A 41,659-nucleotide genomic window follows, 5' to 3' on the forward strand; every position below is an offset into this window, starting at 1 on the left:
GGGTTGCTGCGGCTGCGTTCCTCATCGACGCTTGGGCGAACGAAATGGGGAATCACTACGGTGGTCTGTCCGCTGCTGACGGCAGATGGCCCGGATCGTCCCTCCATCCCGACACCCTCATCCGCTGCGTCTGGGGGTGCAGACGGAACATACAAGCCCGGATGCCCATCCGGGGATCGTCCATCATTCACAGCAAGCCCAGCACCTCGTAGCACGCCCCCATCGTGTGGGAATCCGTCTTCCCCGCCGGACTCTTCTCGTCGCTGAGCTTGCGGTTGTCGTGCGACAGGATGCGGTACCACGCGCCATGCTGGTGGTCGACGAAGTGCGCCCAGCTGTATTCCCAGATCCTGTCGTACCAATCCCAGTAKCCGCCTTCGCCGGTGCGCACCGCCAGGCAGGCCGCGGCGGCCAGCGTCTCGGCCTGCACCCAGAAGTACTTGTCGCTGTCGCACACCGTGTGGTCGGGCGCCAGGCTGTAGAACAACCCGCCGTGCTTCGCGTCCCACGCATGCTGCGTCGCCACCGAGAACAGCTCGCGCGCCCGCGGCAGCAGCCAGTCCCCCGGTCGGTGCCGCTCCAGGATCAGCAGCAGCTTGGCCCACTCGGCGTGGTGCCCCGGCTGGAAGCCCCAGGGCCGGAAGATGTCGGTCTTGTCGTGCCGGTTGTGGTCCCAGTCGATCGACCAGTCGAGCCGGTAGTGCTCCCAGACCAGCCCGTGCGCCAGCGCCGCCAGGCGCTGCGTGACGGACTTCGCCAGCGTCTGCGCCCGCTCCAGGAAGCGTGCCTCGCCGGTCGCCTCGTACGCTGCCAGCAGCGCCTCGCAGGCATGCATGTTCGCGTTCTGCCCGCGGTAGGGCTGCACCTCCCAGCCGGCAGTCGCCTCGTCGGCGTACAGCCCATGCGACGGCTCCCAGAAGTGGTGCTCCATCAGCCCGAAGGTCTCGTGCAGGCCGAGCCGCGCGTCCTCGATGCCGGCCCGCAGCGCATGCGCATGCGCCAGCAGCACGAAGGCCAGGCCGTGGCAGTGGTTGGTGGCGTCCAGCACCTCGCGCTCGCCGTAGTTGTTGCGCGTGCCCTGCCAGCGCACCTGCCAGGCATAGCCGCCGGTGTCCGGGTCGCGGTGCGCGTCGCGCAGGAAGCGCAGCCCGTGGCGCGTCGCCTCCAGCCATTCCGGCCGGCCGAAATGCCGCGCTGCCATCGCGTGGTTGAAGACGAAGCGTGCGCTGCTGACGAGGTGGCGCGTCTCGCGGTCGTAGACCGTGCCGTCGTCCTTGAAGAAGTGGTAGAAGCCGCCGCTCGGGTCGCGGCTGCGGCCCTCGTAGAACGACATCGTGTGCAGGATGTGTTCGCGCAGGAAGCCGGGAGATCGGAAGTCGATGATCGGGGTCATGACAGGTCTCCCGGTTCCAGGGAACGATCCACGGTTCAGTCCACGACGCGCTGCTCGCTCTTCGCGTCGAACAGGTGCGCGTCCTCGGCCGCCCAGCGCAGGAACACGCTGTCGCCGACGTGCTGGTGCACCTTGCCGGCCACGCGCGCGGTCAGCTTGCCGATCGCGGTCTCGACCATCGCATAGGTCTCGGGCCCGGTCGGCTCCAGCATGCTGATCGTGCCGGCCAGGCCCTGGTCGGCGAACGACAGGCTCTCGGGCCGCAGGCCGTAGCTGATGCCGGCGCCGGCGTTGCCGTTCAGTGCGCCGCGCTGCTCGGCATTCAGCAGCAGGTCCACGCCGTGCGCGTTCAGGCCGTCGGCCGCGCGCTGGCTCTCGATGATGTTCATCGCCGGCGAGCCGATGAACTCGGCCACGAAGCGCGTCGCCGGGCGCGAGTAGATGTCGTCGGGCGTGCCGAACTGCTGCACCAGGCCGTCACGCATCACCGCGATGCGGTCGCCCAGCGTCATCGCCTCGACCTGGTCGTGCGTCACGTAGACGGTGGTGGTCTTGGTGCGCTGGTGCAGCAGCTTGATCTCGGCGCGCATCTCGACGCGCAGCTTGGCGTCCAGGTTCGACAGCGGCTCGTCGAACAGGAACAGCTTCGGGTTGCGCGCAAGCGCCCGGCCCATCGCGACGCGCTGGCGCTGGCCGCCCGACAGCTGGCCCGGCTTGCGGTCGAGCAGGTGGCCGATCTGCAGCATCTTCGAGACGCGCTGGATGGCCTCTTCGCGCTGCGCCTTCGGCACGTTGCGCATCTCCAGCCCGAACGCGATGTTCTGGCCGACGTTCATGTTCGGGTACAGCGCGTAGCTCTGGAACACCATCGCGATGTCGCGGTCCTTGGGCAGCGCGTAGGTCACGTCGCGGTCCGCGATGTGGATCGTGCCCGTGGTCGGCGTGTCCAGCCCGGCGATCAGCGACAGCAGCGTGCTCTTGCCGCAGCCGGACGGGCCGACCAGGATCAGGAACTCGCCGTTCTCGACCTCGATGTCGATGCCCTTGAGGATCTCCACCGGGCCGTAGCTCTTGCGGACGTTGCGAATTGAAAGTGCACCCATGATTTTTCTCTGAAGCGTGGGCTGGTCAGCCCTTGACCGCGCCGGCGGTGAGGCCGCGCACGAAGTATTTGCCGGCGACGATGTAGACCAGCAGCGTCGGCAGCGCGGCGATCATCGCGGCCGCCATGTCGACGTTGTATTCCTTCACCGCGCTCGAGGTGTTGGCGAGATTGTTCAGGCCGACCGTGATCGGCTTGGAGGCCCCGCCCGAGAACACCACGCCGAACAGGAAGTCGTTCCAGATGTTGGTGAACTGCCAGATCAGCGTCACCACCAGGATCGGCGTCGACAGCGGCAGCACGATGCGCCAGAAGATGCGCCAGAAGCCCGCGCCGTCCAGCATCGCCGCCTTGATCAGCTCGTCGGGCAGGCCGACGTAGTAGTTGCGGAAGAACAGCGTGGTCGACGGCAGGCCGGCCACGATGTGCACCACCACCAGGCCCCAGATGGAGCTGGCGATGCCGAACCAGCCCAGCACCTGCGACATCGGCAGCAGCACCACCTGCAGCGGCATGAACATGCCGAACAGCATCATCGCGAACATGAACTCGCTGCCGCGGAAGCGCCACTTGCTGAGCACGTAGCCGTTGATCGCGCCCAGCGTGGTCGACACCGCCACCGCCGGCACCACCATCAGCACCGAGTTGAAGAAGAACGGCCGCAGGCCGCCGCAGTCGATGCCGGTGCAGGCGGTCGACCAGGCCTTGGCCCACGAGTCGAAGTTGGGCGCGTGCGGCAGCGACAGCAGGTTGCCGCCGCGCACCTCGCTCATGTCCTTCAGCGAGGTCGTGATCATCACGTACATCGGCAGCAGGAAGACCAGCGCGAACAGCAGCAGCACCGACCAGAGCGCGGCACGATGCCAGTTGAATTTGTTTCCCATGGCGTCGTATCAGCGCTTGGCGCGCAGCTCGGAATACAGGTAGGGCACGACCAGCGCGGCCACGGTGGCCAGCATGATCGTCGCCGAGGCCGCGCCCAGGCCGATCTGCCCGCGCGAGAAGGCCATCGTGTACATGAAGGTGGCGGGCAGGTCGGTGGCGTAGCCGGGGCCGCCGGCGGTGAGCGCCATCACCAGGTCGAAGCTCTTGATGGCCAGGTGGCTCAGCACCATCAGCGTGCTGAAGAACACCGGCCGCAGGCTCGGGATGATGATGCGCCAGTAGATGCGCGGCAGGCTCGCGCCGTCGATCTGCGCGGCCTTCAGGATCGAGTCGTCGATGCCGCGCAGGCCGGCCAGGAAGAGGGCCATCACGAAGCCGGCGCTCTGCCAGACCCCGGCGATCACGACGGTGTAGATCGCCATGTCGGGGTTGATGAGCCAGTCGAAGTGGAAGTTCTCGAAGCCCCAGCCCTGCATCAGCTTCTCGATGCCGAGGCCGGGGTTGAGGATCCATTTCCACGCGGTGCCGGTGACGATGAAGCTCAGCGCCATCGGATAGAGGTAGACGGTGCGCAGCACGCCTTCGACGCGGATCTTCTGGTCCAGCAGGATGGCCAGCAGCAGGCCGATGGCCATGCCGAAGAAGATGAACAGGCCGCCGAAGATGCCCAGGTTGGTGATGGCCACCCACCAGCGCTCGCTGGCGAACAGGTTGGTGTATTGCTCCAACCCGATGAATTCATAGTTGGGCAGCAGGCGCGAGGCCGACAGCGAGAGATAGCCGTTCCACGCGATCAGGCCGTAGATGAAGAAGAAGGCCAGCAGGAACGACGGAGCGACGACCAGCTTGGGCATCCACTGGCTGAGGCGGACGGAGGCGGATGGTTTCATGGGCGGGTGGTCGGGGGCGGGACGCGATATTGCGCCATCCCCGGTCGGACAGGAAGACGGCGCCCGCGAGGGGCGCCGTCCCGAGGCAGGTCCGGGAGGACCTGGTTACTTCGCGATCACTTGGTCTTGGCGGCAGCGACCAGGCGGTCCTGCGCCTGGGCCGACGTGATCTTGTCGTCGTTCCAGTACTGCGAGACCACGTCCTTGATCGCGCCTTCGGCGGCCGACGGGACGGCCATGCCGTGGGCGATCGACGGGACCAGCGTGCCGGCCTTCGCGGTCGACACGAAGTCGGCCGCCGAGGTCTTGGCGCAGTCGTCGAACTTCTTCAGGTCCATGTTCAGGCGAACCGGGATCGAGCCCTTGTTCAGGTTGAACACTTCCTGGAATTCCGGCGACATGATCGCGGCGGCCAGGTCCTGCTGGGCCTTCTGGTTGGCCGGGTCCTTCAGCTTGAACAGCGCGAAGCTGTCGACGTTGTAGGTGTAGGACTTGGCGGTGCCGGGGGCGGCCACGCAGGTGAAGTCCTTGCCCGGGACCTTGCCGGCGGCCAGGAACTCGCCCTTGGCCCAGTCGCCCATGATCTGCATGCCGGCCTCGCCCTTGATCACCATCGCGGTGGCCAGGTTCCAGTCGCGGCCCGGGGCGTTCTTGTCGGTGTAGCCCTTGACCTTCTTGAAGGTCGTCAGCACCTTGTCCATCGTCGCGCTCTTCAGCGAGCCCGGATCCAGCTGCACCAGCGCCTTCTTGTAGAAGTCGGCGCCGCCGACGCCCAGGGCGACGGCTTCGAAGGTGGTGAAGTCCTGCCAGTTCTGGCCGCCGTGGGCGATCGGGATGATGCCGGCCTTCTTCAGCGCTTCAGCGGCGACKAAGAACTCGTCCCAGGTGGTCGGCACCTTGGCGCCGGCCTTCTTGAAGGCTTCCGGGTTGGCCCACAGCCAGTTCACGCGGTGCACGTTGACCGGCGCGGCGACGTAGTGGCCCTGGTACTTCAGGCCGTCGGCGATGGCCTTGGGCAGCAGGTCGTCCCACTTGTTGGCCTTGGCGACGTCGTCCATGTTGGCGAGCACGCCTTCCTTGGCCCATTCCTGGATCGACGGGCCCTTGATCTGCGCCGCGGCCGGGGCGTTGCCCGACACCACGCGCGACTTCAGCACCGTCATGGCCGAGTCACCGCCACCACCGGCGACCGCGAAGTCCTTCCAGGTGTGGCCCTTCGACTGCATCGTGGCCTTCAGCTCGGCGGCGGCCTTGGCCTCGCCACCCGAAGTCCACCAGTGCAGCACTTCGACCTCGCCGGCTTGCGCCAGCGTGGCGGTCATCAGGCCGGCGGCCATCATCGCGAGGCTCAAGCCGCGCACGGTACGTTGGGAAATCGACATGCATGTCTCCTGGGGGTCAATTGTTGGAGCCTGACGAATCAAGCCGATCGGCAAGCGGACGCGATGTTAATGTTTCATTAATGTTCTAACAATAGAACATGAACCTGGGACTTACCCGTGGGTCGCGCACAATCGCGGGCCTCATGCCTGAATCTTCACGCCCGGGTTCCCGGTTCGACCGACTGGACGCGCTGCGCGCGCTGGCCATCCTGTGGATGGCGGTGTTCCATTTCTGCTTCGACCTGAACTACTACCACTTCATCCGGCAGAGCTTCACCGCCGATCCGTTCTGGCTGGTGCAGCGCACCTGCATCGTCACGCTGTTCCTGTTCTGTGCCGGTTTCGGGCAGGCGGTGGCGTGGGAGCAGGGGCAGGGCTGGCCGCGCTTCTGGCGCCGCTGGGCGCAGGTGGCGGGCTGTGCGCTGCTGGTGAGCGCGGGGTCCTGGCTGATGTTCCCGCGCAGCTTCATCTACTTCGGCGTGCTGCATGGCATCGCGGTGATGCTGGTCGTCACGCGGCTGACGGCGAATGCCGGCCGCTGGCTGTGGCCGATGGGCGCGCTCGCGATCGCGTTGCCGCGCCTGGTGCAGCACCCGTGGTTCGACACCCGGCTGACCAACTGGATCGGCCTGATCACGCACAAGCCGGTGACCGAGGACTATGTCCCGCTGCTGCCGTGGATCGGCGTGATGTGGTGGGGCCTGGCGGCCGGCCAATGGGTGCTGGCGAACCGGCGCGGCTGGGTGACCGGCGCGCTGCCGAAGGCCCTGCAGCCCTTGGCGGTGCTCGGCCGCTGGTCGCTCACGTTCTACATGGTCCACCAGCCCGTCCTCATCGGCCTGCTCCTGCTGGTGCTCTGGTTGCGGCGCTGAGCGCAACCTGTGTTACACAGGAGCCTCGCTCTGCGCCGGCAGGTTCGGCGGCTTGTACACGATGGTCCATGAGACGCCCTCCGGCGACCTCGGGTAGTGGTGGAGGCAGCCGAGTAGGCGCGCATCGGAGAACGGATGACGCGTTTGTCGGTACAGCAGCTCGCGATGGCGGGCTTCATCGTGGCCGTGGCAGCCATCCTCGCGCTCGCCGGCATCGGCTGGAACTTCGCGCGCCAGACGCTCGAAGCCTCGGCCTTCGTCAGCCACACCCACCAGGTCATCAGCATCACCTCCGACGTCGCGTCGGACATCCACCGCGCCGAGGCGGCCCACCGCGCCTTCCTCGCCACCCGCAACCCGGTCTACCTCGAGGAACGCGACGCCACGCTGGCCGTCATCGACACCGGGCTGCGCCAGTTCGCCTGGCTCACGTCGGACAACCCGCAGCAGCAGGCCCGCGTGTCGGAGCTGCGCGGCGAGATCGCCGCCCGCGTCCAGGTGTTCCACGAGAACGAGGCCGCCGTTCCCGGCGAGACCCCGAAGGCGCTGGACGACCGCCTGGCCCGCGGCGTGCGGCGGCTCGAGCGCATCCGGGCCTTGATCGATGCCATCAGCACCGAGGAACGCCGGCTGCTCGCCGAACGCGAAGCCGTCGAAGACCAGCGCTCGCAGGCCACCGTCACCACCTTCGTCGTGTTCCTGGTCACGCTGGTGCTGCTGCTCGGCGGCATCGCGTGGCGCCTGTGGCGCGACTGGCAGGCGCGCCAGCGCGCCGAGCAGGCCGTCGCGGAGGAGCGCCGCTACGACGCGGCGCACGCGCGCGCGCTGACGCTGTACAACGCCCAGGCCACGCGCGAGGTGGTGCTCAACGAGACGCTGGCGCTGATCGGCGAGAACCCGCTGTTCCCGGTGGCGGTGTTCTACGAGTACGAGGAGTGGGGCGGCGTGCTGCGCGTCGTCGCGGCGCACTGCGCGCCGTCGGACCTGAAATCGGTGCTGCGCATCGACGACGGCCCGGTGGGCCACGTCGCGCGCAGCGGCAAGGCGATGTACTTCGACCGCTTCGACCCCGCCAGCGGCCTGCGCATCGAGACCGGCCTGGCCAGCCTGCAGCCGGCCGCGCTGCTGGTCTGCCCGGTCAGCTACCAGGGGCGGCTGATCGGCGTGCTGGCGCTCGCCGCCTCGGCCGCGCTGACGCCGCGCGACCAGTCCTTCATCGAACGGCTGGGCGCGCAGTTCGCGGTCGCGCTGCACAACCTCGGCCAGCTGCAGGAGCTGAACCTGCTGGCCGAGCAGCTGCGCGTGCGCGGCGAGGACATCCAGGTCAAGAACGCCGAGCTCGAGAAGGCCAGCCGCATGAAGAGCGAGTTCCTCGCCAACATGTCGCACGAGCTGCGCACGCCGCTGAACGCGGTGATCGGCTTCTCGGGCCTGATGAAGGACGGCCTGGCCGGCGACATGAACGCCGAGCAGCTGGAGTACGCCAACGACATCCACGTCAGCGGCAAGCACCTGCTGAGCCTGATCAACGACATCCTCGACCTGTCGAAGGTCGAATCCGGCCACATGCCGCTCGAACTCGGCGCCGCCGAGCCGTCGCACGTGGTCACCAGCGCGATCTCGCTGATGCGCGAGAAGGCCTCGACGCAGCGCATCCGGCTCAACGCGCTGTGCCCGCCCGCGCTGGGCAGCCTGCAGCTCGACCTGCGCAAGACCAAGCAGGTGGTCTACAACCTGCTGAGCAACGCGATCAAGTTCACGCCCGAGGGTGGCGCGGTGACGCTGTCGATGCGGCGCGTCGCGCGCGCCGAGGTCGACGGCATGCTCGAGGCGCCGGACACACGGTTGTTCCGCCCGGCCGAGCGCACGCTGCCGACCTTCCTCGAGATCCGCGTCGAGGATTCGGGCATCGGCGTCGCGCCCGACGGGCTGACGCGGCTGTTCCAGCCCTTCGTGCAGATCGATTCGTCGCTGTCGCGCGAGTACGCGGGCACCGGGCTCGGGCTGATGATGGTCAAGCGGCTGGTCGAGCTGCACGGCGGCGGCCTGATGCTGCGCAGCGTGCCGAACGCCGGCTCGACCTTCACCGTCTGGCTGCCGTGGCGCCCGGCCGGCGACGAGCTGCCCAAGGACGCGCTAGAGCCTGCGCCGCCCGAGCCGCCCGAGCCGCTTCTACCCGCCGAACCGGCGCACCCGCCCGGTGCCGATGCGCCGCTGATCCTGGTGGTCGAGGACGACCCGCGCGCGGCCAGCCTGATGCGCAGCCAGCTCGAATCGAACGGCTACCGCGTCGAGGTGGCCCGCAGCGCCGAGGACGGCCTGTCGCGCGCCGGCCAGCTGATGCCGGCCGCGCTGGTGCTCGACATCATCCTGCCCGGCCGCGACGGCTGGGACATGCTGTCGCAGCTGAAGGACCAGCCCGACACCGGCCACATCCCGGTCGTCATCGTGTCGATCACGGCCGAGGCGCGGCGCGGCTTCGCGCTCGGCGCGTCGCAGGTGCTGACCAAGCCGGTGTCGAAGGAGGACCTGCTGGCCGCGCTGGCCGCGGTGGGCCTGGACGACCAGGCGCCGTCGGCCCGGGTGCTGGTGGTCGACGACGACCCGAAGGCGGTGACCCTGGTCGGCAAGCACCTGCAGGCGGCCGGTTTCGTGCCGCTGCTGGCCTACAGCGGGCGCGAGGCACTGGAGGTGGTGCGCACCCAGCGGCCGGCGCTGATCGTGCTCGACCTGATGATGCCGCAGCTGTCGGGCTTCGACGTGATCGAGGCGCTGCGCGGCAGCGCCGACACCGCCGACATCCCGATCATCGTGCTGACCGCCAAGCTGCTGACGCCGCACGACCGCGCGCTGCTGARCGGCCGCGTGCAGCAGGTGATGGAGAAATCGGAGTTCCAGCCGGCCAGCTTGCTGGCCGAGGTGAAGCGGGCGCTGGCACGAAGGCGAGGGCGACGAGCGTGAGCCGGCGGACCGAGACCGTCACGGCGGCCTCGGCGCCGGCACATCTTCATTTCTGACGAGAGGACGGCATGGCACGCATCCTGGTGGTGGAAGACAACGCGCAGAACCGCAAGCTGGCGCAGCTGGTGCTGCAAAAGGGCGGGCACGAGGTGATCTGCGCCGAGGGCGGCGAGGAGGGCGTGCGGCTCGCGCGTGAGCTGATACCCGACCTAGTGCTGATGGACGTGCAGATGCCCGGCATGGACGGGCTGGAGGCGACGCGGCTGCTGCGCGCCGGGGCCGAGACGGCGCGGCTGAAGATCGTCGCGCTGACGGCGCTGGCGATGAAGGGCGACGAAGAGCGCATCCTGAAGGCCGGCTTCGATGCGTACCTGGCGAAACCCTTCGAGTACGGCGAACTCGTGGGCATGGTGCAGCGGCACCTCGCGTGACCCGCGTGGCCGTACCATCGGCCCCATGAGCAACAAGATCCTGTTCGGCTTCCATGCCGTGACGGTGCGCCTGAAGACCGCGCCCAAATCCATCCTCGAGATCCACGTCGACGCCACGCGCCGCGACCAGCGCATGCGCCAGTTCGTCGAGCGGGCCCGGGAGGCCGGCGCCAAGCTGGTCGACAGCGACGACGAGCGGCTGCACAAGATGTGCGGCACGCACCGCCACCAGGGCGTGGTGGCGCGCGTCGAGGCGGTCGCGATGAGCCACTCGCTGGACGACACGCTGGACGCCGTCGAGGAAACCCCGCTGCTGCTGGTGCTGGACGGCATCACCGATCCGCACAACCTGGGCGCCTGCCTGCGCGTGGCCGACGGGGCCGGTGCGCACGCGGTGGTCGCGCCGAAGGACCATGCGGTGGGCATCAACGCCACCGTCGCCAAGGTGGCCAGCGGCGCGGCCGACACCGTGCCCTACTTCATGGTCACCAACCTGGCACGGACCTTGAATGAGCTGAAGGAACGCAACATCCTGGTCGTGGGCACGTCGGACGATGCGCAGCAGTCGTTGTACGACGTCGACCTGACCGGGCCGGTCGCGCTGGTGCTGGGTGCCGAAGGCAGCGGCATGCGCCAGTTGACCGGCAAGACCTGCGACCTGCTGGTGCGCCTGCCGATGCGCGGTGCCGTCGAGAGCCTGAACGTCTCGGTGGCCAGCGGCATCTGCCTGTACGAGGCGGTGCGCCAGCGCACGCAGGCGTCCCAGTCGTAACCGGAGCTCGCCATGCCGACCCTTGCCGTCACCCACCCGCTCGTCAGGCACAAGATCGGCCTGCTGCGCGAGGCCGACATCTCGACCAAGAAATTCCGCGAGCTGACGAACGAGCTGGCGCGGCTGCTGGCCTACGAGGCCACGGCCGACTGGCCTTTGACCAAGACCACCATCGAATGCTGGAGCGGCCCGGTCGAGATCGACCAGATCAGCGGGCGCAAGGTGACGGTGGTGCCGATCCTGCGGGCCGGGCTCGGCATGCTGGACGGCGTGCTCGACATGATCCCGAACGCCAAGGTCAGCGTGGTCGGGCTGTCGCGCAACCACGAGACGCTGCAGCCGGAGCACTACTTCGAAAAGTTCGTCGGCCACCTGGACGAGCGCACCGCGCTGATCATCGACCCGATGCTGGCCACGGCCGGTTCGATGATCGCCACCATCGACCTGCTGAAGCGGCGCGGCTGCACCGACATCCGCGCGCTGGTGCTGGTGGCGGCACCGGAAGGCGTCGCTGCACTGCAGCAAGCGCACCCCGACGTGCGCTGCTGGACCGCGGCGATCGACAGTCACCTGAACGAGCTGGGCTACATCATCCCGGGCCTGGGCGACGCCGGCGACAAGATCTTTGGGACGAAATAGGGCCCCCCAGTCGCTATCGCTCCTGCCCCCGAGGGGCGCCACGCCAGGGGCCTGGCAAAGCCAGTTCCCCGGCGCGTTGCTTGATGGATCGCTTCGCTGCGCTTGCTCTGGTCCCGTGTTCGTAGCCCGGATGCCAATCCGGGTTCTCCGCACAGAGCCGCTGGTTCGGCGAAGGCGCGGGCGGGCAGGCTGGGGCGCGCCAATCAGGATGGGGCGCCGGAGCTGGCTGGTTTCAAGGCCCGCGCGCGCCAGCGCGCTTCGTGGACTGACTTGTCGCCGACTGTTTGACCACAGCGAGCGAAGCGAGCGGCGGGAGTTTCGGCGACGGGCCTTGAAAGCAGGCAGCGCAGGGCAGTCATCGCCCCCCAGGGCGATGACCGCTCCATCCGGCGCGTCCCAGCCTGCCCGCCCGCGCCTTCGCCCGCGCCTCCGCCGTCGCCGCCTGATGCACCGCAGCAGATATGTTCGACGGATACCCCTTGGCTCGTAGAGCCTGTTCACCAAAGCGTCACCGCTTCGCGCCACACTCCGTCCCTGCGCTGTGCGAGTGTGACGAGAGCGACACCATGGTTAACCCAGCAGCGACCTTGCGTGACATTCAGACCCTTGAAGTACCGCTGTTCGAACCCTATCGTCTGTCGGTGTACGAGGGAGAGCCCCCCATGAAAAGCCCGTTTCGTTTTTGGATGACCGGTGGCATCGCGATGATCGTCGCGGCCCTCGGCGGCAGCCGTGCTTTCGCTTCCGAAGAGCGGATGACACGTTCGAGCGTCAGCCGATTCGGCGTGACCGAGACGGTGCAGCGCATCGAAGCCTGCGCCGAGCGGCACGGCATGCCGGTGCTGGTGCGCCTGCAGCAAAGCATGGGCGAAGACAACGAGCGCCAACGCCTGGTCATCGTGTTCGAGTCATCGCAGGGCGGCACGCCGGTGCTGATGACCAGTTCCGATGCATCACCGGATCTGTTGCTGCGTGTCGTCGTTCAACGCGGCACGAACGGCAACACCGAGGTGCTGCTGCGCGGCGCCGACCTCGACGAGCTGCCGGACGGGTTGTCGCCCGAACTGCTGCACGACCTGGCCGACCTGCCGGCGATGGTCGCCGAAGCCTTGTCCTGATCCGTCAAATCCAGCCGAGGGCGCCTGCCACGGCGCCCAGCGCCACCAGCCACAGCGGGCTCAGCTTCGTCTTCAACATCACCGCCACCGTGATGGCGATCAGCGCCACGGCGCTGAGTTGCCCGCGCACCGGGTCCGACAGGATCCAGCCGGTGGCCAGCAGCAGTCCCAGCGTCAGCGGCGCCAGCCCGGTCGTGAAGGCGCGCACGCCCAGCGTCTCGCGCCGCGAATGTCCCCAACGCGTGGCCCACAGCGCCAGCGTCGTGGACGGCAGCATGATGCCCAGCAGCGTGGCTGCGGCGCCGGCCAGCCCGCCGACGTTGAAGCCGATCACCGCGACGAACAGCACGTTCGGCCCGGGGGCGGCCTGCGCCAATGCGACCGAGGCGGTGAACATGTCGTCGCTGATCCAGTGCTGCTGGCCGACCACGTAGCGGTGCATGTCGGGCGCGGTGGTGATCGCGCCGCCCACCGCCAGCAGGCTCAGCAGCAGGAAGTGGCCGAACAGCGCCAGCAGGTCGGCCGCGCCCAGGCCGTGCAGCCCGAATTCGCTCATTTCTTCAGCCTCCACCAGGCCGCGGCGATGCCCAGCGAGCCGAGTCCCGCCAGCACCCACACCAGCGGCCAGCGCATCAGCGCCACCATCACGAAGGTGCAGGCGCCGATCGACAGGCCGAGCGGCAGGCCCAGCGCATTGCGCTTCAGGCTGGTGGCCAGCTTCAGCGCCGTCGCGATGATCAGCCCCGCCGACACCGCGCCCATGCCGCGCAGCGCGCCGCTGGCCACCGGGTGCTGGGCCGCCTTGGCGTACAGCGCGGCCAGCACCAGCACGATGACCAGCGGCGCGATCATCATGCCGGCCAGCGCGGTGAAGGCGCCGCGCAGGCCGAAGAAGCGGTCGCCGATCATCAGCGACAGGTTGACGATGTTCGGCCCCGGCAGCACCTGGGCCACCGACAGGATCTCGACGAACTCGTCGCGCCCCAGCCAGCGCTCGCGCTCGACCAGCTCGCGCTGGGCCACCGCGAGCACGCCGCCGAAGCCCTGCAGGGCCAGCCGGTTGAAGACGCGGAACAGCTCGGCCAGCGTGGCCGGCCGGCGCAATTCAGCCTCGCTCACCGGATGACCCGCAAGGCTTCCGGGTTCACGAGCTGCGTCGGCGTGCCATTGATGAAGTTGACGACGTTGTCGAACGCCGCGCTGAAATACAGCTCGTAGCTGTCCTGCTCGACGTAGCCGATGTGCGGCGTGCACACCGCGTTCTCGAGCCGCAGCAGCGGATGCCCCTGCAGGATCGGCTCGCTCTCGAACACGTCGACCGCCGCCATGCCGGGGCGGCCGCGGTTCAGTGCCGACACCAGCGCACCTTCCTCGATCAGCTCGGCGCGCGAGGTGTTGACCAGCAGCGCGGTCGGCTTCATGCGCGCCAGGTCATCGGGGGTCACGATGCCGCGCGTGTCGTCGACCAGCCGCAGGTGCAGCGACAGCACGTCGCAGGCCTCGAAGAAGGCCTCGCGCGTGGGGGCCGGGACGTGGCCGTCGGCACGCGCCTTCTCGCGCGAGGCCTCGCTGCCCCACACGGTGACGTGCATGCCGAAGGCCCGGCCGTAGCCGGCCACCAGCTGGCCGATCTTGCCGTAGCCCCACAGGCCCAGCGTCTTGCCCTTGAGCACCATGCCGAGGCTGAAGTTGGGCGGCATCGATGCGGCCTTCAGGCCCGATTGCTGCCACGCGCCGTGCTTCAGGTTGCCGATGTACTGCGGCAGCCGGCGCATCGCCGACATGATCAGGGCCCAGGTCAGCTCGGCCGGCGCCACCGGCGAGCCCACGCCCTCGGCCACCGCGATGCCCAGGCGGCTGCAGGTTTCCAGGTCGATGTGGGGGCCGACGCGGCCGGTCTGCGAGATCAGCTTCAGCTTGGGCAGCTTCTCCAGCAGCTGGCGCGGGAACTGGGTGCGTTCGCGGATCAGCACCAGCACTTCGGCGTCGCGCAGGCGCACCGCCAGCTGGCCGATGCCCTTGACGGTGTTGGTGAACACCTTGGCATTCAGGTGCTCCAGGCGCTGGGCGCACTTGAGCTTGCGGACCGCATCTTGGTAGTCGTCGAGGATGATGATGTTCACGGCTTTGATTGTGCACGCTGGGCACGTTGTCAGCAGGAAGCGCCGGGGAAGGCTAGCATCCGCCCCCACACCCCTACCGGAGACCGCGATGTCCCTCACCATGTACTCGGCCAGCGTGCCGATCTTCCTGCGCACCCTCGGCAACGTCGGCAAGTGGCTGGACAAGGCCGAAGCCCATGCCACCGCGAAGAAATTCGACTTCAGCGTGCTGCTCGGCAGCCGCCTCGCCCCCGACATGCTGCCCTTCACGCGGCAGGTGCAGATGACGGCCGATGCGGCCAAGTTCGGCGCCGCGCGCCTGGCCGGCATCGAGGCGCCGAAGTTCGACGACGTCGAGACCACGCTGCCCGAGCTGCGCGAGCGCATCGCGAAGACGGTCGCCTTCCTCGAGTCGATCCCGTCCGACAAGATCGCCGGCAGCGATGACAAGGACGTCACGATCCCGCGCCGCGACGGGCCGCTGACGCTGAAGGGCGAGGTCTACCTGCGCACCTTCGTGCTGCCCAACTTCTTCTTCCACGCGACGACGATCTACGCGCTGCTGCGCCACAACGGCGTCGAACTGGGGAAAAGCGATTACCTGGGGCCGCTGCAGCCCTGAGGCCGGGTCAGAGCGGGACGAACTCGGTGTCGCGTCCGGCCATCGGGAAGGCGGCATCCAGCTGCTGGCGCACCACCTTGCATTGCTCGGGCGGCAGCACGGCCAGCAGGGTGTCGCTGAGTTCGAGCAGCTCGCCGATGTCGCCCGCGATGCGCAGCTGGCGCTTCAGCAGCGCGGCCGAGGCACCCTGCAGGCCCTCGGCCGCCAGCATGAAGCACTGCTTCATGTCGACGAACACACGCCGGGCCGCGACGCGCGCCAGGCGGTCTTGCGGCATGCCGGTGATGTGTTCGGCGGCATTCGCGTTGAAACTCGGCAGGGGGTGGGCAGTTTTCATGGCGGTGGCGATGGGCATCCGTGGCTTGGCTTTCGGCAGCCGCGCGCCGGGGTGTAGGCGCCAGGTCATTCTGTAAGCGTCGGTGCGGCGCAGATCGCACGAAAAGAGGGGCTTCTCGGGAAGGAACGAACGATGAAATGGCTGCGACGCGGGTTGGGAGTGCTGGTGCTGCTGCTGCTGGCGGGCGTGGCGGCGGGCTGGATCTACGCGCGCCGCACGCTGCCGCAGGTGGACGGCGAGCAGCTGCTGCCGGGGCTTGCGGCTGCGGTGCGCATCGAGCGCGATGCGCTGGGCGTGCCGACCATCCACGCCGCGTCGCGCGAGGACGCGATGTTCGGCCTCGGCTACGTCCACGCACAGGACCGGCTGTGGCAACTGGAGACGCACCGCCGCATCGGCGCGGGCCGGCTGGCCGAGGCCTTCGGCGAGCCGGCCGTCGAGACCGACCGCTTCCTGCGCGCGCTGGGCGTGCGGCGCGCCGCCGCGGCGCAGTGGGAGCGCGCCAGCCCGACCACGCGCGCGGCGCTGCAGGCCTACAGCGCCGGCATCAACGCCTACCTCGACAGCGCGCTGAAGGCGCGCCCGCCCGAGTTCGTGCTGCTCGGCCTGCAGCCGCAGCACTGGACGCCGGTCGACAGCCTGGCCTGGGCCACGATGATGGCCTGGGACCTGGGCGGCAACTGGTCGGCCGAGCTGCTGCGCATGCGCCTGGCGCTGAAGATGCCGGTCGAGCGCATCAACGAGCTGCTGCCGCCGTACCCCGGCGACCCACCGCTCGCGACGGCCGACTATGCCGCGCTGTTCCGCACGCTGAAGGTGGACGCCTCGCTCGGCCGCCAGGCGCTGGCCGGCGCCCCCGAATCGGGCCTGGAGGGCATCGGCTCGAACAACTGGGTGGTTGCCGGGGCGCACACCGAGAGCGGCAAGCCGCTGCTGGCCAACGATCCGCACCTGAAGCTCAGCGCGCCGGCGCTGTGGTACGTCGCGCGGCTCGATGCGCCCGGCTTCAAGGTGGCCGGCGCGACCATGCCCGGGCTGCCGATCGTCGTGCTGGGGCAGAACGAGAAGATCGCCTGGGGCTTCACCAACACCGCGCCCGACGTGCAGGACCTCTACCTCGAACGCATTCGCTCCGACGACCCGGGGCAGTACCAGACCCCCGACGGCTGGGCGCGCTTCGAGCGCTGGACCGAGGTGATCAAGGTGAAGGGCCATGCCGACGTCACGCTGACGGTGCGCGCGACGCGCCATGGCCCGGTGATCTCGGATGCCGGCGGCCCGACCGAGGGCCTGACCGGCCCGCCGAACCAGCCGACCTACGCGCTCGCGATGCGCTGGACCGCCCTCGACCCGGACGCGAGCTCGGTCGATACCGGCATCGGGTTCAACACTGCCGGCTCGGTGGACGAGTTCATCGCGGTGTCGGCCGGCTACGTCGCGCCGATGCAGAACATGGTGGTGGCTGACGTGCAGGGCCACATCGGCGAGGTGTCGGCCGGGCGCGTGCCGGTGCGCAAGCCGGAGAACGATCTGAAGGGCCTGGTGCCCGCGCCGGGCTGGGAGCCGCGCTACGACTGGGCGGGCACGGTGCCGGCCGGCGAGACGCCGCGCGAGGTGGACCCGGCGCGCGGCTGGATCGCGACCGCGAACCAGCGCATCCACGCGCCGGACTACCCGCATTTCCTGACCAGCGAATGGTCGCCGCCCTGGCGCCAGCGGCGCATCGAGCAGTTGCTGGCGGCGACGCCCAAGCACACCATCGCCAGCCTGCGCGCGATCCAGGCCGACGAGCTGTCGCTGGCCGCGCTGAAGCTGCTGCCGGTGTTGCAGCAGGCGAAGTCCGACCATCCGCTCGCCGCCGCGGCGCAGCGCGAGCTGGCCGGCTTCGACGGCACCATGGCGGCTGGCCGTGCCGCGCCGCTGATCCTGTGGGCCTGGACGCGCCAGCTGACGCAAGGCGTGTTCCGCGACGAACTCGGCCCGGCGCTGTACGAGCGGCAGATCGGCGGACGCAGCTTCCGCGAGGCGCTCGAAGGCGTTCTGGAACGCAAGGACGGCTGGTGGTGCGACGACAAGACGACCCCGGCGCTCGAGTCGTGCTCGCAGCAGGTGGACGCGGCCTTCACGCGTGCGCTCGACGAGCTGCAGCAATCGCAGGGCGCCGACGTCGCGCAGTGGCGATGGGGCCAGGCGCACCAGGCGCGCTCGGAGCACCGGCCGTTCAGCCGCGTGAAGCCGCTGGCGCGCTGGTTCGAGCTGCGCACGCCGGTGGGTGGCGATACCTACTCGGTCAACGTGTCACGCGTCGGGCTGAAGCCGGACGCGGCCACCGGCGAGCTGTACCTGGGCGAGCACGGCCCGTCGCTGCGTGCGCTGTACGACCTGGGCGACCCGGCGCGCTCGCGCTTCATGCACTCGAGCGGGCAATCGGGCATCGTGTTCTCGCCGCTGTACCGCAACCTGGTCGAGCGCTGGGCGAACGTGGACGACGTGCCGCTGTGGGGCGGGGTGGCCGAGCACACCTTGAGCTTGCAACCGATGGTGCCAGCGGCGAAGTGACCGACGATTCCCGGATTGGCATCCGGACTACGGTCCGTGCCGCCGATCGAGTCCTGTAGCCCGGATGCCAATCCGGGATTCGTCCATCACTTTCAGCGATTCTGCCGAGCCAGTTGCGCGACGATCTCGGCCGTGCCCAGCACCTGGGCACCCTGCGCAACCAGCGCCGCGTTCTGGCGCACGATGATCTCTTCGGCGCTCAACCCCTTGTCGGGCCAGGTGCCATGGGCATCGCCGGCCAGCGTCACGCCGTAGCCCAGCGCGAGCGCCCCCTGCGTGGTGTGCGTGACGCAGCACTCGCTTTGCAACCCGCACACCAGCACGCGGCGCACGCCGGCCTGGCGCAACACCGCGTGGAGTCCGGTGGCTTCGAAGGCATTCATCGCACGCTTGGACACGCGGGCCTCGTCGCCCAGCGGCGCGACGGCCGGATGCAGTTCCCACCGCGGCGTGCCGGGCACGAAGACGCCATCGTCCTCGCAGTGCTGCACGTGGACCACCGGCACGCCGGCCGCGCGCGCGGCCGCGATCAGTGCCGCCGAATGCCGCAGCAGGCGCGCGCCGTCGGCCATCGCGTCGCAGGCGACGCCGTCGAACGCGCCGGCCTGCAGGTCGATCACCAACAAGGCTTGGTCGGTGCCGCCCATCGTCACATCCATCATCACACCTGCCCGAACAAGGCTTTGCGCTGCGCGGTGTACGTCCACCACGGTGCGGCCGCTGCACCCCGCATGAAATCGGTGGCGGCCATGAAGGTGTCGAGCACGCACGGATCCTGGCGCTGCCCGGTGATCGCGCACAGGCGCTGGTAGAGCACGAAGGCATCCTTGCCGCGCAGGTCCTTCGGCTCCTGGATGCCGATCAGGCGCAGGTCGGCGGCGAGGGCCGGGCCGATGTTGGGCAGTTGTTCCAGTGCCTTGCACTCGGCGGCACTCGCCGCCTTCGGGGCCTTGATGACCACGGCAACCTCCGTCAGCTCAGCATGTTGTTGCGGATCAGGCCGACCGCCAGGCCTTCGAGTTCGAAGTCGACGTCGCCGAACGGCACGACGATGGGTTCGAAATCGGGGTTCTCCGGCAGCAGCTCGATGCTGGTGCGGGTGCGGCGGAAGCGCTTGACGGTGACCTCGTCGCCCAGCCGCGCAACGACGATCTGGCCGTTCTTCGCTTCCTTGGCCTTCTGCACGGCGAGCAGGTCGCCATCCATGATGCCGGCATCGCGCATGCTCATGCCGCGCACCTTCAGCAGGTAGTCGGGGCGGCGCGCGAACAGGCTGGCTTCGAGCAGGTAGGTCTGGTCGATGTGCTCCTGCGCGAGGATCGGGCTGCCGGCGGCGACGCGGCCGACCAGCGGCAGCGTGAGCTGCGACAGGCTGGGCAGCGGCAGGCTGAACTGCTTGCCGCGGCTCTGGTTGAGCGCACGCAATGTGTCAGACTGCAGGCGGATGCCGCGCGAGGTGCCCCCTACCAGTTCGATGACGCCCTTGCGGGCCAGCGCCTGCAGGTGTTCTTCGGCGGCGTTGGCCGACTTGAAGCCCAGCTCGTTCGCGATCTCGGCGCGGGTGGGCGGGGCGCCGGTGCGCTCGATCGCGCTTTGCACCAGGTCGAGGATCTGCTGCTGGCGCTCGGTGAGCTTGGGGGTTTCGATCATCGGAGCCTCTGGGGTTGCGTTCGAGGGTTGCGGACTGAACATCCATCCAGTGACTGTATTTTTATCCAGCTTCGTGAAAAATGCAAAGAACTGACGGGGTCATCGTGGTGCTGGGCACCGGCGGCACGATTGCCGGCACCGCGGCCGAGGCGGGCGACAACATCGGCTACACCGCGGCGCAGCTCGGCGTGGCGCAGTTGCTGAAGGCGGTGCCGGCGCTCGCCGGCGTGCCGCTCGAGGCCGAGCAGGTGGCGCAGGTCGACAGCAAGGACATGGACGATGCGGTGTGGCGTGCGCTGGCCACGCGGCTGGCACATCACCTGGCGCGCCCCGAGGTGGCGGGTGTCGTCGTGACACACGGCACCGACACGCTGGAGGAGACGGCCTGGTTTCTTGAACGCGTGCTGTCGCCGGTCAAGCCGGTGGTGCTGACGGCGGCGATGCGGCCGTCGACCTCGCTGCAGCCGGACGGTCCGCAGAACCTGCTCGATGCCGTGACGGTGGCGCAGCACCCCGCGGCGCGCGGCGTGGTCGCGGTGCTGGGTGGCGTGGTGCATGGCGCGGGTGACGTGCGCAAGGTGCACAGTTACCGCATCGATGCCTTCGACTCGGGCGATGCGGGCCCGGTGGCGCGCATCGAGGAAGGGCGCTTGCGCGTGTTCCGGTCATGGCCGGCCGGTGAGGCCTTGGGCGTTGCGCGGCTCGCTGCCCCGGCGTGGCCGCGGGTCGGGATCGTGCTGAGCCATGCGGGAGTCGATGGCGTGCTGGTCGATGCCTTGCTGCAGCAGGGTGCGCGCGGCATCGTGGTCGCGGGCACCGGGCATGGCACGGTGCATCGCGATCTGGAAGCCGCGCTGCTGCGCGCCCAGGCGGCGGGCGTGCGGGTGATGCGTTGCAGCCGTGTCGCGGCCGGACCGGTGCTGGGTCACCCCGGTGATGTGTTGCCCGCGGGGGGCGAACTGTCGCCTTGCCAGGCGCGGGTCGAACTGCTGCTGCAATTGCTCGGCGGGTGAGGGCGGGTTCAGGCGCGGGCACCTTCCAGCAGCGACACCGCCAGCACCCCGCAGGCGACTGCGAACCACAAGGACACCACGCGTATCGCCACCGCCGCCAGCGCCGCGGTGGCCATGGGCACGTCCGTCGAGCGCAGCACGGCGACGATGGCCAGTTCGGTCGAACCGATGCCACCGGGCAGCATCGACGCAGAACCCACCAGCATCGCGAGCGGGTAGGTCGACAGCGCCGCCAGCCAGCCCGTCATGGCGCCCAACTGCGCCAGCAGCAAAGCGAACGACAACGCCGACGCGCTCCAGGCGGCCAGGGCCAGCAACAGGCTCAGGGCGAGGTCCGGCGCGGTCCACCAGGCGCGGGAACCCGCCAGGCCATCGCGCACGCCGCGCAGCAGCCGGGCAAGGCGCGGATGTCCGCTGCGCTCCATGCGTTCCGCGGCGCCTGTCCAGCCCCGCGGCCAGCACGCCAGCCCGACGATCAGTGCCAGCAGCAGCCCGACGAACGCGGCTGCCACCACCAGCAGGCCGGGTTGCGTCAACGTCAGGCAGGCCAGCAGCAGCACGGCGACCAGGTCGGTCGCGCGTTCGAACAGGAAGGCCGAGAACACCTGAGGTCCTTGCACGCCGTGCGGCGCGTGGTAGCGGATTCGCACCAGCTCGCCGAGCTTGGCCGGGCTGATGGTGAAGGCGAAGCCCGCCAGATAGGCGAGCAGCCCGTGCCACGGCCCGAGGCGGTGCGGAAAGTTTCGCAGCAGCCAGCGCCATCGCGCATAGCGCAGACCGTACGACAGCAACGACAAGCCCAGCAACACCGGCAGGAGCTGCAGCAGCGCAGGCAGTGCATGCCGCAGTTGCGCGCCCGAGCCCAGCCACGCGAGCACCGCGCCGTAGGCGGCGGTCAGGCCGAGCAGCGCCAGCAAGGCGCGTGCTGCGACCGTCCGGAGCATGGGCCTGGGCTCCTTGCCGGCGGGCGGAGCAGGTCGGGTCGCAGGGAAGGGCGAAGGCATCGAGGCAGGGGACGGGGCGGGGGGGCGGGTCGGGTCCGGACTCACGGACAATGCTCGCCGTGATCAGGCATTTTCTCACCCGGCAGTTCCTGCGCTTCCTCGTGGTCGGCGCGACCGCGGCTGCGCTGCATTGGTGTGCCAGGTGGCTGCTCAGCCGGTGGCTGTCGTTCGGCACGGCCGTGGCCCTGGCCTATGGCATCGGGCTCGCGACGGCGTTCTGGCTGAACAGCCGCCATGTCTTCCCGGCCTCTTCCAGGCCGAAGCGCACGCAGGCGCGCGATTTCGTTCTGGTGAACCTGCTGTTCTTCCCGGTCGTCTGGAGCGCCGCGCTGGGCGCCGATGCGGCATTGAAGGCCGCCGGCATGCAGCGCCACACGCAGGAACTCGCCCATGCCTTCGCCGTCGCCTTGCCGACGGTTTTCAGCTTCCTCATCTACAAGTTCTTCACCTTTCGCACGGGGCTGCATGCAGAACCATGAGTTGTCGGCGCTGTACCGCATCCGCTTCGCCGAAGCCGGCCTGGCGCGCAAGAATGCCATCTGGCAGGTTGTCTGCCGCGACTTCCTGCAACGCCATGTGAAGCCTTCGGACACCGTCGTCGACGTGGCCTGCGGCCATGGCGAGTTCCTGAACAACATCGTGGCGGCCCGCAAGCTGGCGGTCGACCTGAACGAGGACGCTCGGCGCTTCCTGCAACCCGGGATCGCCTTCCACCTGGCCGATGCCACGCGCCTGGGCGCCATCGTGGAGCGGGAGGCGGACGTGGTGTTCACCTCGAACTTGCTGGAGCACCTGCCCGACAAGAAGGCGCTGGAGCAGTTCCTGGACAACGTGCTGCAGGCGCTGAAGCCGGGCGGGCGCTACCTGATCCTCGGCCCCAACCTGCGCTACCTGCCGGGAACGTACTGGGACTTCTACGACCACCACCTGGGGCTCACCCACCTTTCGCTCACCGAGGTGTTGCGGCTCAAGGGCTTCGAGGTCGAGCGCTGCATCGACCGCTTCCTGCCTTATTCGACCCAGGGGGCGCTGCCCACGCACCCATGGCTGGTCCGGGCCTACCTGCGCTTTCCCTGGGCCTGGAGGCTGCTCGGCAAGCAGTTCTTCATCGTCGCCCGCAAACCGGGCGGCTGATCAGCCCGCGGCCTCGCGGGCCAGGCGCCGGCCGAAGGCGATGCTCTCCGAAATGCCGCGGTCTTCGGGGTAGTAGTGCGATGTGTCGGCCACCCACAGGCCCGTCACCGGCAGCCGGGCCGGGGGCAGCCGGTCCAGGAAGCCGGGTTCGCAGATGGGCTGCGCGTACCGGTAGCGGCTGGCGTGCACCGCCACGAAGTCTTCGTCGCGCAGCGCCGGATTCAGGGTCAGGAGGTAGCGCCGCACCTTGGCGATGAAGGCCGCGTCCGGCTCGCCGTACATCGGGTGCTCGCCCGGCACGTAGAAGGGGACGTACACCACGTGCGCACCGTCCATCGGGCGCAGGTTGGTGTATTCGACCAGCCCGGGAATGTCCATCCGGGGGTCGTTCACGTTGACCCAGAAGTTGCCGCTCAGCGGCTTCGCGAGCTTCACGATCACGCAGACGACGGCGATGTTCTTCAAGGCGTCGAACTGGGCCCGCAGCGCGGGCGGCAGCGCCGGGATCAGGCGCGACACGTACGGCAGCGGAACGGTGCTGACCACGGTGTCGAAGCCCTGCACCTGCCCGTCCACCCTCACGCCGCTGACCCGGCCGGCCTCGATCGTCACCTCCTGCACCGGCGATTCCAGCCGCACTTCCCCGCCGTTGGCGACGATGCTCGCGCACATCGCGTCCAGCAAGGTGTCCGAGCCGCCTTGCAGGTGGCCGAGCCGCTCGTGCATGAGGCCGGCGCGCGAACTGCCGATGCGCCGGATGCGGCTCCAGATCCAGGCCGCGGACAGGTTGTGCGCATGCCCGTGGAACTTGAAGTCGAACAGGCGGCGCCACAGCGTGTCATAGGCTTGCGTGCCGATCCAGCGGCGTATCCATTCGGTGGCCTCCAGCCGGTCGAGCGGGCGCCAGTTGCGCCGCTTGATCGACACGAAGGCATGCAGCGCGCAGCGCAGCTTGGAGAGCCAGCCCAGCCCGCGGAACTTGAACAGCGCGACCGGGTTGCCCCAGGGCTGCAGCCGCCCCTGGTACCAGTAGGCCATGCGGGTCTCGACCCAGCGCATCCGGTCTGCCAGTCCGAGCTCGTCGAGCAACTGCAGGAAGGCCGTGTCGGAGGTGCAATGAAAGTGGTAGTAGCGCTCGATGCGCAGCCCGTCGAAATCGAAGCACGCAGCCATGCCGCCCAGGCGGTCGTCGGCTTCGAAAACCACCGGCCGGTGCCCGTCCCGCGCCAGCTGGTAGGCCACGGCCAGGCCCATCGGGCCGGCACCCAGCACGGCAATCCGTTTCGTCATCGCAGGCCTCAGAACTCGAGCACCACCCGGCCGTAGACCGGGTCGTTGAAGGTCTGGTCGATGGCGCTCGCGAACGGCGTGGCTTGCACCCCGAACAGCGTGGGCCAGTCGATCAGTTCGAACTCGTCCCTGGCCGTCAGCGCGGCCAGCTGTTGTGTCGTGAAGGGCGGATTGCGGTCGAACAGGCCCCAGGTCCACAGGGCGGCATGGAACAGCCGGTACGGCATCCTGACGATGGCCGTGCGGGCTCCGGTGGCCTTCCTGATCGCGCGAATGATGTCGATGTAGTCGATCTTCTCGCGCCCGGAGATGTTGAACACGCCCTGCGTGCCGCTGCCTTCGACGCAGCTGGCGATGATGTTGCAGAAGTCGCCTGCGTACAGCGGTTGGCGCATGTAGCGGCCGTGGCCGGGAATCGGGAAAACCGGCACCCGCGCCATGAAGCGCGCCAGCCAGCCCAGGTGCTTGCGGTCGAACCAGCCGAACATCAGCGTCGGGCGCAGGATGGTGCCGGGGATCCCGCTGTCGCGCACCAGCGCCTCCTGCTGCTTCTTGGTGTCGGTGTAGAAGTCTTCGGCCCCCGATTCGACGACCGACGAGCTGATGTGCACCAGGCGCCCGACGCCGTGCAGGCGCATGACCTCCAGCACACGGGCGGTGGACTGCACGTTGTTGCGTTCGAACTCGCGCCGGTCGGACCCGCCGATCTGCGCCTGCAGCATCACCACCGCGGCGGCGCCGGCAAAGTGGCGCGGCCAGTCCTGCGCGCCGGCGGGTTCGGCCAGGTCGACGAGCTCGGCGGTGACGTCGGGGTGCATGCGGCGCAGGATGCCCAGGTTCGCGGCATGCTTGTCCAGCACGACGATCTGCGTGAAACCGCGGGCCTTCAGGCGCGGCACGAGGTTTTGTCCGACGAGGCCGGCCCCGCCGGGAAGGATGATCCTGGTGTTCATGTCGGCGTGCCTGCGGTCATGGGGTGCTCGTGTCGAGGCCGGTCGGGCGGGGCAGGTGGCGCCTGAAGCTGACCGTGTAGTCGTCGTGCCAGCCCGGCATCAGCCCGACCGTCTCCAGCTGGATGGCGACAACGCGGCGGCGTTCGTCCAACCGGGCCTCGAACAGCGCGGCCACGTCTTCGGTCGACTGCAGCAGGGGAGACAGCATGAAGCCGCTTTCGGCCATCCGGCTGCCCAGGGGCCAGACCCGCTCGCTGCCGTCGGCCAGCATCGTTCGCAGGAACAACTGCGGCGGCTTGTACAGCAGGGCGGCCAGCCTGCCGGCCCAGGTAGGACGCAGCGTGACGGTCGCGAACAGCGGCATTCCGGGCGGAACCGGCAATGGCTGCCCGAGGGTGCCACGGGCGGCCAGGGGCGCCTCGAAATGGCTGTGCGCGGCGGGCATGCTGCGAGCACCCAGCACCAGCCAGGGCCCCTGCCGGCGCAGCAACGCGTAGTTGTCCAGCAACGCCGGCAGGCTGGAACCACCGTCGAGCGCGGGCAGGCGGCCGTCGATGGATTGCAGCCGATAGAGCAACTGGCGCGGCGCCCCCGGCCGGCGCAGGTGCGCTTCGTCCAGGCGGGCGAGCGCCGGCGTGTAGGCCACGTAGCTCTGCAGCGTCGGGCGAGGCGACCACGGCAGCGCCTGCGCCAGCACGCACGATTGATCGTTGGGGTAGATGTCGGTGTCGGCCTGCGGCAGGTCGCCGAGTGCGCACCCGGCGCGGATCGAGCGCACAGCCGCGTCGTAGCGGTCGGCCCAGCGGCCCGGCCTGGCGTTCGAGACGCGCAGGCTCAGCGGGTTGGAGGGGGCGCCGGCGAAGGCCTCCTGGCCCTGCCTGGCACGGTCGGCGGCATCCAGCGCGCACACCGCGCCGGCGACCAGCAGGATCGCCACCGGCCAGCGGCGGGTGGGGGGGGCCGCCGACAGGGTCGGCCACAGCAGGCTGACTGCAGCCACCAGGTTGATCGGGGCGATCAATGCATGGCCGTCCTGGCGCACGAAGGCGGCCTTGAACGAGAGGAAGAGGAACAGGCCCGTGATGCTTGTCGTCGCGACGCGCCGGCTGACCGGCATCTGCCGCTGCATGGCCAGTGCGGCCAGCAGGGCCGCGGACGGCACACCGAACAGCAGCAGCTCGATCGCGGGACCCTCGAAGGCCATGCCGTCGCTGTAGCCGGACACGATCTCGCCCATGGTGCCGGCGTAGGCCAACAGGTCAGGCAAGGCTTGCCCGGCCAGCGTCCAGAAGGCCGCCAGTGCGACCAGGGGGACGCCGGCTGCCAGCGCTGCGAACGCCGGGCGCCGCGCATGCAGCAAGGCGGCGGTTCCCACCGCCACGGCAAGAACACACATCACGGCCAGCGAGCCTTTCACCAGCGGGAGCAATCCGCAGGCGATCCAGGCCAGCACCAGCACCGGCAGGATCGGGGGCGCAGCTTTGCCCGGCTCGCCATGCAGCCACGACAGCAGCGCCAGGGTGGCCAGCAACGGCAGCGTGAGCAGCAGGCTGTCCGCACCCGCCAGCAGCAGGAAGAAGGCGATGCCGGCCAGGGCGGCTGCGCGGCCTTCGCGACGGCGCAGCAGCACCGCCAGGCACAGCAGGTACACGACGGCCACCAGGCCTGAACCGGCCAGCATGCGCGACAGCGTCGCCGGGTCGTAGACGTGCGTGAACACACTCGCATACGGGCCGAACGTGAACACGATCTCGCGTCCGAACGCGAGCTGGTGTGCCACGGCCTGGTTCAACGCGTACATCCAGGAGCCGTCGATGCCGGCGCGCGGCATGAAGGGTGCCAGCGGCACGCAGGCGTCGATGACCAGTAGCGCGATCAGCGCGAAGACGGCGTACCGCAACGCCGCGAAGGCCCCAGTGCGCGACAGTGGCATGGCTCAGAGGTTCATTCGGTGGAAGATGAAGCGGGGCAGATGCCGGATCACCATCATGATCAACGCCCAGCGACCCGGTGCGTACACCACCGGCCTGCCTTCGGCGATGCCTCGCACGATGCGCTGCGCCACGCCGTGCGGGTCGGCCAGCCGGGCGCCGGCGGCCTGCAGGTGGGCCGTCATCGGCGTGGCCGTCGGGCCGGGCTTGACCAGCACGACCTTGACCGCCTGCCCGGCCAGCCTGTGCTGCAGGCCTTGCGCATAGCGGGCGACCAGGCCCTTGGCCGCGCCGTACACATAGTTCGACCTGCGCCCGCGGTCCCCGGCCACCGAGCCGATCAGCGCCAGCGTGCCCCCGCCGGCGCGCGACATCGCCTGCACGAACGCTTCGGCGAACAGCGCGGGCGAGACGGCGTTGACGAGCAGTGCCTGCTGGTTGGCGAGCRGGTCCGACTCGCAGCGCGCCTGGTCGGGCAGCAAGCCGTGGGCGATCAGCACGATGTCCGGCACGCCCGTGGCGGTGATGTCGTCGACGCAGCGGCCGATGGCCGCGGGGTCGAGGAAGTCGGCCGTGACGATGCGGACGACGGACCCGGGGCTGCGCACCCGAAGGTCGGCGGCCACGGTCTCGATGCCGGCGGGGTCGCGGCCGATCAGCGTCAGCTCGACCGCCCCGGCCTCGACCCACAGCCGCGCACAGTGCCGTGCGATGCCCGATGTGGCGCCGACGATGGCGATCCTGTTCATTGCAGGCCCAGGCGCCGAGATTGCCCGGACGCAAACTTGCCGCTGGCATGCCAGCGCGCGCGGGTGGCCTCGAAGTCGGTCCAGCGCGGATAGCCGGTGCGGAACGTGGCCTGGCTCATGCGTGCGTCCTTGGCCAGGTAGTGCCGGCCGCCGTGCGACAGCACGATCGGGTCCAGCGCGTCGAGCAGCGCGAAGGCGGCTGGTTCGGCCTTGAAGTCGACCGCCAGCGTCCAGCCTTCGCCGGGGAAGGACAGCGGATGCGCATTGCCGGGGCCGAACGCCTTCAGCACCGCCAGGAAGGCCCCGCAACCGCTTGCCGAGATGCGTCCCAGCACCTCGCGCAAGCCTTGCATCGCGCCGTCGCGCGGCAGCATGAACTGGTACTGCAGCAGTCCGCCTCGCCCATACAGGCGGTTCCAGTCGGCCAGCCGGTCGAGCGGGTGGAAGAAGGGTTCGAATGCCACCCGACGCGTGCTGCGTCCGGCTTGCCAGCGGTGGTAGCAGAGCTGGTTGAAGACCCGTCCCGTGGTGCGCGACATCAGGGCCGGCGGCATGTCGAACGGCACCCGGTGCGCGTTGCGGTCCTGCACCTGGAGCGGGCCGTCGGCCGCGTGTTCGCCGAGCATGAGCAGCGACCGGCCGAGCGAGCTCCCGCGGGCGAGGCAGTCGATCCAGGCGACCGAGTAGGCAGCCCCTGCATGTTCCGCGAACCCGGCCAGCACGGCGTCGAGCCCGGGCATCTTCAGCGTCGTCTCGATCATCTCGCTGCTGCGGATCCGCTTCAGCCGCACGCTGGCCGACAGGATCACGCCGGTCAGGCCCATGCCGCCGCAGGTGGCGGCGAACAGGTCGGCGTGCTCGGTGGGTGAGGCCTGAACCCGCTCGCCATTGCCGAGCAGCAGCTCGATGCTGTCGACGTACCGGCTGAAGCTGCCGTCGAGGTGGTGGTTCTTGCCGTGCACGTCGCTCGCGATGGCGCCGCCGAGCGTCACGAAGCGGGTGCCGGGCATCACCGGCAGGAACCAGCCGCGGGGCACGAACACGCGCAGCAGCTCGGCCAGCGAAGTGCCGGCGGCGCAGCGCAGCACGCCGCTTGCCGGGTCGAAGGACTGCAGGCCCTCCAGCTGCCCCATGCACAGCATGTGCGGTGCCAGGCTGCTGTCGCCGTAGCTGCGACCCAGGCCGCGGGCGATCAGCGTCGGTGTCGCAGCGATCGCGTCGGCGCACTGGTCCGGGGTGGCCGGGAAGCTCAGCCGGGCGTCGATCTCGGGGTGGCGTCCCCAGCCGTGCATGTTCATGGCACGAGCGCTGCCAGCGCGAACACGGCCACCAGGCAGAGGGCCACGACCCAGCTGGTGCGATCGGTCACGGCAAACACGATCGGGTCGTCGTGCATCTCGCCGCGGTGGGCGATCAGCCAGGTGCGCGAGATCCAGAACAGCAGCAGCGGACAGGCCAGCCAGATGAACTTGGGCGACTGGTACAGCTCGGCGGTGTGGGCATCCTGGATATACAGCGCCAGCACCAGCACCGCGATGTAGCCGGCACTGGGGCCGAAGCTCGCCACGATCTCCAGGTCGCCCGCCCGGTATCCGCGGCCTTTCAGCGGGGTGTCCTGGCCGAGCTGGCGTGCGTCGCTCAGCTCGCTGAACCGCTTGACGAAGGCCAGGCTGCAGAAGATGAAGACCGAGAAAGTCAGCAGCCAGAACGACATCGGCAGGTGCAACGCCGCGGTGCCAGCAATCACGCGCAACGTGTACAGGCCGGCCAGCAGCACGACGTCGAGGAGCGGCACCTGCTTGAAGCGCAGCGAGTAGCCCACGGTCAGCGCGAAATAGGTGGCCAGGGTGGCGGTGAACGTGGGCGGCAGCAGCGTGGCCGACAGCGTGAAGGCGCTCGCCACGAGCAGCGGGGCCAGCAGCCAGCCGTGCAGCAGGCCGGCCATGCCGGCGGCGAACGGCCGCCGGCGCTTGCGGGGATGGAGACGGTCGGCGGCGACGTCGACCAGGTCGTTGCCGAGGTAGACGCCGGACGCCGTCAGGCAGAACGCCACGAAGGCCAGCAGGCTCTGCATCGCCGGACCTGCATCGCCATAGCGGTGCGCGGCGAGCAGCGGCACGAAGACCAGCAGGTTCTTCAACCACTGGTGGGGCCGCATGGCCTGCCACAGGGCGCGCCGGAGAGGGGGGCGGCCGGTGGCAATCACCCGCTCGACCGACGCGACGGCCCGGGCGCGCTGCACCATCGACGGCGAATCGCTGACCACGTGGGCGACACGCGCGGCCGCCCACACGGCGAGGTCGGCCGCATCGTTGCCGACATAGTCGAAACCGCGTTCGCCGTGCAGGCTGACCAGCAGGTCGCGCTTGTACCGGCCCTTCAGGTTGCGGACGCTGTCGCTGGCGAGCACGGCATCGAACAGGCCCAGGTGTGTCGCGATCTGGTCGGCCAGCGCCTGGTGGCTGGCGGTGGCCAGCACCAGCGAGCGGCCACGGGCCCGTTCGGCGCGCAGCCAGTCGAGCAGTTCTTCGTTGTAGGGCAGCGAGGCCGCGTCGATGGTGGTCACGCCGGCCAGCCGGGCCTTCAGCGTGTGCCGACCGCCGCCCAGCCAGCGCAGCAGTGCCAGGCCGAGCAGCGGCTGGCGGGTGACGAAGCTGTTGGCCGTCTCGACCAGCAGGTCCGTCCTGATCAGCGTGCCGTCGAGGTCGACGACCAGCGGGACCTCAGCGAGCCGTGTCATCGGGCGGGATCGGGCAGGAATGCATGCGGCGAGATCGGTTGCAGACGGCGCCGGTGGCAACGTGCCCGACCGTGCCCTGCGGCCGTGCAATTCTAGTCACCACGCCCGGGGCGCGCGGCCCGCGGGCGGGCGAAATTCAGGCCACCGTCAGCGTCACGTCGACATTGCCGCGCGTCGCGTTCGAGTACGGGCAGATCTGGTGCGCCGTGTCGACGATCTGCTGCGCGACCGAGCGCTCGACGCCCGGCACGGTGATCGTCATCGCGACCTGGATGCCGAAGCCTTGCGGGATCGGGCCGATGCCGACGCTGGCGGCGATCGACGTGTCGGCCGGCAGCGCGACCTTGTGCTTGCCGGCCGCGACCTTCATCGCACCGATGAAGCAGGCCGAGTAGCCGGCAGCGAACAGCTGTTCCGGGTTGGTGCCGACGGCGCCGTTGCCGCCCAGTTCCTTCGGCGTGGTCAGGCGCAGGTCGAGCACGCCGTCGGACGACTTGGACGTGCCTTCGCGGCCGCCGGTGGAGGTGGCGTGGGCGGTGTACAGGACTTTCTCGAGGCTCATGGTGTCTTCCTTCAGTTCAGGAGTGGGGTAGGGGAAACAACGGGGATACAGCGTTCACGCATGCGCCGCATCGGGCGCGTCATCGAGCAGTTGCTGGCGCAGCTGCTGCAGGCGTTGGGTCAGGTCGGTGAGTTCGGCAACGCTGCAGCCGCTGGCCTGGGCCAGCTGCGCCGGCACGCTGCGCGCCTGCTGGCGCAGCGCGCGTCCTTCGGGCGTCAGGCTGACGATCACGCGGCGTTCGTCGTCGGCGGCGCGCTGCCGCTGCACCCAGCCGGCAGCTTCCATGCGCTTGAGCAGCGGGGTCAGCGTGCCGGAATCGAGGAACAGGCGCTCGCCGAGTTCGCCCACCGTCAGCGCATCGCGCTCCCACAGCACCAGGAACGCCAGGTACTGCGGGTAGGTGAGGCCCAGCGGGGCCAGCAGCGGCTTGTACAGCTTGGTCATCGCGAGCGACGTGGAATACAGCGCGAAGCAGACCTGGTTGTCGAGCTGCAGCCAGTCGGTGCCCGCCGGCAGCGCGGGGGCGCTGGCGGGGCTGCGACGGGAGCGGTGGGTGGATGCCATGGGGTGAACTGTATCTTCGATCTCTCAATTGAATTGTGTGCAATCAATTGACCGCGTTCGCGGTGCGGATTTGATTCCCGGATGCCAATCCGGGGATCAAACCCTCACCCCGCGTTGAGGGTGTCGATCTCGGTGGTCAGCTCGAGCCAGCGGCCTTCGGCGGTCTCCAGCTCGTCGCCCAGTTGCTTCAGGCGCTTGCCTTGCTCGACACGCTGTGCCGGGCTCAGGTCCGGACGGCCCGAAGCTTCCTCGATGTTGGCCTTCTCCTGCGTCAGCGTCGCGATGCGCTTTTCCAGCGTCGCCAGCTCGGTGCGCAGCGGCTTGGTCAGCTCGGCCTGCTTCTGGCGCTGCTGCCCGGCGGCCTTGGCATTCTTCGGCGCAGCGGCGGCCGCTGCCTCGGCCTTCTTCGCCTTGACCTTGGCCGAGCCCGCCTCGCGGGCCTCCTTGGCCATCTCGCGCGAGGTTTCCAGCAGCCACTTCTGGTAGTCGTCCAGGTCGCCGTCGAACGGCTTCACCGCGCCGTCGCTGACCAGCCAGAACTCGTCGCACACCTCGCGCAGCAGCGCGCGGTCGTGGCTCACCAGCATCACCGTGCCCTCGAACTCGTTCAGCGCCATCGACAGCGCCTCGCGCGTCGTCAGGTCCAGGTGGTTGGTCGGCTCGTCCAGCAGCAGCAGGTTGGGGCGCTGCCACACCAGCATCGCCAGCACCAGCCGCGCCTTCTCGCCGCCGCTCAGCGAGCCCACGGCCTGGCCCACCATCTCGCCGACGAAGCGGAACGAGCCCAGGAAATCGCGCAGCTCCTGCTCGCGCGCCGCCGGCCCGACGTCGCGCGCCAGCCGGATCATGTGCATCAGCGGCCCGTCGTCCAGCGACAGCACGTCCAGCTCCTGCTGCGCGAAGTAGCCGATCGACAGCCCCTTGCCTTCGGTGACCTCGCCGGCCACCAGCGGGATCTCCTTCGCGATCGTCTTCACGAGCGTCGATTTGCCCTGGCCGTTGGCGCCCAGGATGCCGATGCGCTGGCCCGCCAGCACCGAGCGGTTGACGTTGCTGACGATGGGCACGCCGTTGTAGCCGCAGGCCATCACCGAGAACGCCAGCATCGGGTTCGGCAGCGACACCGGCTCGCGGAACTCGAACTGGAAGTCGCTGCTGGTCAGCACCGGCCCGAGCTTCTCCATGCGCGCCAGCGCCTTCACCCGGCTCTGCGCCTGCTTGGCCTTGCTGGCCTTGGCCTTGAACCGGTCGATGAACTTCTGCAGGTGCGCCATGCGCTCCTGCTGCTTCGCGAAGTTGGCCTGCGCCTGCATCAGCCGCTCGGCCCGCATCTCCTCGAACGCGGTGTAGTTGCCGGTGTAGCGCGTGAGCCGCGTCTCGTCCAGGTGCAGCGTCACCTTGGTGATCGCGTCGAGGAACTCGCGGTCGTGGCTGATCACGATCATCGTGCCCTCGTAGCGCTGCAGCCAGGCCTCCAGCCAGACCAGGGCATCGAGGTCCAGGTGGTTGGTCGGCTCGTCGAGCAGCATCAGGTCGGCCGGGCACATCAGCGCACGCGCCAGCTGCAGCCGCATGCGCCAGCCGCCCGAGAAGCTGTTGACCGGCTCGTCCAGCTGGTCGATGCGAAAGCCCAGGCCCATCAGCAGCGCCTGCGCGCGCGGGCGCGCCTCGAAACCACCGGCCTCGGCGATCAGCTGGTGCGCATCGGCCATCGCATGGCCGTCGTCCGCCGCTTCGGCCGCGGCCAGGGCCTGGTTCGCCGCGTTCAGTCGGGTGTCGCCTTCGAGCACGAAATCGGTCGCCGAATCGCTGGTCTCCGGCATCGACTGCGCCACCTCGCCGACCAGCCAGCGCGGCGGGATCGACACGTCGCCCGCATCCGACTGCAGCCGGTGCGTCAGCAGCGAGAACAGCGACGACTTGCCGGCGCCGTTGCGCCCGACCAGGCCGACCTTCTCGCCGGGCTGCAGCGTGACGCTCGCGTCCTGCAGGACGATCTTGGTGCCGCGGCGCAGCGTGACGTTCTTGATGACAATCATGGGATCAACTCAATTCACAACAAACGGGAAAAAGCATGAGAAACGGCACAACGCAGGGCCTGACCACCCAGTTGCTGCACGCCGACCGGCATGGCGGCGTCGAGCATGGTGCCACGCACAAGCCGCTGCACACCTCGTCGGCCTTCGGCTACGAGACGGCGCGTGAACTGGTGTCGGTATTCCAGGGCGAACGCAGCGGCCACGTCTACGCGCGCCAGGGCAACCCGACCAACAACGCGCTGGAAGCCAAGGTGACGCTGCTCGAAGGCGGCATCGGCACGGTGACCTTCGCCACCGGCATGGCGGCCATCGCGTCGCTGCTGCTGGCGCTGCTCAAGCGCGACGACCACATCGTCGCCAGCCGCTTCCTGTTCGGCAACACCGCCAGCCTGCTGAACACACTGGAGGGCCTGAGCTGCGGGCTGACGCTGGTCGATGCCACCGACGCCGCCCAGGTGGCGCAGGCGGTGACGCCGCGCACCCGGCTGGTGTTCGTCGAGACCATCGCCAACCCGGGCACGCAGATCCCCGACCTGGAAGCCATCGGCACGCTGTGCCGCGAACGCGGGCTGCTGTACGTGGTCGACAACACGATGACCACGCCCTACCTGTTCCGCCCGTCGGCGGTCGGGGCCGGGCTGGTCGTCAATTCGCTGACCAAGTCGATCGGCGGCCATGGCAATGCGCTGGGCGGCGCGGTGACCGACACCGGCCTGTTCGACTGGACCCGCTTCGCCAACATCGCCGAGCCGTACAAGAAGGGCGACCCGCGCGGCTGGGGCCTGCTGCAGATCCGCAAGCGCGGGCTGCGCGACGTCGGTGCCACACTGGGCGCCGACGCGGCGCACCGCATCGCCACCGGAGCCGAGACGCTGGCGCTGCGCATGGACCGCGCCTGCGACAACGCGCTGCGCCTGGCCGGCTGGCTGGCCGCGCAGCCGGGCGTGCGGCGCGTCAACCACCCGGGCCTCGAGAGCCATCCGCAGCACGCCACCGCGAAGCGCTGGTTCAAGGCCGGCGGCGCGCTGATGAGCTTCGAGCTCGACGATTCGCGCGATTGCCTGGCCTTCCTCGACCGGCTGCAGCTGGTCATCAAGTCCAGCCACCTGGGCGACAACCGCACGCTCGCGATCCCCGTCGCGCACACCATCTTCTGGGAGATGGGCTCGCAACGGCGGCAAGCGATGGGCATCGCGGATTCGCTGATCCGCGTGTCGGTGGGGATTGAAGACCATGAGGATTTGCGCGCCGACTTCGAACAGGCGCTGGCGGCCGGCTAGCGATTCCAGCGCGCGAGCGCCTCGCGCGTGACCAGCAGCACCTGGTCGTCGCCGGCGCTGGTGTCCAGCCACGCCACCTCGAGCTTGCGGAAGGCGTGCTCGAAGTGCGGGCGCTCGTTGCCGATCTCCAGCAGCAGCACCGCGTCGGGGGTCATCTTCGCCGGCGCGTCGCGCAGGATGCGCCGCACCAGGTCCATGCCGTCGTCGCCGCCGGCCAACGCCAGCGCGGGCTCGTGGCGGTATTCCTCGGGCAGCGCCGCCATGCTGCTGCTGTTGACGTAGGGCGGGTTGCACAGGATCAGGTCATAGGGCCCGCGCACGCCGGCCAGCAGGTCGGACTGCAGCAGCGTGATGCGCTTGCCCAGCTTGTGCTTGTCGACATTGATGCGCGCCACCGCCAGCGCGTCGTCGGAGATGTCGGCCGCATCGACCACGACCTCGGGGTAGGCCATCGCGGCGATCACCGCCAGGCTGCCGTTGCCGGTGCACAGGTCGAGCACCTGGTGCGTCTGGTCGGACAGCCATGCATCGAGCGTGCCTTCGCCCTCGCCATCGGCCAGCAGCTCGGCGATGAACGAGCGCGGCACGATGCTGCGCTCGTCGACGTAGAACGGCACGTTCTGCAGCCAGGCCTCGCGCGTCAGGTAGGCGGCCGGGCGGCGCGAGCGGATGCGTTCGTCGACCAGCGCGACGGCGGTGGCCTCTTCCTCGGCCGACAGCTCGCGCTGCGCCTCGGCTTCCAGCGCATCCAGCGGCATGCCCAGCGCCCACAGCACCAGCCAGGCGGCTTCGTCGAACGCGTTGGTCGTGCCGTGCCCAAACGAAACGCCCGCCGTCTTGAGGCGGGCGCTCTGCGCAGTGATGAGATCGATCAGCTTCATAGGAGCAAGCCTTCCAGCGTCTTGCGGTAGATGTTCTTCAACGGGTCGAGGCTCGCCACCTCGACGTGCTCGTCGATCTTGTGGATGCTGGCGTTCAGCGGCCCGAACTCGACCACCTGCGGGCAGATCTTCGCGATGAAGCGGCCGTCGGAGGTGCCGCCGGTGGTCGACAGCTCGGTGCGCACGCCGGTCTCCGACAGGATGGCCGCGCCCATCGCCTCGCTCAGCTCGCCCACCGGCGTCAGGAAGGGCTCGCCGCCCAGCGTCCAGGCCAGGTCGTAGCGCAGCCCGTGCGCATCGAGCACCGCGTGCAGCCGCGATTTCAGCGAATCGGGCGTCGACTCGGTCGAGAAGCGGAAGTTGAAGTCGACCACCACCTGGCCGGGGATCACGTTGGTGGCGCCGGTGCCGCCGTGGATGTTCGACATCTGCCAGCTGGTGGCCGGGAAGTAGCGGTTGCCCTGGTCCCATTCGACGGCGCACAGCGCGGCCAGTGCCGGCGCGGCGCGGTGGATCGGGTTGTCGGCCAGGTGCGGGTAGGCGATGTGGCCTTGCACGCCATGGACCGTCAGCTTGCCCGACAGCGTGCCGCGGCGGCCGTTCTTGATCATGTCGCCCAGCGTGCTGACCGACGTGGGCTCGCCGACGATGCAGTAGTCGATGCGCTCGCCGCGCTGCGTGAGCAACTCGCAGACCTTGACGGTGCCGTCCACCGACGGGCCTTCCTCGTCGCTGGTGATCAGCAGCGCGATGTCGCCGCAGCGCGTGCCGTGCTGCGCGACGAATTCCTCGATCGCCACCACCATCGCGGCGATCGACGTCTTCATGTCGGCCGCGCCGCGGCCGTACAGCTTGCCGCCGCGGTGCGTCGGCACGAAGGGGTCGCTCTGCCACTGCGCGAGCGGGCCGGTGGGCACCACGTCGGTGTGGCCGGCGAACATGAGCCGCTTGCCGCCGGGGCTTCCGCGGCGCAGCGCCCACAGGTTGGTGACGCGGAAGTCGGCCGGGCCGCTGACGATGGTTTCGCAGTCGAAGCCGAGCGGCAACAGGCGTTCGGCCAGCAGTGCCTGGCAGCCGCCGTCGTCGGGGGTGACGGAGCGGCGGCTGATCAGGGCCTCGGTGAGTTCGAGCGTGCGGGACATCGGCAACAGGCGATCAGAACCGGGTGGCGAACCCGCTGTTGCGGTCATCGTGCACGTCCAGCGTGATCTCGGTGAAGGTGGGCTGGTCGTCGGTCTCTTCCTTCTTCGCGACCTGGCGCGACACCGGTTCGGTGTCGTTGGCCAGCCGCCACATCAGGTTGGTCGGCGAGTCGGCGAAGGCGAGGCCTTCGTCGCGCGTGATGACGCCTTCGGTGATCAGGCGGGCGAGGTCGGCCTCGAAGCTCTGCGAGCCTTCGGCCAACGACTTCTCCATCGCCTCTTTCACGCCGCTGAAATCGCCTTGCTCGATCAGCTCGGACACCAGCTTGGTGTTCAGCAGCACCTCGACCGCCGGGCGGCGCCCGCCGGCCGATGCGCGCAGCAGCCGCTGCGAGACGATGGCGCGCAGGCCGGCGGCCAGGTCGGCCAGCAGCGCGGGGCGCGATTCGGGCGAGTAGAACGACAGGATCCGGCCGAGCGCGTGGTAGCTGTTGTTCGCGTGCAGGGTTGACACCACCAGGTGGCCCGACAGCGCGTACGAGATCGCCATCGTCATCGTCTCGCGGTCGCGGATCTCGCCGATGTAGATGCAGTCGGGCGCCTGGCGCAGCGCGTTCTTCAGCGCGACCTGCAGCGACTGCGTGTCGCGCCCGACCTCGCGCTGGTTCACCACCGAGCGCTTGTTGCTGAACATGAACTCGATCGGGTCCTCGATCGTCAGGATGTGGCCGGCCATCTGCTGGTTGCGCTGCTCCAGCATCGCCGCGAGCGTGGTGCTCTTGCCGGTGCCGGTGGCGCCCACCATCAGGATCAGGCCGCGCTTCTCGAGCACCAGCGTGTTCAGCACCTGCGGCAGGTTCAGGCTGCCGAGCGCCGGGATGTCGTGCGGGATGCAGCGGAACACCGCGGCGATCGAGCCGCGCTGGCGGAAGGCGCTGAGCCGGAAGCTGCCGACGCCGCTGATGCCGATGCCCACGTTCAGCTCGCCGGTGTCTTCCAGGTCTTCGAGCTGGGTCGGCGACAGCAGTTCGGCCAGCAGCTGGCGCGGCTGCGTCGCGGTGAGGGGTTGGTCGCTCAGCTGCAGGATCTGGCCATTGATCTTGATCAGGATCGGCGTGTTGGCCGACAGGTAGACGTCGGAAGCGCCCTTGTCGGCCATCAGCCGCAGCACGCGCTCCATGTTGCCGCCGGGGGTGGCTGTCATGGCTGTGTCCTTTCGGGACCTTGTTGAACGGAGGAAGGGATCATGGCACGCCGGCCGGCGGGTTCAGGGTTCACGCACGCAACAGTTCGTTGATGCTGGTCTTGGCGCGCGTCTGGGCGTCGACGCGCTTGACGATGACCGCGCAGTACAGGCTGTACTTGCCGTCGGCACTCGGCAGGTTGCCGCTGACCACCACCGAGCCGGCCGGGATGCGGCCGTAGCTGACTTCGCCGGTCGCGCGGTCGTAGATCTTGGTGCTCTGGCCGATGTAGACGCCCATCGAGATGACCGAGTTCTCCTCGACGATCACGCCTTCGACCACCTCGGAGCGGGCGCCGATGAAGCAGTTGTCCTCGATGATGGTCGGGTTGGCCTGCAGCGGCTCGAGCACGCCGCCGATGCCGACGCCGCCCGACAGGTGCACGTTCTTGCCGATCTGTGCGCAGGAGCCGACGGTGGCCCAGGTGTCGACCATCGTGCCCTCGTCGACGTAGGCGCCGATGTTGACGTACGACGGCATCAGGATCACGTTCTTCGCGAGGTAGCTGCCGTGGCGCGCGACGGCCGGCGGCACGACGCGCACGCCGCTGGCGCGCACCTCGTCGTCGCTGATGTGCGAGAACTTGGTCTTGACCTTGTCGAAGAAGGTCAGGTCGCCGGCGTGCATCAGCTGGTTGTCGTTCAGGCGGAACGACAGCAGCACCGCCTTCTTGACCCACTGGTTGACCTTCCACTGGCCGACGGCCTCGCGTTCGGCGACGCGGATGCGGCCCTTGTTCAGGTCGGCGATCACCGATTCGACCGCCTCGCGCACCTCGGGCGAGTTGACGGCATTGATCTGGGCACGGCCTTCCCAGGCGAGGTCGATGACGCTTTGCAGTTGCTGTTGGCTCATGGGGGACTCAGGCGGATTGAATGAAGGAAACGATGCGTTGTGCCGCTTCGAGGCATTCCGGGGCGTCGGCCACCAGGGCCAGGCGCACGCGGCCTGCGCCGGGGTTCGTGCCTTGTGCCTCGCGCGCCAGCAGGCTGCCCGGCAGGACGGTCACATTGTATTGAGCGAGCAGCCCGCGGGCGAATGCGACGTCGTCGCCGCCCGGCACGGCGGCCCACAGGTAGAAGCCGGCGTCGGGCAGCCGCACGTCCAGCACCTGCGCCAGCAGCGGCGTGACCTCCGCGAACTTGCGGCGGTACTGCTCGCGGTTGTCGACCACGTGGGCCTCGTCGCGCCAGGCGGCGATGCTGGCCTGCTGCACGGCCGGGCTCATCGCGCTGCCGTGGTAGGTGCGGTACAGCAGGAACTGCTTCAGGATCGCCGCGTCGCCGGCCACGAAGCCCGAGCGCATGCCCGGCACATTGGAGCGCTTGGACAGGCTGGTGAAGACCACCAGGTTGCGCAGGTCGTGCCGGCCGAGCTGCATGGCGGCATCCAGCGCGCCGAGCGGCGGGTCTTCGCGGAAGTAGATCTCGGAATAGCACTCGTCGGAGGCGATCACGAAGCCGAAGCGTTCGCTGAGCTCGAAGAGGCGCCGCCACTCGTCCAGCGGCATCACCGCGCCGGTCGGGTTGCCGGGCGAGCAGACATACAGCAGCTGGGTGCGGGCCCAGACCGCGTCGGGCACCTGCGACCAGTCGGCCGCGAAGTTGCGCGCCGGGTCGCTGTTGGCGAAGAAGGTCTGTGCGCCGGCCAGCAGCGCTGCGCCTTCATAGATTTGGTAGAACGGGTTGGGGCAGACCACGGTGGCGCCGGGGCGGGTCGGGTCGACCACGGTCTGTGCCAGCGCGAACAGGGCTTCGCGCGAACCGTTGACCGGCAGCACCTGCGTGGCGGCATCCAGCGTGACGCCGTAGCGGCGGCGGGCCCAGTCGGCGCAGGCCTGGCGCAGCGCGATGTCGCCGGCGGTGGCGGGGTAGCTGGCGAGGCCGGCGAAGCTGGCCGACAGTGCATCGAGGATCAGCTGCGGCGTGGCATGGCGGGGCTCGCCGATGCCCAGGCTGATCGGCGTGAAGGCCGGGTTGGGCGTGATGTCGCGGGTGAGGGCGCGCAGCCGCTCGAAGGGGTAGGGGTGGAGCTTGCCGAGCAGCGGGTTCATCCCGCGATTATCGGGGACGGGCCGATTGACGCGGGCCGGGTGGCTGCCGATCATCGGGCATGGACCTGCTCCTGCCCCGCGCGCGGCCGTGGATGCCGCCGCGCTTCTGCATCGCGTGGCTGCTGCCCTTGTCGGTGGGCTGGGCGGCCTGGCATTCGGCGTGGGCCGCCTGGGCGGTGGGCACGGCCTTCCAGGTCGGGCTGGCGCTGGTCGAGTTGATCCCGGCGCAGCGCAGTTCGCCGCCGGCGGCCGAACCGGATGGATGGCACAGCGCCTGTTTGCGCTTGCACGTCCTGTGGCAGACGGCGCTGCTCGGCCTCGGGCTGTGGGTGGCGCAGCAGCAGGCCGGCTGGGCGGCCGTGGTGGCGCTGGGCATCGGCATCGGCGGCGTCACCGGGTCGCAGGGCATCACCTTTGCGCACGAGCTGGGGCATTCGCGTTCGCGCCTGGACCGGGTGCTGGCCTGGTGCCTGATGGCGAGCGTCAACTACAGCCATTTCATGGTCGAGCACTACCGCGGCCATCACCCGCGGGCGGCGACCTTCGACGATCCGGCCAGTGCGCGGCGCGGCGAGACGCTGTGGCGCTTCCTGCCGCGCACGCTGGGCGGCAGCTGGGTCAATGCGTGGCGGCTGGAGGCGCAGCAGCTGCGGCAACTGCATCGCGGCTGGGTGCGCAGTCCGCTGGCCTGGGCGACGGTGGTGCAGGGTGCGTGGCTGCTGGTGCTGGCGGTGGCCTTCGGGGCCCATGGCCTGCTGTTCTGGCTGGTGCAGTCGGCCTACGCGGTGTTCCTGCTGGAGACCATCAACTACATCGAGCACTACGGGCTGCAGCGCGCCGAGGTCGATGGCCGCCGCGAGCCCTTCGCGATGCAGCACGCCTGGAACGCCGACCACCGGCTCACCAACGGCTTCATCGCCAACCTGCAGCGGCATTCCGACCACCACCTGCACGCCTGGAAGCCGTATCCGACATTGGAGCCTCTGCCCGGGCCGCAGTTGCCGACCGGCTATGCGGGCTGCATCTGGCTGGCATCGGTGCCGCCGTTGTGGTTCAAGGTCATGCACAGGCGCTTGAGCACCTCTCAGGAGAAGACCGCGTGACCCTTCCATTGCTTCGTTCCGGAATTGCACCCAATCTCGCGCCAAGCCGAAGCTGAGGCGCTCCTGAGAACCCACCAATCGCTCAGGCCTTCGACAGGCGACTTGTAGCCCGGATGCGAATCCGGGATCTCCGCACAAAACCACTGGTTCGGCAAAGGTGCGGGCGGGCAGGCTGGGGCGCGCCAATGAGGGTGGGGCGCCGGAGCTGGCTGGTTTCAAGGCCCGCGTGCGCAGCACGCTTCGTGGTCTGACTGTCGCCGAC

The 41,659-nt window shown here is 69.2% G+C and carries 40 protein-coding genes; 13 read left to right on the forward strand and 27 right to left on the reverse strand.

The window, feature by feature from the left end:
• Nucleotides 1–187: 187 nt before the first annotated feature.
• From AC1DYN_RS18950 to AC1DYN_RS18970, 5 genes are all read right to left on the reverse strand, one after another.
• Complete coding sequence (locus AC1DYN_RS18950; protein ID WP_477962348.1) at nt 188–1,393, reverse strand: AGE family epimerase/isomerase; 1,206 nt, start codon at nt 1,391–1,393, stop codon at nt 188–190.
• Nucleotides 1,394–1,428: 35 nt separating this feature from the next.
• A complete protein-coding gene (locus AC1DYN_RS18955; protein ID WP_477962350.1) occupies nt 1,429–2,496 on the reverse strand; it encodes an ABC transporter ATP-binding protein in 1,068 nt (355 codons plus the stop codon).
• 25 nt (nt 2,497–2,521) lie between these two features.
• Nucleotides 2,522–3,379 carry a carbohydrate ABC transporter permease gene (locus AC1DYN_RS18960; protein WP_477962352.1) on the reverse strand — a complete coding sequence of 286 codons (858 nt, stop codon included), beginning with the start codon at nt 3,377–3,379 and terminating at the stop codon, nt 2,522–2,524.
• Nucleotides 3,380–3,388: 9 nt separating this feature from the next.
• Nucleotides 3,389–4,270, reverse strand: a complete 882-nt coding sequence (locus AC1DYN_RS18965) for a carbohydrate ABC transporter permease (protein WP_477962354.1) — start codon at nt 4,268–4,270, stop codon at nt 3,389–3,391.
• A 116-nt stretch (nt 4,271–4,386) separates the two neighbouring features.
• Nucleotides 4,387–5,610 (reverse strand): ABC transporter substrate-binding protein, encoded by a 1,224-nt coding sequence (locus tag AC1DYN_RS18970; RefSeq protein ID WP_477962423.1) that lies wholly within the window; start codon nt 5,608–5,610, stop codon nt 4,387–4,389.
• Between the two features lie 185 nt (nt 5,611–5,795).
• Between AC1DYN_RS18970 and AC1DYN_RS18975 the strand changes: the two genes are divergently transcribed.
• The 6 genes from AC1DYN_RS18975 to AC1DYN_RS19000 all read left to right on the forward strand — a co-directional run bounded on the left by AC1DYN_RS18975 (nt 5,796) and on the right by AC1DYN_RS19000 (nt 12,445).
• On the forward strand, nt 5,796–6,524 hold the full coding sequence (locus AC1DYN_RS18975) for a heparan-alpha-glucosaminide N-acetyltransferase (protein ID WP_477962356.1): 729 nt from the start codon (nt 5,796–5,798) through the stop codon (nt 6,522–6,524).
• 135 nt (nt 6,525–6,659) lie between these two features.
• Nucleotides 6,660–9,485: a response regulator gene (locus AC1DYN_RS18980; RefSeq protein ID WP_477962358.1), complete on the forward strand. Its 2,826-nt coding sequence runs from the start codon at nt 6,660–6,662 to the stop codon at nt 9,483–9,485.
• 68 nt (nt 9,486–9,553) lie between these two features.
• A complete protein-coding gene (locus AC1DYN_RS18985; RefSeq protein WP_477962360.1) occupies nt 9,554–9,916 on the forward strand; it encodes a response regulator in 363 nt (120 codons plus the stop codon).
• 25 nt (nt 9,917–9,941) lie between these two features.
• Nucleotides 9,942–10,688: a 23S rRNA (guanosine(2251)-2'-O)-methyltransferase RlmB gene (gene rlmB, locus AC1DYN_RS18990; RefSeq protein WP_477962362.1), complete on the forward strand. Its 747-nt coding sequence runs from the start codon at nt 9,942–9,944 to the stop codon at nt 10,686–10,688.
• A 12-nt stretch (nt 10,689–10,700) separates the two neighbouring features.
• A complete protein-coding gene (upp, locus tag AC1DYN_RS18995; protein ID WP_477962364.1) occupies nt 10,701–11,327 on the forward strand; it encodes a uracil phosphoribosyltransferase in 627 nt (208 codons plus the stop codon).
• Nucleotides 11,328–11,893: 566 nt separating this feature from the next.
• Nucleotides 11,894–12,445, forward strand: a complete 552-nt coding sequence (locus AC1DYN_RS19000) for a DUF302 domain-containing protein (RefSeq protein ID WP_477962366.1) — start codon at nt 11,894–11,896, stop codon at nt 12,443–12,445.
• 4 nt (nt 12,446–12,449) lie between these two features.
• On the opposite strand, the gene AC1DYN_RS19005 is transcribed toward AC1DYN_RS19000, so the two are convergent.
• Genes AC1DYN_RS19005 through AC1DYN_RS19015 form a run of 3 tightly spaced genes read right to left on the reverse strand, consistent with a single transcriptional unit; the run spans nt 12,450 to nt 14,568 of the window.
• On the reverse strand, nt 12,450–13,001 hold the full coding sequence (locus tag AC1DYN_RS19005; protein ID WP_477962368.1) for a chromate transporter: 552 nt from the start codon (nt 12,999–13,001) through the stop codon (nt 12,450–12,452).
• On the reverse strand, nt 12,998–13,564 hold the full coding sequence (locus tag AC1DYN_RS19010) for a chromate transporter (RefSeq protein WP_477962370.1): 567 nt from the start codon (nt 13,562–13,564) through the stop codon (nt 12,998–13,000). Before AC1DYN_RS19010 ends, AC1DYN_RS19005 begins: the two co-directional genes overlap by 4 nt.
• Nucleotides 13,561–14,568: a D-2-hydroxyacid dehydrogenase family protein gene (locus AC1DYN_RS19015; RefSeq protein WP_477962372.1), complete on the reverse strand. Its 1,008-nt coding sequence runs from the start codon at nt 14,566–14,568 to the stop codon at nt 13,561–13,563. Before AC1DYN_RS19015 ends, AC1DYN_RS19010 begins: the two co-directional genes overlap by 4 nt.
• Before the next feature lie 88 nt (nt 14,569–14,656).
• On the opposite strand from AC1DYN_RS19015, the gene AC1DYN_RS19020 reads away from it, so the two are divergent.
• Nucleotides 14,657–15,169, forward strand: a complete 513-nt coding sequence (locus AC1DYN_RS19020; RefSeq protein ID WP_477962374.1) for a DUF1993 domain-containing protein — start codon at nt 14,657–14,659, stop codon at nt 15,167–15,169.
• A 7-nt stretch (nt 15,170–15,176) separates the two neighbouring features.
• Here the strand turns inward: AC1DYN_RS19020 and AC1DYN_RS19025 are convergent, their stop codons facing one another.
• Nucleotides 15,177–15,506, reverse strand: coding sequence for a hypothetical protein (locus AC1DYN_RS19025; protein ID WP_477962376.1), 330 nt, complete (start codon nt 15,504–15,506; stop codon nt 15,177–15,179).
• Between the two features lie 132 nt (nt 15,507–15,638).
• On the opposite strand from AC1DYN_RS19025, the gene AC1DYN_RS19030 reads away from it, so the two are divergent.
• Nucleotides 15,639–18,065 carry a penicillin acylase family protein gene (locus AC1DYN_RS19030; protein ID WP_477962378.1) on the forward strand — a complete coding sequence of 809 codons (2,427 nt, stop codon included), beginning with the start codon at nt 15,639–15,641 and terminating at the stop codon, nt 18,063–18,065.
• Between the two features lie 92 nt (nt 18,066–18,157).
• On the opposite strand, the gene AC1DYN_RS19035 is transcribed toward AC1DYN_RS19030, so the two are convergent.
• Genes AC1DYN_RS19035 through lexA form a run of 3 tightly spaced genes read right to left on the reverse strand, consistent with a single transcriptional unit; the run spans nt 18,158 to nt 19,715 of the window.
• A complete protein-coding gene (locus AC1DYN_RS19035) occupies nt 18,158–18,712 on the reverse strand; it encodes an isochorismatase family protein (protein ID WP_477962380.1) in 555 nt (184 codons plus the stop codon).
• A gap of 14 nt (nt 18,713–18,726) precedes the next feature.
• On the reverse strand, nt 18,727–19,026 hold the full coding sequence (locus AC1DYN_RS19040; protein ID WP_477962382.1) for a helix-hairpin-helix domain-containing protein: 300 nt from the start codon (nt 19,024–19,026) through the stop codon (nt 18,727–18,729).
• Between the two features lie 11 nt (nt 19,027–19,037).
• Complete coding sequence (gene lexA / locus AC1DYN_RS19045; protein ID WP_477962383.1) at nt 19,038–19,715, reverse strand: transcriptional repressor LexA; 678 nt, start codon at nt 19,713–19,715, stop codon at nt 19,038–19,040.
• A gap of 80 nt (nt 19,716–19,795) precedes the next feature.
• Here lexA and AC1DYN_RS19050 point away from each other — a divergent pair, with 80 nt between their 5' ends.
• Nucleotides 19,796–20,728 (forward strand): asparaginase, encoded by a 933-nt coding sequence (locus AC1DYN_RS19050; RefSeq protein ID WP_477962385.1) that lies wholly within the window; start codon nt 19,796–19,798, stop codon nt 20,726–20,728.
• Between the two features lie 8 nt (nt 20,729–20,736).
• Here the strand turns inward: AC1DYN_RS19050 and AC1DYN_RS19055 are convergent, their stop codons facing one another.
• Nucleotides 20,737–21,672 (reverse strand): lysylphosphatidylglycerol synthase transmembrane domain-containing protein, encoded by a 936-nt coding sequence (locus AC1DYN_RS19055; RefSeq protein ID WP_477962388.1) that lies wholly within the window; start codon nt 21,670–21,672, stop codon nt 20,737–20,739.
• A 110-nt stretch (nt 21,673–21,782) separates the two neighbouring features.
• Here AC1DYN_RS19055 and AC1DYN_RS19060 point away from each other — a divergent pair, with 110 nt between their 5' ends.
• Both AC1DYN_RS19060 and AC1DYN_RS19065 read left to right on the forward strand, forming a co-directional pair.
• Nucleotides 21,783–22,211 (forward strand): GtrA family protein, encoded by a 429-nt coding sequence (locus AC1DYN_RS19060; protein WP_477962390.1) that lies wholly within the window; start codon nt 21,783–21,785, stop codon nt 22,209–22,211.
• Entirely contained in the window at nt 22,198–22,866 is a 669-nt protein-coding gene (locus AC1DYN_RS19065) for a class I SAM-dependent methyltransferase (protein ID WP_477962392.1), read from the forward strand. Before AC1DYN_RS19060 ends, AC1DYN_RS19065 begins: the two co-directional genes overlap by 14 nt.
• Here AC1DYN_RS19065 and AC1DYN_RS19070 read toward each other — a convergent pair whose 3' ends face one another.
• From AC1DYN_RS19070 to AC1DYN_RS19110, 9 genes are all read right to left on the reverse strand, one after another.
• Nucleotides 22,867–24,156, reverse strand: a complete 1,290-nt coding sequence (locus AC1DYN_RS19070; RefSeq protein ID WP_477962393.1) for an NAD(P)/FAD-dependent oxidoreductase — start codon at nt 24,154–24,156, stop codon at nt 22,867–22,869.
• A gap of 8 nt (nt 24,157–24,164) precedes the next feature.
• Nucleotides 24,165–25,109: an NAD-dependent epimerase/dehydratase family protein gene (locus tag AC1DYN_RS19075; RefSeq protein ID WP_477962395.1), complete on the reverse strand. Its 945-nt coding sequence runs from the start codon at nt 25,107–25,109 to the stop codon at nt 24,165–24,167.
• Nucleotides 25,110–25,125: 16 nt separating this feature from the next.
• Nucleotides 25,126–27,042, reverse strand: coding sequence for a hypothetical protein (locus tag AC1DYN_RS19080; RefSeq protein WP_477962396.1), 1,917 nt, complete (start codon nt 27,040–27,042; stop codon nt 25,126–25,128).
• 3 nt (nt 27,043–27,045) lie between these two features.
• Nucleotides 27,046–27,789: an SDR family NAD(P)-dependent oxidoreductase gene (locus tag AC1DYN_RS19085; RefSeq protein ID WP_477962399.1), complete on the reverse strand. Its 744-nt coding sequence runs from the start codon at nt 27,787–27,789 to the stop codon at nt 27,046–27,048.
• Nucleotides 27,786–29,087: an FAD-binding oxidoreductase gene (locus AC1DYN_RS19090; protein WP_477962400.1), complete on the reverse strand. Its 1,302-nt coding sequence runs from the start codon at nt 29,085–29,087 to the stop codon at nt 27,786–27,788. The genes AC1DYN_RS19085 and AC1DYN_RS19090 overlap by 4 nt, the downstream gene beginning before the upstream one ends.
• The gene (locus tag AC1DYN_RS19095) at nt 29,084–30,529 is read right to left on the reverse strand and encodes a UbiA family prenyltransferase (protein WP_477962402.1); all 1,446 of its coding nucleotides are present in this window, start codon (nt 30,527–30,529) and stop codon (nt 29,084–29,086) included. Before AC1DYN_RS19095 ends, AC1DYN_RS19090 begins: the two co-directional genes overlap by 4 nt.
• Nucleotides 30,530–30,665: 136 nt before the next feature.
• The gene (locus AC1DYN_RS19100; protein ID WP_477962404.1) at nt 30,666–31,091 is read right to left on the reverse strand and encodes an organic hydroperoxide resistance protein; all 426 of its coding nucleotides are present in this window, start codon (nt 31,089–31,091) and stop codon (nt 30,666–30,668) included.
• Nucleotides 31,092–31,145: 54 nt separating this feature from the next.
• The gene (locus AC1DYN_RS19105; RefSeq protein WP_477962406.1) at nt 31,146–31,655 is read right to left on the reverse strand and encodes a MarR family winged helix-turn-helix transcriptional regulator; all 510 of its coding nucleotides are present in this window, start codon (nt 31,653–31,655) and stop codon (nt 31,146–31,148) included.
• Between the two features lie 104 nt (nt 31,656–31,759).
• Nucleotides 31,760–33,694, reverse strand: coding sequence for an ABC-F family ATP-binding cassette domain-containing protein (locus AC1DYN_RS19110; protein ID WP_477962408.1), 1,935 nt, complete (start codon nt 33,692–33,694; stop codon nt 31,760–31,762).
• Nucleotides 33,695–33,729: 35 nt separating this feature from the next.
• Between AC1DYN_RS19110 and AC1DYN_RS19115 the strand changes: the two genes are divergently transcribed.
• The gene (locus AC1DYN_RS19115) at nt 33,730–34,974 is read left to right on the forward strand and encodes a cystathionine gamma-synthase family protein (RefSeq protein ID WP_477962410.1); all 1,245 of its coding nucleotides are present in this window, start codon (nt 33,730–33,732) and stop codon (nt 34,972–34,974) included.
• On the opposite strand, the gene prmB is transcribed toward AC1DYN_RS19115, so the two are convergent.
• The 5 genes from prmB to dapC form a co-directional block, all read right to left on the reverse strand.
• On the reverse strand, nt 34,971–35,855 hold the full coding sequence (gene prmB, locus AC1DYN_RS19120) for a 50S ribosomal protein L3 N(5)-glutamine methyltransferase (RefSeq protein ID WP_477962412.1): 885 nt from the start codon (nt 35,853–35,855) through the stop codon (nt 34,971–34,973). The two genes, AC1DYN_RS19115 and prmB, sit on opposite strands and share 4 nt — an antisense overlap.
• Nucleotides 35,852–36,997 carry a succinyl-diaminopimelate desuccinylase gene (dapE, locus tag AC1DYN_RS19125; protein WP_477962414.1) on the reverse strand — a complete coding sequence of 382 codons (1,146 nt, stop codon included), beginning with the start codon at nt 36,995–36,997 and terminating at the stop codon, nt 35,852–35,854. Before dapE ends, prmB begins: the two co-directional genes overlap by 4 nt.
• A gap of 13 nt (nt 36,998–37,010) precedes the next feature.
• The gene (locus AC1DYN_RS19130; protein WP_477962416.1) at nt 37,011–38,201 is read right to left on the reverse strand and encodes a PilT/PilU family type 4a pilus ATPase; all 1,191 of its coding nucleotides are present in this window, start codon (nt 38,199–38,201) and stop codon (nt 37,011–37,013) included.
• Between the two features lie 70 nt (nt 38,202–38,271).
• Nucleotides 38,272–39,096: a 2,3,4,5-tetrahydropyridine-2,6-dicarboxylate N-succinyltransferase gene (dapD, locus tag AC1DYN_RS19135; protein ID WP_477962417.1), complete on the reverse strand. Its 825-nt coding sequence runs from the start codon at nt 39,094–39,096 to the stop codon at nt 38,272–38,274.
• A gap of 7 nt (nt 39,097–39,103) precedes the next feature.
• Nucleotides 39,104–40,294 (reverse strand): succinyldiaminopimelate transaminase, encoded by a 1,191-nt coding sequence (gene dapC, locus AC1DYN_RS19140; RefSeq protein WP_477962419.1) that lies wholly within the window; start codon nt 40,292–40,294, stop codon nt 39,104–39,106.
• Between the two features lie 59 nt (nt 40,295–40,353).
• Between dapC and AC1DYN_RS19145 the strand changes: the two genes are divergently transcribed.
• Nucleotides 40,354–41,397, forward strand: coding sequence for an alkane 1-monooxygenase (locus tag AC1DYN_RS19145; RefSeq protein ID WP_477962421.1), 1,044 nt, complete (start codon nt 40,354–40,356; stop codon nt 41,395–41,397).
• Nucleotides 41,398–41,659 lie beyond the last annotated feature (262 nt).

This window comes from Rhizobacter sp. P2_D12, assembly GCF_056404395.1.

Coding starts and splice junctions, on each gene's coding strand:
- AC1DYN_RS19090 (WP_477962400.1), bottom strand. CDS start 29,087: ATGAACATGCACGGCTGGGGACGCCACCCCGAGATCGACGCCCGGCTG.
- AC1DYN_RS18960 (WP_477962352.1), bottom strand. CDS start 3,379: ATGGGAAACAAATTCAACTGGCATCGTGCCGCGCTCTGGTCGGTGCTG.
- prmB (WP_477962412.1), bottom strand. CDS start 35,855: ATGAAGCTGATCGATCTCATCACTGCGCAGAGCGCCCGCCTCAAGACG.
- AC1DYN_RS19020 (WP_477962374.1), top strand. CDS start 14,657: ATGTCCCTCACCATGTACTCGGCCAGCGTGCCGATCTTCCTGCGCACC.
- AC1DYN_RS18955 (WP_477962350.1), bottom strand. CDS start 2,496: ATGGGTGCACTTTCAATTCGCAACGTCCGCAAGAGCTACGGCCCGGTG.
- AC1DYN_RS19145 (WP_477962421.1), top strand. CDS start 40,354: ATGGACCTGCTCCTGCCCCGCGCGCGGCCGTGGATGCCGCCGCGCTTC.
- AC1DYN_RS18985 (WP_477962360.1), top strand. CDS start 9,554: ATGGCACGCATCCTGGTGGTGGAAGACAACGCGCAGAACCGCAAGCTG.
- AC1DYN_RS19110 (WP_477962408.1), bottom strand. CDS start 33,694: ATGATTGTCATCAAGAACGTCACGCTGCGCCGCGGCACCAAGATCGTC.
- AC1DYN_RS19000 (WP_477962366.1), top strand. CDS start 11,894: ATGGTTAACCCAGCAGCGACCTTGCGTGACATTCAGACCCTTGAAGTA.
- dapE (WP_477962414.1), bottom strand. CDS start 36,997: ATGTCCCGCACGCTCGAACTCACCGAGGCCCTGATCAGCCGCCGCTCC.
- AC1DYN_RS19130 (WP_477962416.1), bottom strand. CDS start 38,201: ATGACAGCCACCCCCGGCGGCAACATGGAGCGCGTGCTGCGGCTGATG.
- AC1DYN_RS19005 (WP_477962368.1), bottom strand. CDS start 13,001: ATGAGCGAATTCGGGCTGCACGGCCTGGGCGCGGCCGACCTGCTGGCG.
- AC1DYN_RS18965 (WP_477962354.1), bottom strand. CDS start 4,270: ATGAAACCATCCGCCTCCGTCCGCCTCAGCCAGTGGATGCCCAAGCTG.
- dapD (WP_477962417.1), bottom strand. CDS start 39,096: ATGAGCCAACAGCAACTGCAAAGCGTCATCGACCTCGCCTGGGAAGGC.
- AC1DYN_RS19075 (WP_477962395.1), bottom strand. CDS start 25,109: ATGAACACCAGGATCATCCTTCCCGGCGGGGCCGGCCTCGTCGGACAA.
- AC1DYN_RS19030 (WP_477962378.1), top strand. CDS start 15,639: ATGAAATGGCTGCGACGCGGGTTGGGAGTGCTGGTGCTGCTGCTGCTG.
- AC1DYN_RS19095 (WP_477962402.1), bottom strand. CDS start 30,529: ATGACACGGCTCGCTGAGGTCCCGCTGGTCGTCGACCTCGACGGCACG.
- lexA (WP_477962383.1), bottom strand. CDS start 19,715: ATGATCGAAACCCCCAAGCTCACCGAGCGCCAGCAGCAGATCCTCGAC.
- AC1DYN_RS19070 (WP_477962393.1), bottom strand. CDS start 24,156: ATGACGAAACGGATTGCCGTGCTGGGTGCCGGCCCGATGGGCCTGGCC.
- AC1DYN_RS19065 (WP_477962392.1), top strand. CDS start 22,198: ATGCAGAACCATGAGTTGTCGGCGCTGTACCGCATCCGCTTCGCCGAA.
- rlmB (WP_477962362.1), top strand. CDS start 9,942: ATGAGCAACAAGATCCTGTTCGGCTTCCATGCCGTGACGGTGCGCCTG.
- AC1DYN_RS19060 (WP_477962390.1), top strand. CDS start 21,783: ATGCTCGCCGTGATCAGGCATTTTCTCACCCGGCAGTTCCTGCGCTTC.
- AC1DYN_RS19025 (WP_477962376.1), bottom strand. CDS start 15,506: ATGAAAACTGCCCACCCCCTGCCGAGTTTCAACGCGAATGCCGCCGAA.
- AC1DYN_RS19080 (WP_477962396.1), bottom strand. CDS start 27,042: ATGCCACTGTCGCGCACTGGGGCCTTCGCGGCGTTGCGGTACGCCGTC.
- upp (WP_477962364.1), top strand. CDS start 10,701: ATGCCGACCCTTGCCGTCACCCACCCGCTCGTCAGGCACAAGATCGGC.
- AC1DYN_RS19050 (WP_477962385.1), top strand. CDS start 19,796: ATGCAAAGAACTGACGGGGTCATCGTGGTGCTGGGCACCGGCGGCACG.
- AC1DYN_RS19105 (WP_477962406.1), bottom strand. CDS start 31,655: ATGGCATCCACCCACCGCTCCCGTCGCAGCCCCGCCAGCGCCCCCGCG.
- AC1DYN_RS19100 (WP_477962404.1), bottom strand. CDS start 31,091: ATGAGCCTCGAGAAAGTCCTGTACACCGCCCACGCCACCTCCACCGGC.
- dapC (WP_477962419.1), bottom strand. CDS start 40,294: ATGAACCCGCTGCTCGGCAAGCTCCACCCCTACCCCTTCGAGCGGCTG.
- AC1DYN_RS19035 (WP_477962380.1), bottom strand. CDS start 18,712: ATGGGCGGCACCGACCAAGCCTTGTTGGTGATCGACCTGCAGGCCGGC.
- AC1DYN_RS18975 (WP_477962356.1), top strand. CDS start 5,796: ATGCCTGAATCTTCACGCCCGGGTTCCCGGTTCGACCGACTGGACGCG.
- AC1DYN_RS19055 (WP_477962388.1), bottom strand. CDS start 21,672: ATGCTCCGGACGGTCGCAGCACGCGCCTTGCTGGCGCTGCTCGGCCTG.
- AC1DYN_RS19115 (WP_477962410.1), top strand. CDS start 33,730: ATGAGAAACGGCACAACGCAGGGCCTGACCACCCAGTTGCTGCACGCC.